Origin of the sequence: Microbacterium flavescens (genome assembly GCF_018588945.1) — a bacterium.
Taxonomy (GTDB): Bacteria; Actinomycetota; Actinomycetes; order Actinomycetales; family Microbacteriaceae; genus Microbacterium; species Microbacterium flavescens.
Genome location: NZ_JAFIWA010000009.1, coordinates 1 through 57,671, shown reverse-complemented (window position 1 = coordinate 57,671; position 57,671 = coordinate 1). Strand labels below are relative to the sequence as shown.

The window sequence follows — 57,671 nt, the reverse complement described above, 5'->3', positions numbered from 1 at the left end:
TGCGATCGTGAGGTAGCGCGTGTACTGGGTGAGCTTCGCCTGGCCCGACTGGCCCTCCTTGTAGAGGGTCTCGAAGTGCGGGATGACGACGCGCAGCAGCTGCACGATGATCGTCGCGGTGATGTACGGCATGACGCCGAGCGCGAAGATCGACAGCTGCAGCAGGGCGCCGCCGGAGAACAGGTTGACGAGCGAGAGCAGTCCCTGCGTTCCCGCGGAGGCAGACAGACATGACTGCACGTTGGGGAAGTCGACGAACGGCGCCGGAATGTGCGCGCCGAAGCGATACAGGGCGATGATCGCCAGGGTGAATGCGATCTTCCGCCGAAGGTCGGGAGTGCGGAAGACCCGCGCGATGGCGCTGAACAAGTGGATGCCTCCAGATGGGATGCCGGCCCGCACGGCGACGTGCCGACGTCCAGGGTAACCCAGTGGGGGCCGGAGCAAGCTCCGACCCCCACTGCGCGTACTACTTGACGGTGCCGCCCGCGGCGACGATCTTCTGCTCGGCGGAACCCGAGACCTTGTCGACCGACACGTTGAGCTTCACCGAGATGTCTCCGGTGCCGAGCACCTTGACCTTCTCGTTCTTGCGGACCGCACCCTTGGCGACCAGGTCGCCGACGGTGACGTCGCCACCGGACGGGTACAGTTCGGCGAGCTTCTCCAGGTTCACGACCTGGTACTCGACGCGGAACGGGTTCTTGAACCCGCGCAGCTTCGGGGTGCGCATGTGCAGCGGCATCTGGCCGCCCTCGAAGCCGACCTTGACCTGGTAGCGGGCCTTCTGGCCCTTGGTGCCACGACCGGCGGTCTTGCCCTTCGAGCCCTCACCACGACCCACGCGGGTCTTGGCGGTGTGGGCGCCCGGGACGGGACGCAGGTGGTGGACCTTGAGCACGCCGGGGCGCGACGCCGGAGCGTCGGCCTTCGGAGCAGCGGTCTTGCCCGAGCCCTTCTTGTCGGCGCCCGCAGCCTTCGACGGGGCCTTCTTGGCGGCGGGCGCCTTCTCGGCCTTGTCCGCGGCGTCGGCCTTGTCGGCCTTCGCGGCGGCGGTCTTGGCGGGCGCCTTCTTCTCGGCGGCCGGCTTGTCGGCGGCCTTGGCGGTCGCCTTCTTCGCCGGAGCCTTCTCGGCAGCAGCCTTCGAGGCGGCGGGCTTCTTCGAAGCCTTCTCCTCGGCGGCGGTGTTCTTCTCGGCCTTCTCAGCCATTAGTCGATCTCCTCAACCTTCACGAGGTGCGCGACGGTCTTGACGTAGCCACGCGTCTGCGCGTCGTCGGGACGGACGACGGAGTCGCCGATCCGCTTGAGACCGAGCGAACGCAGCGTGTCACGCTGGTTCTGCTTCTCACTCACCTTGGACTTGACCTGGGTCACCTTCAGGCGCGCGGCCATCAGACACCTGCCTTCGCAGCAGCCGCGGCCTCGGCCTCGGCACGGACGAGACGGGCGGGGGCGACCTGGTCGAACTCGAGGCCACGACGCGCGGCGACCGCACGGGGCTCCTCGAGCTGCTTCAGCGCCTCCACCGTCGCGTGGACGATGTTGATCGTGTTCGACGAGCCGAGCGACTTCGAGAGGACATCGTGGATGCCCGCGCACTCGAGGACGGCACGGACCGGACCGCCGGCGATGACACCGGTACCGGCACCAGCGGGGCGCAGCAGCACCACACCGGCAGCGGCCTCACCCTGAACGGGGTGCGGGATGGTCGAGCCGGCACGCGGCACGCGGAAGAAGTTGCGCTTGGCCTCTTCGACGCCCTTCGAGATGGCCAGGGGCACCTCGCGGGCCTTCCCGTAGCCGACACCCACGACGCCGTTGCCGTCACCGACGACGACGAGCGCGGTGAAGCTGAAGCGACGACCGCCCTTGACGACCTTCGACACACGGTTGATCGTGACGACGCGCTCCAGGAACTGGCTCTTGTCGGCATCGCGCGACCCCCGGTCACGCTGGTTGGCGTTGCGCTCGCGACCGCCGCGGCGCGGCTCGCGCTCACGCTCGGCGGGCGCCTCGGTGGTCGTGGCGGCGGCAGCAGCCGGCTCGGTCACTTCGTTCTCCACGTTGTTGTTGGTTGTTTCGCTCACAGGTTCAGACCTCCTTCGCGAGCGCCGTCGGCGATCGCCGCGACACGGCCCGCGTAGCGGTTGCCACCGCGGTCGAACACGACGTCGGAGACACCGGCCGCCTTGGCACGCTCGGCGACGAGTTCGCCGACCTTGCGCGCCTTGGCAGTCTTGTCACCGTCGAACGTGCGCAGATCGGTCTCGAGGCTCGAGGCCGAGGCCACGGTGTGGCCCTTGCTGTCGTCCACGACCTGCACGAAGACGTGGCGGGCCGAGCGGGTGACGACGAGGCGCGGACGCTGCTCGGTGCCGACGACCTTCTTGCGAAGGCGGGCGTGACGACGCGAACGCGCGTCGGTCTTCGACTTCACAGCCATGGTTACTTACCAGCCTTTCCGGCCTTGCGCCGCACGACCTCGCCGGCGTAGCGCACACCCTTGCCCTTGTACGGCTCGGGCTTGCGGATCTTGCGGATGTTGGCAGCCGCCTCACCGACGGCCTGCTTGTCGATGCCGCTCACGGTGAGCTTGTTGTTGCCCTCGACCGTGAAGGTGATGCCCGCGGGCGGGTCGACGAGCACGGGGTGCGAGAAGCCGAGGGCGAACTCGACCGAGCTGCCCTTCTGCGCCACGCGGTAACCCGTTCCGACGACCTCGAGGCCCTTGGTGTAGCCCTGGGTGACACCGATGATGTTGTTGTTGATGAGCGTGCGGGTCAGGCCGTGGAGCGAGCGCGACTCGCGCTCGTCGTCGGGACGGGTCACGATGACCTGGCCCTCTTCGACCTTGACCTCGATGGGGCGCGCCACGGTGAGCGCGAGCTCACCCTTGGGGCCCTTGACCGCGACAGCCTGGCCGTCGACCGTGATGGTCACGTCGGCAGGGATGTCGATCGGGAGACGTCCGATTCGCGACATGTCAGATCACCACACGTAGGCGAGGACTTCCCCACCCACGCCCTTCTGCTCGGCCTGGCGGTCGGTGAGAAGACCGGAGGAGGTGGACAGGATGGCGACGCCGAGGCCACCGAGGACGGTGGGGATCTCGGTCGACTTCGCGTAGACGCGGAGGCCGGGCTTCGAGACGCGCTTGATGCCGGCGATCGACCGCTCGCGGTTCGGGCCGTACTTGAGCGTCAGCGTGAGGGTCTGGCCGACGCGCGCATCGGAGACCTCCCAGCCGGCGATGTAGCCCTCCTGCTGGAGGATGTCGGCGATGTGGGTCTTGAGCTTCGAGTTCGGCAGCGACACGGTGTCGTGGTGCGCCGAGTTCGCGTTGCGCAGACGGGTCAGCATGTCTGCGACCGGGTCTGTCATTGTCATTTCTTGTTTCCTTTGATCATGAGGTTTCGACTGCCGTTACACGACAGGCGACCTTCTATGAGTGCCCCGGGAGCCGGCGGCTCCCGGGGACTTGGCAGCTCAGGCCTGAGCGTCCTCGCCACGGAAGGGGAAGCCCAGGTGACGCAGGAGTGCGCGGCCCTCGGCATCCGTCTTCGCCGACGTCACGACCGTGATGTCGAACCCGCGGACGCGATCGATCTTGTCCTGGTCGATCTCGTGGAACACGGACTGCTCCTGGAGACCGAAGGTGTAGTTGCCGTGACCGTCGAACTGCGCACCCGACAGACCGCGGAAGTCGCGGATGCGGGGCAGGGCGAGGTTGACCAGGCGGTCCACGAACTCCCACGCGCGGTCGCCCCGGAGGGTGACGTGCGCGCCGATGGCCTGACCCTCACGCAGCTTGAACTGAGCGATGGACTTGCGGGCCTTGGTGACGAGCGGCTTCTGACCGGTGATCTTGGTGAGGTCGTCGACCGCGCCATCGATCACCTTGCTGTCGCGAGCTGCCTCGCCGACGCCGGTGTTCACGACCACCTTGACGAGACCGGGGATCTGCATGACGTTCGCGTAGCCGAACTCGTCCTGCAGCTGCTTCTTGATCTCGGTGTTGTACTTCTGCTTGAGGCGGGGCTGGATCTTGCCAGCCTCCGCGGCAGTGGCGGTGCTCATATTCAGAGGTCCTTGCCTGACTTCTTCGCGTAGCGCACGCGGACGGTGCGCTTCACGCCATCCTTCGTCTGCTCCTCGACGCGGTGACCGACACGGGTCGGCTTCTTGCTCGAGGGGTCGACGAGAGCGACGTTGGAGATGTGGATGGGGGCCTCGAACGTCTCGATGCCGCCCGTCTTGGTGCCGCGCTGGGTCTGGCCGACGCGGGTGTGCTTCGTGACGTAGTTCACGCCCTCGACGATGACGCGGTTCTGCTCGACGAGGACCTCGAGGACCTTGCCCTGCTTGCCGCGGTCGCCGCCCTTGTCCTGCTTCTTGCCAGTGAGGACCTGAACCAGGTCGCCCTTCTTGATCTTGGCCATGGGGTCAGATCACCTCCGGTGCGAGCGAGACGATCTTCATGAACTTCTTGTCGCGAAGCTCACGGCCGACCGGTCCGAAGATGCGGGTGCCGCGGGGCTCCCCGTCGCTCTTCAGGATCACGGCGGCGTTCTCGTCGAACTTGATGTACGAGCCGTCGGGACGACGGGTCTCCTTCTTGGTGCGGACGATGACGGCCTTGACCACATCGCCCTTCTTGACGTTGCCGCCGGGGATCGCATCCTTGACCGTGGCCACGATGGTGTCGCCCAGACCGGCGTACCGGCGGTGCGAGCCACCGAGCACGCGGATCGTGAGCAGCTCCTTGGCGCCGGTGTTGTCGGCGACCTTCAGGCGGGATTCCTGCTGAATCACTTGTTACTCCTTGGGTTCCAAGTAAGCCGAGGGCCTACTTGGCCTTCTCGAGGATCTCGACCAGGCGCCAGCGCTTGGTGGCGCTCAGCGGACGGGTCTCGTTGATGAGGACGAGGTCGCCGATGCCGGCAGTGTTGCCCTCGTCGTGCGCCTTGACCTTCGAGGTCCGACGGATGACCTTGCCGTAGAGGGGGTGCTTCACGCGGTCCTCGACCTCGACGACGATCGTCTTGTCCATCTTGTCGCTCACGACGTAGCCACGACGCGACTTGCGGTAGCCACGGGCGTCGGCGTCGCGCACATCGTGCTCGGACGACTCGTGGCCTGCGGCCTGCTCGACGACCTCGGCCTTGGGAGCCGTGGCCTTCTTCGCGGGGGCCTTCTTCTCGGTGGTCTCAGCCATCACTCGGCCTCTTCCTTCTCGGCCTTGTCAGCGGCATCCGCCTTCTTGGCCTTCGTCTTCTTCGCCTTCGTCGCCGTCTCCAGCGGCGCGGGCGTGGCACGGATGCCGAGCTCGCGCTCACGGATCACGGTGTAGAGCCGCGCGATGTCGCGCTTGACCGCACGGATGCGGCCATGGCTCTCGAGCTGGCCGGTGGCCGACTGGAAGCGCAGGTTGAACAGCTCTTCCTTGGCCTTGCGCAGCTCCTCGACGAGGCGCTGGTCTTCGAACGTGTCGAGCTCGCTCGGAGCGAGCGTCTTGGTGCCGATCGCCATTACGCGTCGCCCTCCTCGCGCTTGATGATGCGTGCCTTGAGAGGCAGCTTGTGGATGGCACGGGTCAGGGCCTCACGAGCGAGTTCCTCGTTGACGCCGGCGACCTCGAAGAGGACGCGACCCGGCTTGACGTTTGCGACCCACCACTCGGGCGAACCCTTACCGGAACCCATGCGGGTCTCGGCCGGCTTCTTCGTGAGCGGACGGTCGGGGTAGATGTTGATCCACACCTTGCCGCCACGCTTGATGTGACGGGTCATCGCGATACGAGCGGACTCGATCTGACGGTTCGTCACGTAAGCGGGCGTGAGTGCCTGGATGCCGAACTCGCCGAAGGAGACCTTCGTGCCGCCGGTGGCCTGGCCATCGCGCTTGGGGTGGTGCTGCTTGCGGTACTTGACCTTGCGGGGGATAAGCATTACGCCGATGCTCCTTCTGCGACGGGGGCCTCGTTGCGCGGGCCACGACGCGGACGGTCGTCACGACGACGGTCCGACTTGGGCGCGTTGGCCTGCTCGCGCGCGAGCTCCTTGTTGGTCAGGTCGCCCTTGTAGATCCAGACCTTCACGCCGATGCGGCCGAAGGTGGTCTTCGCCTCGTAGAACCCGTAGTCGATGTTCGCGCGCAGCGTGTGCAGCGGCACACGACCCTCGCGGTAGAACTCCGACCGGCTCATCTCGGCGCCGCCGAGGCGGCCGGAGACCTGGATGCGGACGCCCTTGGCGCCGGCGCGCTGAGCACCCTGCAGACCCTTGCGCATCGCGCGGCGGAAAGCCACGCGGGCGCTGAGCTGCTCGGCGATGCCCTGTGCGACGAGCTGAGCATCGGCCTCGGGGTTCTTGACCTCGAGGATGTTCAGCTGGATCTGCTTGCCGGTGAGCTTCTCGAGGTCGGCGCGGATGCGCTCGGCCTCGGCGCCGCGGCGGCCGATCACGATGCCCGGGCGGGCGGTGTGGATGTCGACGCGGACGCGGTCACGCGTGCGCTCGATCTCGATGTTGCTGACGCCGGCGCGGTCGAGCGACGTCGTGAGCAGGCGACGGATCTTGATGTCCTCGGCCACGTAGTCGGCGTAGCGCTGTCCGGGCTTCGTCGAGTCCGAGAACCAGCGCGACACGTGGTCCGTGGTGATGCCGAGGCGGAAGCCGTACGGGTTGACCTTCTGGCCCATTACTTGCTCGCCTTCTTCGTCGGGGCAGCCGGGGCCGCCTCAGCGACCTCGGGCGTCGAGAGCACGACCGTGATGTGGCTCGTGCGCTTCTTGATCTGGAACGCGCGACCCTGGGCGCGGGGCTGGAAACGCTTGAGCGTCGTGCCCTCGTCGACGTACGCGTTGGCCACGTACAGGTCCTGCTCGTCCAGGTACTCGCCGTCCTTGTCGGCCTTCACGCGAGCGTTCGCGATCGCCGAGGCGACGAGCTTGTAGATCGGCTCGCTCGCGCTCTGCGGCGCGAACTTGAGGATGGCCAGGGCCTCCTCAGCCTGCTTGCCCTTGATGAGGGCGACGACACGACGAGCCTTCTGAGGGGTCACGCGGATGTGTCGCACACGTGCGATGGACTCCACCATTTCTCTCTCCTCTTCGTCGCCGCCTTAGCGGCGACGGCCCTTCTTGTCGTCCTTCACGTGGCCGCGGAAGGTGCGGGTGGGCGCGAATTCGCCCAGCTTGTGACCGACCATGGTCTCGGTCACGAACACGGGGATGTGCTTGCGACCGTCGTGCACGGCGATCGTGTGACCCAGCATGGCCGGGACGATCATCGAGCGGCGCGACCAGGTCTTGATGACGTTCTTGGAGCCGGCTTCGTTCTGTACGACGACCTTGCGGAGCAGGTGCTCGTCGACGAAGGGGCCCTTCTTGAGACTGCGTGGCATCTTCCTCTACTCCTACTTGCGCTTCTTGCCGGCGTTGCGACGGCGAACGATGTACTTGTCGCTTTCCTTGTTCGCGTGACGGGTGCGGCCTTCGGCCTGACCCCACGGCGAAACAGGGTGACGACCACCGGAGGTCTTGCCCTCGCCACCACCGTGGGGGTGGTCGACGGGGTTCATCGCGACACCGCGGACGGTCGGGCGGATGCCCTTCCAGCGGTTGCGGCCGGCCTTGCCCCAGTTGATGTTCGACTGCTCGGCGTTGCCGACCTCGCCGATCGTCGCGCGGCAGCGGGCATCCACGTTGCGGATCTCACCCGAGGGGAGGCGCAGCTGGGCGTACGGGCCGTCCTTCGCGACGAGACGCACCGACACACCCGCGGAGCGGGCCATCTTCGCGCCGCCGCCGGGACGGAGCTCGATCGCGTGGATCACAGTACCGGTGGGGATGTTCTTGAGCGGCAGGTTGTTGCCGGGCTTGATGTCGGCCGAGGGACCCGACTCGACGATGTCGCCCTGCGACAGCTTGTTCGGCGCGATGATGTAGCGCTTCTCGCCGTCCGCGTAGTGCAGGAGCGCGATGCGCGCCGTGCGGTTGGGGTCGTACTCGATGTGAGCGACCTTGGCGTCGATGCCGTCCTTGTCATTGCGACGGAAGTCGATGACGCGGTACTGACGCTTGTGGCCACCGCCGATGTGGCGGGTGGTGATGCGGCCCTGGTTGTTGCGGCCACCGGTCTTGGCGAGCGGGCGGAGGAGCGACTTCTCAGGCGTCGATCGGGTGATCTCGGCGAAGTCGGCCACCGACGAGCCGCGGCGACCCGGGGTCGTGGGCTTGTACTTGCGAATAGCCATATCTCTAGTCCTCTATCCCGACCGTCAGCCGACTGCCGTGAAGATGTCGATGGTGCCCGACTTCAGGCTCACGATGGCGCGCTTGGTGTCCTTGCGCTTGCCGGTGCCGAAGCGGGTGCGGCGGGCCTTGCCGACGCGGTTGATCGTGTTGACCGCAGCCACCTTGACGCCGAAGATCTTCTCGATCGCGAGCTTGATCTCGGTCTTCGTGGCGCGGGGGTCCACGAGGAACGTGTACTTGCCCTCGTCGATGAGCCCGTAGCTCTTCTCGGAGACGACCGGCTTCAGGATGATGTCGCGCGGGTCCTTGTTGACGGCGGTCATGCCGAGACCTCCTCGGTGGCGCCGCTCTTGGACGCGACGAACGCGTCGTAGGCGGCCTTGGTGAAGACGATGTCGTCGGAGACGAGCACGTCGTAGGCGTTCAGCTGGTCGGAGTACAGCACGTGGACGTACGCGAGGTTGCGCACGCTCAGGATGCTGAGCTCGTCGTCACGCGTGATGACGACCAGCACGTTCTTGGTCGGGGCGAGCGCCGTCAGGACCGCGGCAGCAGCCTTGGTCGACGGGGCACCCTCGATGCCGAAGGAGTCGACGATGTGCAGGCGGTCGCCACGAGCACGGTCGCTGAGCGCGCCCAGCAGGGCGGCCGCGATCATCTTCTTGGGCGTGCGCTGCGCGTAGTCGCGCGGCTTCGGGCCGTGGACGATGCCACCGCCGGTCATGTGCGGCGCGCGGATCGAGCCCTGACGGGCGTTACCCGTGCCCTTCTGCTTGAAGGGCTTGCGGCCGGCGCCCGAGACCTCACCGCGACGCTTGGTCGAGTGGGTGCCCTGGCGAGCCGCCGCGCGCTGCGCGACGACGACCTGGTGGATCAGCGGAATGTTCGTCTTGACGTCGAAGATCGCGGCGGGCAGCTCGACAGAGCCGGCCTTCTTGCCGTCGGCCTTGTGGACGTCGAGCGCGAGAGTCGAGTCAGCCATGCTCAGGCACCCTTCACTGCGTTGCGGACGTAGACGATGCGGCCACGAGCACCGGGGACGGCGCCCTTGACGAGCATCAGACCCTTCTCGGAGTCGATGGCGTGCACCTTGAGGTTGAGGACGGTCACGCGCTCGCCACCCATGCGGCCGGCCATGCGCATGCCCTTGAAGACGCGGCTCGGGGTCGACGAGGCGCCGATCGAACCGGGCTTGCGGTGGTTGCGGTGCGCACCGTGCGAGGCGGAGACACCCTTGAAGTTGTGGCGCTTCATGACGCCCGCGGTGCCCTTGCCCTTGCTGGTGCCGACGACGTCGATCAGCTGGCCGGCCTCGAAGACGCCGTCCACCGTGAGCTCCTGACCGAGCGAGTAGTCAGCAGCGTCCGCCGTGCGGATCTCGGTGAGGTGGCGGCGGGGGGTCACGCCGGCAGCGTCGAAGTGGGCCGTGAGGGGCTTGTTGACCTTGCGGGGGTCGATCTGGCCGTAGGCGATCTGGACGGCCTTGTAGCCGTCCTTCTCGGGCGTGCGAACCTGGGTGACCACGTTCGGAGCGACCTCGATGACGGTGACGGGAACGAGCTTGCCGTTCTCGTCCCAGACCTGGGTCATGCCGAGCTTGGTGCCCAGGAGGCCCTTGGAAATCTTGTTGTTGATGTCAGCCATGTCGAACCTCAGAGCTTGATCTCGATGTTGACGTCGGCCGGCAGGTCAAGGCGCATCAGCGAGTCGACGGCCTTGGGCGTCGGGTCGATGATGTCGATCAGACGCTTGTGGGTGCGCATCTCGAAGTGCTCGCGGCTGTCCTTGTACTTGTGGGGCGACCGGATGACGCACACGACGTTCTTCTCGGTCGGAAGGGGCACGGGGCCCACAACGGTCGCGCCCGCACGGGTCACGGTGTCGACGATCTTGCGCGCCGACGAGTCAAGCCCGGCGTGGTCGTACGACTTCAGGCGAATGCGGATCTTCTGTCCCGCCATTGTCTGCTCTCTCTCTTTACGCGTCATACCGGCTCGAATTCCCCGAGGGCATTGGACGCACGATGGCGCTCACGCGCCAGGGCACTTCTGCACTGCTGTTGCAGTGCGTTGCTGCACCGCTGTTCTGATGTCAATCCGGATGCCGCGCCGAAGCGCTGCTCCCGGCATCCGCCACCCGCTCGCACACAAGAGGAACACTCTCGTGCTGAAGGGGGTTTGAGATGTGGTGGTTCTGCTGCCCGCGGCCTAGGACCCTGCGCTTCCGCGCCGCCTATGCACTGCCCTGGCAGTGATCCTGCGCGCGCCGGAAGGCGCACCGGAATGTGGAACCTCGCTAGTCTACGTGCCGCCCGGGCGTGTCGCAAACTCGGGCGTGTCGCGCGGGGCTATGCTCGGCTGCTTCCCAGGGGACGCGGCCACGTCCCGGTGGAACCGCGGGAGGACAGGTGTTGGGGGAGCTGCCCTCCCGCGGCATATCACCCCGTGACGACGTCCTCGCGACGTCGACGCACGGTCGTGACCATCAGAAGAATCACCCCGATGGCCAGAGCCGCCGAGCCGGCGAGGACGGCTCCGGTCGGCGCATCGGCTCCTGTTGGGGGAAGAGCCGACATGGTCACGGTGACGGCGTCGTCGTCACACGCTTGGAACGGAAGATCGTTGGTGGGTGCGCCCCAGCACACCTCGCCGACGTTGGTGATCGACGACGCCCGCGATTCCGGGTGCACCGTCACTCCGAGAGTGATCATCGGGGCCGAGGTGCCCATCGCCAGCGGCCCCAGGAGCTCGCAGCGCAGGATGCCGCCGTAGCCGTCGTCGTCCTGACCGGTGACCTGGCAGTCACGCCAGCGCGGGAACGCCGAGTCGCTCGTCAGGATGCTGTCCACCTTCAGGTCGCCGGCGATCGGGTCGGTCACCACGACTGGCTCAGCGACCGAGTCGACGGCGAGGTTCGTGACTTTGAGGCCGTAGTCGAACGACGCACCCGGCGCGGTCTCCTCCACACTCGCCGTCTTGTCGATGATGAGGTCGGCCGAGCGCGGTACTGCGCAGTTGGGACTCGCGGGCGGGTACGAGGCGCTGATCGTGAGCGTCGGGTTCACCGAGATCGTGACCGTCGTCCCGAACCGCCAGGGGTACGTCGGGTAGCTGGTGTCGAGCACCATACCGTTGTAGACGAGCGCCGGGTCGACCAGCAGCTCCCCCGTCACCGGGTTGTAGTCGGCTTCCGTCAGCGGACGGTATCCCGGCCACTGGATGCTGACGTCGTTGGGCGCGAGCAGCGCTCCCGGCCACAGGATGCTTCCCGACTCGCCGGATGCCAGCTGGCGGACCACCGAAGCGGGGTCGGGTGCGGGCACCTGCAGGTCGGGCGTCCACGTGAGCGTGATCGGCTGGCCCTGCAGGCTTCCGCTGGTGGCGACCGCGTACTCGAGGAACGCGACGTCGTTGACGCAGCGCACGGCGATGTCGGCCAGGATCTCGTCCACCGGGATCTCCACCGTCGAGCAGTCGTTCGTCGGATCGATGTCGTTGAGGACGGCGACGCAGGCGGTGTTGACGAGAGTGTCGATGAAGTCGGGCTCGAACGGCGCGGCCTCTCCGTCCGGTCCCAGCTGCGGCGCCACCGGGTCGGGCGGCTGGGGCAGCATCACGCGCACCTCGATGCGGTCGGTGGCGCCGACCGCGAGGGCGACGTCCTCGACGAGCAGGTCGTTGCCGAGCGGATCGCCGGTCGGACTCACGACCGTCCAGCCGGCCGGAGCAGTCACCTCGAGCACCTCGAGGTCCGCGGGGATCTCGTCGGTGACGACACCGTCGGTGACGTCGACCGTGCCGTGGTTCGTGACGTCGAGGTAGTACGTGAACTCCGTCCCCGGCTCGACCGCACCGCCTTCGATGTCACTGTGGCTCTTGACGATCCCGAGGTCGACGATGTCGATCTGGGCGCACGCGTCGTCGTCGATGATCACTCCGTTGACGTTGACCGATCCGCGGTTCGGCACGACATAGGTCGCTCCCGGGATGTCGTCGCAGGTCGGCGGCAGAGGATCGGGCACCTCGATGAGGTCGACGTCCACCCTGACCGTGATCAGGTACGCGTGGGTCGCGCCCGCGGGCACCGTGCGACCGGTCGCGAACTGCACCGGGTCACCGGAGTTCCACTCGGTGATCTGAGGCGCCGGCGTGAGCGGGTACGCGGGATCCGCCATGGCGGTGATGCGTACGAGCGTGACCCCGGCCGGCAATGCTCCCAGCTCGTCCGTGAGCGAGTAGAGGGCGTCGATCGTGCCGGGGTTCGTGACCGAGAAGCGGTAGGAGAGGTCCCACGTGTCGGCGTCGATCTGCAGCGCGCTCAGCACCGTCTTCGAGAAGAGCGCGGTCGGCGGCACCGGCTCGCAGTCCTCGGCGTCGACCTGCTCTCCCTCCCACTCCAGCGTGGCGGAGTTGAAGAAGCCGCTGCCGGGCTGACCCGTGCAGTCCAGCTCGTCGGGCGGGATGACGCCCGTGAGCGCCACGGTGAAGGTCACGCGGTACACATGCGTCGCGCCGGCCGCCACAACCGCACCATCGACGATCGGCGTGGTCGGCTGCCCGTCCCAGGGGATCGCGACGCCGCCGCCGGTGACGTCGACCACGGATTGGCCCACGATGTCGATCCCGCTCGCGAACGAGGGCACGTCGAAGAGCGTGTACTCCGCCTCGCGGGGCTGGCCGGTGTTGTCCACCGTCAGCAGGTACGACACCGACCACACCGGCCCGGGGCCGACGTGGGCGAGGCCTTCAAAGGACTTCGCGATGGTCGGTGCGCTCGGCTGGTCGTCATTGGTGAACGTGCAGACGGTCGTGCCGCCCTTGGTCACCGTCGCGGTGCCGTCATCGCCCGAGCCGCCCTGGCCGCCACCGCCGCCGTGCGACGTGGAGAAGCGCTTGTCGTCATCGCCGTGATCGTCATCATCATCGTCGTCGTCGCCACCGCCGCCACCGCCGCCGCCGCTGCCGCTGCTGGTGCAGTCGACCGACGTCAGGTCATAGCCCGCCGGGCCACCGGTCTCGCGGATCTCATACGAGCCGACCGGGAGCGTGATCCACTGACCCTGCGTCACCGACTGCCACTGCCCGTCGACCAGCACCTCGAGCGTCCAGTCCCCGGGCAGGGCATTGCCGCCGTCGTTGTTGACGACCTTCTTGATCAGCTTCAGCTGACCCTTCTTCTCCTGCGGCTTGTCGTCGTTCGTGAAGGTGCAGGTGGTCTTGCCGCCCTTCGTCACCGTCGCGGTGCCGTCGTCGCCCGAGCCGCCTGAGCCGCCCTGGCTGCCGCCCTTGGTCGCGAGCGCCTTCTTGTCGTGGTCGCCGTCATCGTCGTCATCGTCGTCGTGGCCACCGCCACCGCCGCCGCCGCTGCTGGTGCAGCTCACCGACGTCAGGTCGTAGCCCGCCGGGCCACCGGTCTCGCGGATCTCGTACGACCCGACGGGGAGCGTCTTCCACTCCCCCTGCGTGACGGACTGCCACTGACCGTTCACCCGAACCTGGAGCGTCCAGTCGCCGGCATTCGCGTTGCCGCCGTTGTCATTGAGGACCTTCTTGATCAGCTTCAGCTGACCCTTCTTCTCCTGCGGCTTGTCGTCGTTCGTGAACGTGCAGGTCGTCTTGCCGTCCTTCTTCACCGTCGCGGTGCCGTCATCGCCCGAGCCGCCGTGGTCACCACCGCCCTGAGACATGGCGACGCGCTTGTCGTCATCACCGTGATGGCCATCGTCATCGTCGGCGTGGCCACCGCCGCCACCGCCGCCACTGCTCGTGCAGTCCACCGACGTCAGCTCATATCCCGCCGGGCCACCGACTTCCTGGATCTCATAGGTGCCGACCGGGAGCGTGACCCACTGACCCTGCGTCACGGACATCCACTGCCCGTTCACGCGAACCTGCAGCGTCCAGGCACCGGCCTTCGCGTCGCCGCCATTGTCATTGACGACCTTCTTGATCAGCTTCAGCTGGCCCTTCTTCTCCTGCGGCCGGTCGTTGTTCGTGAACGTGCAGGTCGTCTTGTCGCCCTTCTCGAGGTGCACCACCGGGGCGTCGACATCGGTCTTCTCGGAACCTGTGCACGACAGGTCGGTCCAGTCGTATCCGGCGGGGCCGCCCTTCTCGCCGAGCTTGTAGACGCCCACGGGAAGCTCCACCCAGGTGTTCTGCGGGAGCGAGGCCCACGAACCGCCGTCTGCCCGCGCCTGCAGCGTCCATGCTCCGGGCTTGGCGTTGCCGCCGTCGTCGTTCTTGACGACCTTGACGAGCTTGAGCTGAGCCTTCTTCTTGTCGTGATCCTTGGGATCGTCGTCGTGCTTCGGGTCGTCGTCGTGCTTCGGGTCGTCGTCATGCTTCGGGTCGTCATCGTGCTTCGGGTCATCGCCGTGCTTCGGGTCGTTCGACCCCTGCGAGCCGGACGACCGCGCCGCGGTCGTCTTCTGCTCGGGTGCCGGCTCGGCCACCACCGCAGCGCCGCCGGACGACTTCGTCTCGGGCGCCGGCGCAGGCGCGGGTTCCGGCGCTGGGGCCGGTGCGGGCGCGGGAGCCGGAGCGGGCGCCGGAGCCGGAGCTGGTGCCGGAGCCGGAGCTGGTGCAGGCGCGGGAGCCGGAGCCGGAGCGGGCGCCGGTTCGACGACCGCGGATTCCGCGGATGGTGCTTCTGCCGGCGGAGATTGCTCCGCCGAGGCTTCGACAATGGTCTCTGGTTCCGAGCCCCCTGCCGCCGCTGCACCACCGGCCGGACCTATGGCCAATGCTGCGGCGATCAGACCGCTCAAGAAAACCTGCCGACTACGAGCCATCTTCATCACCCGTCCCCAGGGTGAACGTCTGACGCGCAGGGCCAACAGGCCCAAACCCCAGTCGCCTTCCCCAATCCGCGGAATCCGCGATCTGAGCCCCAGTGAAACTCGACCCCAGATCGAGATATCTCGACCCCACATCGAGATTGTCTAGAGGTTACATCCAGTCCAGCGATCTGGCTACCCCTGGAATGGGCGACTTCAGGTCATCGAGAGCCGGGTGAGGACGAGCGAGCGGATGCCGCCACCGACGCCGAAGGGCGGTCGCGCTCACGCGCGACCGCCCTCCTCCGTGGAACACCCCTATTAAGAGGCATCCGGGAGCTGCGCTCTATTAAGAGGTGTGCACTCCCTGTCGACGCTGGTACGCGACGAACGCCAGCGCGGCGAGGCCCATGAGAAGCAGCGCGCCACCGGCGATCGGGACGATCGGGCTGACGACGCCGCCGGTCACGGCGAGGGGGCTCTCCGGGTCGACCGAAGCCGGCGTCTCCGGGCCGGGGGTTTCAGGCGAGACGGGGGTCTCCGGGCCGACGACGGGCGTCTCCGGGTCGTCGTCGTTCGCCGGGTTGGCGCACAGCGCCGACGCCGCCGGGTACTCGACAACCGTCTCGTACGTCGGGTTGACGTCGAAGCGCACGGTCACGCCCTCGCGGGTCCAGGCGAAGTTGCCGTCCGTCGGGAAGTACTCGCCGTTCACGAGCTCCCAGCCCGGCCACATCTTCGGCTCGCCGGCCGAGGCGCCGGGCCAGAGCACGCTGCCCGAGAGGGGCTGGTTGCCGAACACGAGGTCGGGACCGGCGGGGTTCACGAAGGTGATCGTGACGGGGGTCGCGCTGTCGGCCACATAGCCCTCGGGCAGCGTCACGCCGTAGGCGAGGTAGGGCACATCGCCCACGCACGACGAGGCGATGTCACCCGGGATGAGCGGGCACTCCCCGATCTCGGACTGCTCGAGGTCACGGGTCTGGGTCTCGATCGCGACGGAGGACTTGGCCGTCGGGTTGCCCTCGGCGTCGTACTCGAAAACGGTCGTGGTGACTTCACGCGTCTGCGTCACCTGGGTGTCGCCGCACACCCACTCGCCGTCCACCCACGAGCCGTACTCGACCAGCGTGTCGGGAAGGGGGCAGTCCTTCTTCTCGTCGACCGTCATCGGACGCTCGGACGTCGAGGTGGAGTCGGTCGGCTGACCGGGGACCCACGCGGTTCCGCTCCACACGTACGGAGTGGTGGTGGTCGTCGTCGTGACCTGGACGACCTTGCTGGCGCAGTCGTACTCCAGCGTCTCCTTGCTCGTCACGTCAGCCGGAGGCTGGGGCGGACGGCACTGCTCGAGCGTCTCCGACAGCTTGTCGAGGTTGGGCACGGTCCACGAGAAGTTCCCGGCGGGGAATGCCGTGCCGGCCAGCGGCTTGGCGGTCCACGTGGTGGTGCCGTCGCCGTTCAGAACCGACACCCACTCGGCGTTCGGGCTCTTCGTCAGCACGCCGGCAGCGGTGCACGACGGCGGCGTCCACTCGAGCGTGGGCGTGACGACGGTCGGCGGAGCCTCAGGGGTCGTGCCCTTGCAGACGATCCAGTGCGACACTTCGGCCTGCTTGCCGCCCTTGTTGACCGGCGACGCGTAGGCGACGCCGGCAACGGGGTGGTGGATGACGTTGTTGGTGTTGCCCGCCTTGACGACGAGCACCTCCCAGTGGTCGCCCGGCCATGCCTGGTTGAACGGGTACAGTGTCACGGTCTTCTTGCCGTTGGTGAGGCGGCCGTGGTCGGAGTTGCCCGTCGAGCTGTAGCACTCCGCCTGGTGATCCGCGTAGCGATCCTCCCAGTACTTCGGCGAGTTCGCCGCGGGCGTCGCATCCTCGAAGGTGCCGACGGTTCCGATCAGGTCTGCCGCGGAGGCTCCCGCGGTCACGAGCGGCGCCACGACCAGCGACGCGGCGAGTGCCACGGCGGCGAGCGCCTTGAATGTCTTCTTGTTCTTTCGTGCGTACCGCACAGAGAACTCCCCAACTTCCGGGCGCGATCAAGCGCCGTCCCAGCGACGCCCGGATACGAGCGCCGGTACTCCCAGCGGCACGCGAACGTGCCGTACTCCCCCGACGCGGAGCGTCGGACCCGTAGCCCTATGCGGGGCTGTTCGGTCTCCCTTGCGTGCGGGTATCACGCGACCGATCCATCTGCGTTCGGGTTTGCAGATGGGCAGCGCCGAAGCGCTGCTCGTGCACGTTATCAGCTTGCGGGCGTTCGCGCGAATCCCGCCACGCGGACACGCTGAAGCCCTTCGCTCCGCGAGGACGAAGGGCTTCAGTGCCGCCGAACCGCGGCGAGGTGGGAGAGGGCAGGCCTTGGGGGCAGCCCGCCCTCTTCCACGGTCATTGCATCGGCTTCACCTCGCCCCGGCGACGGCGGACGACCAGGGTCGTCGCACCGGCGAGGAGCGTGAGGAGTCCGAAGATCGCCAGCGGCCAGACGGCGCCGCCACCGGTCGCCGACAGCGCCGCGAGCTGCGAGACCGTCACCGTCGCATCGTCGGAGTCGCGCCCGGGATCCCCTTCATCACCGAACGTGTGGTAGTCCACGACCGCGACGTTCGTGATCGAGGTGGCCTGCGACTGCGGGTCCACCGTCGCTGCGAGAGTGATGGTCGGCGCCGCGCTGGCGCCCTCCTCGCTCCCCTGCGGCTGCAGCGGCCCGAACAGCACGCACTCGAGCGTGCCTCCATAGCCGCCGCTGTCCTGGCCGGTCACCTCGCACGATTCCCAGTTCGGGAAGACGCTGGTGTCCCCCTCGCCCGACCACGTGACATCCGTGATCTTGAGGTCGGCCGGGATCTCGTCCGTGACGATGACGCCATCGGCCGCGGAGTCGACGCTGAAGTTGGCGACCTCGAGGTCGTACGTGAGCGCTCCACCCGGCTTGGTGTTCTCCACGCTCGCCGTCTTGACGATCTCCACCTGGCTGTGACGCGCCTGGAAGCAGGCCCCGGTCGCGGTCGGGTACTCGACATCGAACGCGATCGTCGGATTGACCTCGAACGTGACGGTGCTCTCACCGCGCCATGCGAAGTCGAGCTCGCTCGGGTCGAGGATCAGGCCGTTGTACACGAAGAACCTCGCATCCTCCGGCGCGTACTCGATGCCGTCGGCCGGGTTGAGGTAGCCGCCGTCGGATCCGTAGTCGGACGCCTGGAGCGCTCGCCAGCCGGGGTAGTCCACCGCGACCGGCGGGTTGCCCACGAACTGGCTTCCCGGCCACTGGAGCTCTCCGGTCACGCCGTCGGGGCCCGCGAAGAACTCGCCGATCGTCAGCGAGTGACCCGCCGCGTTCGGCTCGTCCTTCGTCACCCAGCTGCCCGACACCGGAAGCGTCGACAGACTCGGCGACGTCCGGAGGATGTAGCGCAGCACCGCGGTGTCGCTGACGCAAGCCGTGTAGACCACGCCCGTCATCTCGCGGACCTCGATGGTGAGGTCGTCGCAGTTGGGTGCGAACGGCTCGCCGTCGAAGGGGCCGCCGACCGTGTCGATCATCGTGTCGACGCACGCGTTGTTGACCAGCGAGGCAAGCGGCGCGGGAGGCGTCGGCACCGGGTCGGCCGGATCCATCGACGACACGGCCGGCTGCGCAGCAAGCACGACCGAGATCGTCACCGTCATCGACGCTCCCGGCGCCAGCGGCGTGCCCAGGGTGAGGTCGACGATGTCGTTCGGCTGTGTGTCGCTGTTCTCCGTCCAGCCCGGCTCGATGGTCATCCCGAAGCCGTCCGACAGCGTCAGGCCGACGATGTCCAGGCGCGAGTGCAGGTCCGCATCGCGGACGTGGACGGCCGCAGCATCCCGTGTGCCGTGGTTCGTGACCGTGAGGACGTAGTCGAACGGAACACCCGGCTCGACCGACGTCGCGCTGGACGACTTCTCGAGGCCCACGTCGTCGAGGTGGATCGTCCCGCAAGCCTCGTCCTCGACCGGCGCGTCGCCGCCGACGGTGAGCACCGCCGTGTTGACGATGCCGATTCCGCCGTCTTCACCCGCACACGGGTCGACGCCATCGGGCACCGACGCGATCGCGGCGATCACGGTGACGGTGTAGACGTCATCGTTCGATCCGTCGAACGGGGCGAGTGGCCGGTCGTTCGCCAGCTGTGCCTCGAGCGACCCTTCGGCGAATTCGCCCTCGGTGGCCCCAGTCCACGACGCGGCCATCACGACTCCGTCCGTCGCATCGATCGCGTCGGTCAGGTCGTACTCGACCGTGACGAGCTCGCTGTTGTTGTGAACCGTGATGTCGTACGTCACCGTCCAGGTGCCGTCCTCGTTCTGGTTCGAGCTCACCAGCGACTTGTCGAAGACGTATCCCTGGTCCACGTGCGAGTTCACGATGCTGCAGACCACGTTCTCGCCCTTGTCGAGCGACCGCAGGGCAGCCGACCCCGCGACGCTGTCGGAGAGGTCGATCTCGCCTGAGATGTCGGAGACGCACGACCACTCGCCGGGCTCGAACTCGTCCGAGCCGGCGAAGTCGCCGATCAGGTCCTCGGAGAGCTCGAAGCCGACGCCGGTGGGAACCTCGGTCGGAGCGACGTCGCCGCCGTCCGCGTCGGTCACCGCGTCGCCCTCCTCAGGCGTCGCGGACAGCTGCCAGTCGGTCTCGGAGACCTCCGCCCGCTCGACCACGACCGTCTTGTCCAGCGCGATGGTCGGCAGCTCCGCCTCGTTGACGAATTCGCAGTCGACCGGCTGGTTCGGCATCGTGAACGAGCCCGAGACGTCGTCCACGTCGAGCAGGACGGTGTCGTCGGCGCCGATGCAGACCAGTGACGACGCGTAGTCGGACGGGTCGCCGGCCTCGACTCCGATGAGCTCGCTCACCGTCACCTGCCGGCCGATCAGGGCATCCGCCGTCACCATGTTTGTGACATCGGTGAACTCGCCCATCGTCCCGTCTGCCGTCGACGTTTCGGAACCCGTCGCCGCACCCGAGATGCTCAGTTCGGCGGTGTCGCCGGCTTGCCCGTTCACCCACGTCTTGACCACCGACACGCTCTGGGTGAGCGCGCGGTTCGCGAAGACGCAGATGCTGGGCTGGGTCACCGTGAGCTGGAAGAGCCGGCCGTCGCCGTTGCCCGACGTGAGACCCGTCGAGCACAGGTACTTCGACTCGTACTGCCCCAGACCCGTGACGGTCTCGGCCATCGAGAGGATCTCTCCGATCCGGGCCTGCGTGAGCACCGTCCTGACGTTGTCGAGCTGGTCGAGCAGGCCGCCCGCGGCGATCGAGGTGTTGACGATCTCGGCACCGCCCTCGCGGACGATCGACAGACGTGACTGGTCGAGCGCGACCCCGCCGAGCCACCGCTTCTGCAGCAGCACGCCCACGGTGATGGCGGTGTTGGTGAAGGTGCACTCGACGTCGGCATCCGGCGCCGTGAAGGTCGTGCTGGTCCCGGTGCCCTCACCCCCGGCCGGCGAGCACTCGTAGGTGCTCTCGTACTCACCGCGGTTCTCACCGCCCAGGACCTCGGACACCGTGACCTGGTCTCCCACGCGGACGGTCAGCGCGACGACGGACTCGTCGGTCTCGCTGGCCGCGCCGGTCGCCGTCGACGTTCCCGTCGTGCCGTTGACGGACAGATCGGCCTCGTCACCGGAGAAGGCGTCGACCCAGACCTTGTCCACGACGATGTCGGTCGTCTTGGCCGTGTTGGTGATCGTGCAGACCACCGACTCGGTCACCGTGAACTCCGGGATGCTTCGCCCCGAGCCCGATGCGCCGTCATCGCACGACCAGGTCGATGTGTACGTGCCGGTGTTGTCGCCCAGCTCCTCCGACAGCGCCACCTCGTCGCCGACCCGAACGCTCACCGAGGCGGTGTTCGTGTTGTCGACGCCCGTGCCCTCGGGGGCGGTGGAGGTGGCCGAATCGGACTCGGATCCCGTGATCTCGAGACCGGCGGTGTCGCCGAGGAACGCCTTCACCCACGACTTCTTCAGCGTGACGGTGGCCCGCTCCGCCTCGTTCTCGAACGTGCAGGTCACGTCCGCGTTCGGGACCGTGAGGTCGAACGCTCGGCCGTTGCCGTCACCGGTCGTGTCGCCCGCGTTGCAGGAGTACGTCGACCCGTAGGCGCCCTGCCCCTTCACCACCTCGGAGAGCGAGACGGTGTCGCCCACACGGACCGCGGTGACGGCCGTGTCGGCGGTGTCCAGCTGCTCGCTCGCGCCGCTTGCCGTCGACTTCGCGGTCTCTGTGCCGGCGGTGAGGCCGGCGGTGTCGCCCTGGATGGCGTCGATCCAGCGCTTCTGCAGCGTGACGTCGACCTTCTTCGCGATGTTCGTGAAGGTGCACTCGACATCCACACCGGGGGCAGTGAAGGTGGTCGTCCTGCCCCCACCCTGCCCGCCCGCGCCGAGGCAGGAGTACGTGCTGAGGTAGACGCCGGTGTTCTCGGCGTCGAGCGCCTCCGACACGGTCACCTTCTCGCCGATGCGGACCGTGCGCGTCACCACGTCGTTGTCGATCTGCATGGCGTCGCCGTTCGCGGTCGACGTCTCGGTCTTCCCGTTGATCGACAGATCCGCGGCGTCACCGTCGAACGCATCCAGCCACAGCTTGTTCACGACGATGTCGGTGGTCTTGGCCGTGTTGGTGATGGTGCAGGTCACCGACTTCTTGACGGTGAACTCCGGGATGCTTCCCCCTGCGCCCGCCGTGCCGTCATCGCAGGACCAGGTCGTCGTGTACGAGCCGGTGTTGCCGCCGCCGAGGTCCTCGGCCAGCGCCACCTTCTCGCCGACGCGCACATTCACCGAAGCGGTGTTGACGGCGTCCGTGCTGTCGCCCTCGGTCGCCGTCGACGTCGCCGAGTCGGTCTCGGCGCCGGTGACGTCGAGGTCGGCGGTGTCACCCGCGAACGCGGCGACCCACTTCTTCTTCAGCGTGACGGTCGCCCGCTGGGCCTCGTTCTCGAACGTGCAGGTGACGTCGTCGTCCGGGACCTTCAGCTGGAACGACAGGGCGTCGCCCGCCGCACCGGTGGTGCAGGAGTAGGACGATCCGTAGACGCCCTTGCCGGCCAGCGCCTCGGACAGCGTGATGGTGTCACCCACCCGCACGGTCGCGACCGCCGTGTGCGTGGTGTCGAGCTGCTCCGCCGCACCCGTGGCGGTCGACGTGGCCGTCTCCGTGCCGGCGGTGAGCTCGGCCTTGTCACCCTGGACCGCGTCGATCCAGTGCTTCTGCAGCGTGACCGTCTTGGTGACGGCCGTGTTGGTGAACGTGCACTGAACGCCGTTCGCCGATGCGGGCCACTCCGGAACGGTGATCGAGCCGCCGGTTCCGGTGTTCTTCGATACGGTCGCCCCCACGCACGACAGCGTCGACGTGTAGAGGCCGGTGTTCGCGTCGGCGAGCGTCTCGGCGAGATCCAGCTCGGCGCCCGGCTCGACGCTCACCTGCACGGCGGGGCCGTTGGTCGGTGCCGTCGAGGTGCCCTGCTTGGACGCGTCGCCGCTGAACGCGAGCTGCGCCTTGTCACCGGGGAACGAGTTCACCCACGCCTTTGTCAGCGTGACCGTGGCATACGGGATGTTCACGTATGCGGTCGCCAGCGTGACGTTCGGCGTCTGCTGCGAGACGGTGAAGCTCTGCGGCGACGGGTCGAGGACATAGCCGGCGGGGGCAGCGGTCTCGACGACCGAGTACGTTCCCGTCGGAAGCCCGGCGACCGTGATCTCGCCGGCCGTGGGGTCGGTGTCGCGTGCGCCGTTGTCGACGACGGTGATCGGTGCGGTGTGCAGGTTCCACGGCGCGGCCGCGGCGGCGCCGTTGGTTGCGGTGACCCTGAACGTCGCACCGCCGAGGAGCGCACCGGCGCCGTCGTGCTTGACCCACGAGGCGCTGCCGAGCGGGTCGGCGAACGTGACGGTCTTGGACTCGGCCGCGCCGACCGTCACCTGCTTCGGCGTCGTGTCGAGGAGGTACCCGACCGGTGCCTTCGTCTCGGTGATCGTGTACTGGCCGGGCTCCACGTTGCCGCTGAAGACGATCTGACCCTGGGCGTTCGTCGTCCCGGACGTGCTCCCGGTACCCGTGGCCGGGTTCGGAGAGATGGTGAATTCTGCTCCGGGGAGCACCTTCGACGGGTCGAGGGCGTCGGTCTTCACGATCGTCAGCGTCGAGCAGGTCGAGGGGACGTCGAGCGCCACGGGTGCGATCCAGTCCTTCATCGACGAGTTCTCATTGCCGGCGGACGAGTTCGAGCGGACATTGAGAACGCCGTAGGCGCCACTGCAGCCGCTGTCGCCGAACAGCGTGGTCAGGTTGATCGCGGCCTCGGCGAACGAGCCCAGCTTGAGGACGTCGCCGGACAGGTTGTCGATGTTGCCCTGCGCGGTCTGGCCGACGAACCCGGCGAGCGAGCCCAGCGACACCCACTTCGTTCCGTTCCACGTGTGAGCGCCCACCAGGAGGATCGTGATGTTGCCGTTCTGCTCGATCGTCAGGCGCAGGTCGCCGACGGTGCGGTCGGGAACGGGGCCGGACGAGTTCGGCTTCTGGTTGAGTTCGACGTAGTAGCCGATGGTGCCGGTGGTGGCGTCGCGTTCGAACCCGAGGTAGGCGTACACGTTGCCGTTCACGGTCTGGGTGTAGGCATAGACGTTGCCGATGTCCGACTGGCCTGTGGCCACCCCGGCACCGCTGACCTGGTTCGCCGTCCACGGCCAGTTGCTCTCGGACGCTCCGCCGGTGAACTGCGTCGCATCGTCGAAGCCGTCGTCCGTGACGGGCTGGCCGCCCACGGTGGCCCAGTCCTTGGTTCCCGCTCCATCCAGACACAGGTTGCCGTCGATCTCGAAGCCTGCGACCGGAGAACCGGCGACGGGCCACCCTGCACAGGCGAGCAGCGCCATCGGCGCGATCTCCGCCTGCGGCGCTGCGAGTGCCGAGATCGACCGGTCGGCAGCCGGCGGGGCATCCGCGACGGGACCGGTGGCCTCTTCAGGCGCGGGCTTCCCCTCCCCGGGGGCCGCAGGCTCCTCCGCGGGAGCCGCGGGCTCCTCCGCAGGAGCCTCAGCCGGCTCTTCCGCCGGAGCTGCAGGCTCTTCGGCCGGAGCCGCGGGCTCTGCCGGATTCTCCGGGGCCGTCGCGACCACCTGCTCGGCCGGCGCTTCAGGGGTCACCCCCTCGTCGGCGACCGCGGGCGCCATGCCCGAGAACACCAGAGCCCCGGCGACGACCGTCGCCAGGGCTCCTGCATGCCAGCGCTGCCGGAGCGCGATCCTGCGCTCCTGACTGCGTACTTCCCGAATGCTGCGGCGCAATTCCCCAGAATTTGAAGCGCGCGCGAAAACACGACCATCCATTGACTTCACCCTTGTCGTAACGACGTAGGGTGCCCCAAGTCGGAGCCCCTCCCAGCACGCGCCGACCGCAAAGTTTCCAACTCCCCCAGGAGTCAGTCGACACGTGTTCCCAGGGGGAACGTAAGCCTGCAATCTGCCGCTGTCAAGTAGGCCCCGGTTTTCCCCGGCATACGACGAAGCGGCCCGGGACATGTCCCGGGCCGCTGAGTCGTTCGAACGGATGCTCTACTGGTTGCCGACCGACTTGTCGATGTTGTCGCGCACGCCGTCGACGTGCTGGTCGATGCTGTCGGGGGCCACCTTCTTGACGAATTCGGCCGCAGCGTCGAGGGCCTTGTCGCTCACGTCCTCGGCTTGATCGGACTTGAGGACGTCATCGATCTTGTCCTTGTTCTGCTCCAGGAAGTCCTTGCCCTGATTCACCAGGTCGTCGATACCCATCTCACACTCCTTCGGCGCCCGGCGGGCGTACGCCGCCATTCTGGCGGTACCGGCGCGCGGAGGGAAGGGGCGGGGAGGGCCGGAGGCCGCGACCCGTGCCGCTTCCTCGTCTTCGTCGAACGGATCTTCGCCGTGCGGAGGGCGCCGAGGACGCTCAGTCGGCCGCTGGGAAAAGCGCCGAGCACGAGTCGTCGATCGCGACAGGGGTCTGCGTGACCGTCGGAGAGTAGCGAATCTCGAGCGGGCCGAGATCGCCCGCGGGAAGCGCCGCCGTGAACGAAACGGTCTTCGACTCGCCCATCCCGATCAGCATCGTGCGGCTCGCCAGAGGGTGCCCCTTCTCGACGCCGTCGCGGTTCCACCGGGCGATGTCGCCGTCGACTGGATCGACCTGCGTGATCGTCGAACCAGGCGGTGCTACCGACAGAGTGTCCAGGATCATGGTGGTGCGGTCCAAGCCCTCGGACGGGTTGCGCCACGCCAGGGTGTACTCGCTGAGGTCATACCCCGGCACGGCTGAGTTCATTGTGAGCGATGTGGTCACCGTGCGCGCCGCGGCATCACAGGCCACGGTGATCGACGTCGAGAGGTAGTACTCGAGCTTGCTGTAGGACGCGTTGTTGAGGTAGATCCCCACCTGGGTCGACGCGGTGTTGTCCGGCGAGAGCGCGCCGTCGATGCCGAACTCGGACGCAAGCGCATTCTCGTCCTCCCGAGGGAACCAGGCGTAGAGGCGGTCTTCATCCATGGAGCGGGTCAGCTCTTCGATCATGACCGTCGGGCTCCATGAGCCGCTCGAGATCTTCTCGAACACGCGCGAGGCGACATCGGAGAAGTAGGCGTCGGCGGCTTCTCCATCCGTGCCGAACCGCTCGTAGCTGTCACTCAGCAGGAGCTTGACGGCGTTCTCGCTGTTGATCTCGCTTCCGTCCTCCAGCGGAACAGGACCGGTGGCCGCGAGCATGTACGACAACGCGACCGGATCGATCGAGATCACTCCGTCGAGCGGGGTCCCGTTGGTCTGTTCCCAGAGCTGCGAGAACATGTGAGCCGTCGTCGGGAAATCGGGAGTGCGGGAGAAGTTCTGTGCGTATAGGTCGAAGTCGTGCTCGTAGAGGGCCAGCGTCGCTTCGGGTAGATCGGACTGCAACCAGCCGTTATAACCGGCGTTCTTGAACGCCTCCACCGACTCGTCTTCCACCTTCTCGATCTTGCCGTGGTCGGCGTGGATGACTGCCGAGGTCGCGGCGTTGCCACCCGTCGCGCGAATCTCCGCGTTGTTCTGGAAGAGCACCAGGTAATTGCGCGGACCTTCCGAGCCGGCCATGCGCAGCACAACCGGCAGCATCTCCTCGGCGAGGTCGAGCATCGGCGCTGCTTCATCGACGACGGTCACCAGCTGCCCCACCGCGTCATCCACGACGGGAAGGAGTTCATCGCGGTTGATTGCGGAGATCTTGGACTGAGCCTCCGAGAGCACCGTCTTGATGTCGGGAATCACAACCTGCGCGTCCTGGAAAGGTGCGAGGTTGATGCCACCGCCCTCGACTTTGAGCTTGTCGGGGGACATCACGCTGAGCAGCTCGATCCCTGCAGGCAGCGCGTCGCGCACGATGATATGTGTAGCTTCAGTCGCATTCTTGACTGCGGCCACGTTGACGCCGACGACAGGGAGAACGGACGCGGCATCCCACAGCGGCCCCTGCACGGTCTCATCGGCTTGTGTCGTGAGCGCCAGCACCTCGGCGCCGAGTGCTTGCATCTGCGCCGCGTCGCCGTTCTTGTATGCCTCGGTCAGCGTACCCAGCTTCGCCTTGGCTTGGAGGAGCCCGTCCCGCACGTCAAGCGCCTGCAGCGCGAAAACGCCGCCGACTGCCGCTACCGCTCCAAGAACCACGAACGTCCCGAGCAGGACCCACGGCCATCGGCGCCGGCGCCGAGGCGCCGACGCGTGGTTGCCGGCCCGGCCATGGCGGTAACGGCCGGCGTTCTGCGTGGGGGACACCAGAAGATGGTAGCGGGGAGACGCTGGGATCCCGCCGAGAGACGCGCTTCAGTGCGCTGACTCGCCCGGAGTGACGACTGCGCCGATCGTCCGGAAGAGGATCTGAAGGTCCTGTGTGAACGACCAGTTCTCGACGTAGTAAAGATCCAGACGGATCGCATCCTCCCACGAGAGCGTGGACCGCCCACTCACTTGCCAGAGGCCGCTCATGCCCGGCTTGACCAGCATCCGGCGGTGAGCGTCGTCGTCGTAAAGCGCGACTTCGGCAGCGCGTTGCGGGCGCGGACCTACCAGGCTCATCTGACCGAAGAGGACATTGAACAGCTGCGGCAGCTCATCAATCGAGTGTTTGCGGATGAATCGTCCGACCCTGGTGATGCGCGGATCGTCTGTGACTTTGAAGAGCGGCTCGTCCGTTGTCCCCTGCACATCGAGGAGGCTGGCGAGCTGGTCGTCCGCATTTGCGACCATCGATCGGAACTTCACCATTCCGAACTCGCGCCCCTGACGCCCCATCCTCATCTGCCGGTAGATGATGGGCCCTGGGCCGTCGATGCGGATCGTGACGGCCGTCGCGATCATGATCGGCAGGAAGAGCAGGATAAGCAGCGACGACCCGACGATGTCGAAGGCTCGCTTCGCGAAGCGCTTGTAGCCGTCCAGACTCGGGAAGTCCACGTGTACGAGCGGCAGACCCGCAACCGGCCGCGCGTGGATGCGTGGACCCGCGACGTCGGTGAGCGCCGGCGCGACGACCCAGTTCACGTCCCTGTCCGCCATCTCCCATCCGAGTCGACGCATCGTGACGGGGTCTAGCTCATCCGATCCCGCGACGATGAGAGTGTCCGCACCAACCTGATCCACCGCGCTGCCCGCAGCAGTGAAGTCCCCGAGCACGGGGATTTCGGCGACGGCCTCGCCGTCACCGGTGGTGAGCGCGCCGACGATGACATAGCCGGAATCCGGCGCTCGGCGGATCTGCTGGGCGATGTGGGCGACCTTGGAGCGTTCCCCCACGACGACCGCACGGTACACGTAGGCGCCGCGCCGCTGGCGTCGGCGCAGCCACTGGCGCCACAGCCAGCGCGACAGCAGAAGTGCGGTCAGTCCGATCGGGAGCGCCACGATGAACACAGAGCGCGCGATGTCAATGCGGATGAAGAAGGCGGCGGCCACGACGATTGCAAAAACCGTGAGGGTGGCGTTCACGATCCGCCGGTACTCGGTGATCCCGTGCCCGACCATGTGCCGATCGCGGGTGTCCATCGCATCCAGCGCGAGAAGCCAGACGACGCCGAGCAAAAGCAGCAGCAGCCAGTAAGGGATGCTGGGCCCGTCGGGCCACGACACTGGCTGACTTACCTGGTCGAGGGCGATCAGTCCGTAGGCCACCAGTGTTCCGGCGACCACAGCAGCGTCCGAGTAGAACAGCCGGCTCGCGTACCGACGGACCCACTGCGGTTCGCGACGCTGGGGAGGCATGGCCGATCCTGGATCGTTCTCGACCGGGGTGTCCCGGGACGGGTAGCGACTATCGAACTCGTTCGCCCGTTCGCCCGGCCCAGCCGTCACAGCATCCGCTCCGTAGCCTGCGTTCATACCTGTCCCGACGGCATTGGCCAGCAGCCGGGGTCGTCATCCAGGCTACTACGTGGGCCTTCGAGCCGAGATCGCGCCGCGCGTCAGTCCCGGCCGTAGAGATCGCGCGTGTAGATCTTGTGTGCCACGTCGGCGAGCAGATCCGTCGACCGGTTCGCGATGATGACATCGGCGCGCGCCTTGAAGTCTTCCAGGTCACGCACGACCTCCGAGTGGTAGAAGTCTGCGTCGTCGAGAAATGGCTCGTAGACGATGACGTTGACTCCCTTCGCCTTAACTCGCTTCATAATCCCCTGGATCGACGAATCCCGGAAGTTGTCGGATCCCGACTTCATGACCAGGCGGTAGACGCCGACCGTCTCGGGGTTGCGGGCGAGGATGTCGGCCGCAACGAAATCCTTGCGGGTGCTGTTCGCGTCCACGATGGCCGCGATGAGATTCTGCGGCACCTCGGAGTAGTTCGCGAGGAGCTGCTTGGTGTCCTTGGGCAGGCAGTACCCGCCGTAACCGAATGACGGGTTGTTGTAGTGCGTGCCGATGCGCGGGTCGAGTCCGACTCCCTCAATGATCTGTCGTGAGTCGAGACCGTGCACGGCGGCGTACGTGTCGAGCTCGTTGAAGTAGGCAACGCGCAGCGCGAGGTAGGTGTTGGCGAAGAGCTTGATCGCCTCAGCCTCTGTCGAGTCGGTCAGCAGCACCGGAACGTCCTCGTCGAGGGCGCCCTCGACAAGCAGAGCGGCGAACCGCTGTCCCGCTGGCCCCCGATCTCCCACGACGATTCGCGACGGGTGCAGGTTGTCGTGAAGCGCCTGCCCCTCGCGCAGGAACTCGGGCGAGAAAATGATGGATGTTGTCGGACGCTCCGCACTCATGCTGGCTGTGAAGCCGACCGGGACGGTCGACTTGATCACGATCACGGCGTTGGGGTTGGCAGCGATCACGTCATTGATCACCGACTCGACCGACGACGTGTCGAAGAAGTTGGTCTCCTCGTCGTAGTTTGTCGGCGTCGCGACGATCACGAGCTCCGCATCACCGTAAGCGGCCGTGTGATCGAGCGTGGCCGTCAGATCGAGATCACGCGTCGCGAGATACTCCTCGAGGTCGGGGTCGAGGATGGGCGAGAGTCGCTTCTCCAGCAAGGCGACTTTGTGCGGGTCGATGTCGACTGCGACCACCTCGTGGCGCTGCGCGAGGACGACGGCGTTCGACAGGCCCACATAACCTGTGCCGGCAATGGCGATCTTCATGGAGAAAGCGTATCCGGCGTGCGACGCCCTTCTCCGAGAGCGGCCCGCCCAGCCTGGACGCGCGGCTTGGCGGTCGAACTCCTCAGCGACGCGACCTGACAGGCAGCGACGCAGGCGTCGTCAGTCGGCAGCGACCATTGCCACGATGAGGTCGGCCTGCATGATCGAACGCGCCTTGACCTCCGGAAGGTGGGCGTCGAGCTTGGCTTTGACCTCAGCTCGTGCCGCATCCAGCGCTGCGAATCGCTCACTAAGGTGCTCGGGCGTCAGCTGGTCGTGGCCGAATGCCCACTCCTCCAGCTCGAACATCTCAAGGACTTCCCGGTACTTGTGGCTCCAGCCGATCACGAGAGTTGGCACGGCCATCGCGAGTGAAGACACCATTGCATGAAAGCGGCTCGCGACGAACAGCGAACAGCGGCCGATGACGTACCGCAGCTGCTGAGACGACAGCTCGCGGTCGATGAAGAGCAGGTCGTCGCCTAGCCGCAGGCGCGAATGGATCTCACGGCACAGCGGCAGGTCGTTGTTGTGTGTCTTGCCAGTCCCCGTGCGTACGCTGTGTGGAACCAGGAGCACTCGCTTACCCTGGGCCCGGAGCGATTCGATGAACCGAACGAGCTGGCCGATGTAGTCACCGCCGCGCGCGTCCACTTTCTTCTGCAGCACGACACTGGGACACACTCCCACGACATCACCGTCAAAGAACGACATGTCGACCTGCTCCGCCACCGCGTCGTGCTCGGTGCCGTCGAGCTCGAGGGAGAAGGCGTAGTCGGCACCCGCCACGACATTCGTCAATCCGAGGCCCTCCGCGAACTCGTGGGTGATCCTCCCCCTCGTAACGATCGTGCGGACCTTCGGGAGGAACGTCTTCGACGCCCATCTGTTGACCGGATTCTGAAAGGGGCCTACGGCCTGCGCACACTTGAACACAGGCGTGCGCGTGTTCAGCGCAGGGAGGATCGACGCCACGTTGTAGAGCAGGAACTTCTCGCGTCCGTCGGTGAACGTAATCCCGCCCTGGTCGAGCAGCACATCAGACTCCGCGAGTGCCCGGACCGCCCGCGAATTCGCGCGCAGGGTTCGCCGGAGGAACGGCAGAAGGCGATAAGCGAGAGCCAGCGCGTTGATCGTCACGCCGAGCTGACGCGGCGCTGCAGGGACGATCTCGAGGTTCGAGTAGACGTTCTGCGCGGCATCCTCCTCCGGGTACATGCTCAGCAGCGTGAACTTCGGATCGTCCAGTCGCTCGCCGAGTGTCTGAATCGCGGCCTCGAGCATCGCCGATGCCCCCTTGTTGCCCGACAGGGCGGAGCCGATGATCGTGATGCGGGGACCTGTCATGGACGGAACTCCTTCGGGATGGTGCGGCGGAGGCCGATGTAGAGGAGGGCGACCAGGCCGTCGCCGAGCGTGCTGAGAAGTCGCGCGAGCAGGCTGATGACGATCGCCTCCGGGACGGGAATGTACTGGCTCAGGATGAGCACGATGATCGCCTCCCGGACGCCGAGACCGCTCGGCACGAAGAAGGCGAGAATGCCGACGGCGCCAGCCAGGACATACGCGGCCGCGAACGGCAGCCAGTGCTCGGGGCCGATGTCGGCAACGGTTCCCGCGAGAACGACGAAGCCGATGCCGTTGAGAACGCGCGGGCCGAGGAACTCGAATGAAAAGCGGACGGCCTGCCAGGAGCTTAGGAACTGGTCCGGGGGCACCTCGCTTTTGAGCACGCGGCGCGCTGGGATGTTGACGAGCAGGTGGAAGAACGGCTTGTAGCCGATGGCGATCATCGGTACGAGCACGAGGAGCGGCAGGATGAGCAGAGTCGCGTTGTCGCCGAAGATCTGCGGCCCCAGACTCGCGAGCAGGATCACTACGCTCGGGACCAGGGATGCGATCTGAAGAAACACGTTCTCGTAAACGAACGTGATGACCACCAGCGAGCGGCTGACGCCTTTCTTGCCGGCCCACACGACTTTGTTGACGACAGACCCGACCTGGCCGGGGATGTACTTGAGCAGCCATGAGGCGCACTGCACGACGATCGCCTCGACGCGGGTGAGGCGGCCCTGGGATTCCGGACCCAACAGCCGGATCATCCTTCTCCATAGGAGTCCCGTGAGCGGTACAGCGACCGCGAACATGATTGTGGCGAGGATCCACAGGGAGTCGAACGCGAGGTGCTCGTCGGCGATGCGGTCCCAGTTCTCCCACAGCGCGACAGCGAAGAAGTACGCGACGACGCCGAGGACCAGCACGGTGATACCCCAGCGGATGGCGCGTTTCCCCCAGCGCGGGAAGGATGCTGCGTCGATCATTGCGACCGATCAGTTGTAGCGTCGGAAGGTGTCGAGTTCCTTCTTCTGCGAGTACGGCACCATGCCCTCTGGGTGCGCATAGCCGATCGCGATAAGCATGACGACGCGGTCCGTCAGGGACAGTCCGAGGTACTTCTGCATCTTCCGCTCGAGCGGCTCGAAATCGGGCCAATTGATGACGGACGAGCTGAGTCCCTGAGTCTCCAGACCCAACATGAATTGCATGGCCGCGAGGGAGCTGTCGACGTAGATCGCGTGGCGGTCGCGGGGACTGAAATAGGACTCCAGCTTCCCGATGACAACGGCGACCGCGGGAATATTGTGGGCGTAGCCAGCCGTTCCGAACGGGATCGCCGAGACCGCCCTGACCTGCTCAGGGTCGTCGAAGATGCGGAACTCGTATGGGAGCCGGTTGCAGGCCGTCGGCGCCTGACGGGCCAGGAGCAGAGCTTTGTCAACGAGGTCACGAGGGACCTCACGGTCCTCGAACCACCGCACGCTGCGCCGCTGCATGACGAGCGACTCGAGTGACTCGTAGTCGATGTCGGACAAGCGCTGCTTGACATAGGGAACCTTGCCCGTGAACTCACCTGGGTGTTCCGCTGCTGTGAACCGCGCGCGAGCGGCCTGGACGGTCGCGTCATCGCCAACCGCGACGCGGAAGTACTCGCTGAGCACGTCATGCGCCCAGTCCATCTCGCTCTGCTCCATCGTGCCCGGAGATACGCGACATTGGCCGACGGCCTCCTCGTAGAACTCGATCGTCTCGGTGATGTAGTCCCGGGCGAACACATCACGGCGAGGCCGCATGATGAGACCCTTCTCCAGCCTGTGGACGTTGCGGCGCAGCTCAACATGCGTCACGCGGTCACGATGCTTGTTTCGGTAATAGTCGCGCCTACCGCGCAGGACGGCCGACTGCTCGCGATTGAATGTGATGAAGCTCACGAAGTACCAGAAGTGGGTGAGGACGCGGCTCGAACCAAACGTCTCGAGCACGACGCGGTTCACGACCTCGTAGACGCGACGAATCCAGGTGATTGCGAGCAGATCCTTCGCGATGCGCTTCAGCGTGTTAAGCACACGGGTCTCCCATGGGTTCGACGAGCAGATGAGATGCGGTCAGCGCGACGCGGGTTCGGGAACGTCGGGTCGGGCGCCGTCCTGGTCCATCTCGTGCTCGCGCGCAACGACGGCAACGGTTGCCGGATCGTCGATCGGCGCACGATGGTCTCGCCGCGCAAGCAGCGCCTCGACGGCGTCGACGCTCACGGGGAGCGACGGGTGGTGTGAGGCATCTGCCGACGTCACCGCCGCTGGATCGATGAGACGATCGGGCGCGTACTGCAAGAGTTTGATGCGTTCGAGCGCGTCCTCGACGAGGGTCCGGTTTGTGCGCAGCATGTCCGAGATGACGAGCAGTGCGACGCTGAGCAGCGCCCCCACCAGCATCGCGGAGCCGAAGATGAGCGACTGGATGTGATCGCCTGCCATGCCGAGCCACGTCAGGGTCAGGAATCTGCCGAACGGGATGGCGGCGCCGACGAGGAACAGCGCAGCGAGCGTGAGGAAGACCGCGTGGGGTTTGAACATGACGTAACTGCGCATGATCGCCTGACCGGAGCGACCCATGTGCTGGAAGATGTTCTTGAAGAGCCGCGACTCCCGCGTCTTCGGGTTCGTTTTGATAGGGACGCTCGCGATACGCAGGCGCTTGTTGCCGGCCTGGATGATCGTCTCCATGCAGTAGCTGAACTGCGTCACGACGTTGAGCCGGATGAGAGCTTCGCGGGAGTATGCACGGAATCCGCTCGCGGCGTCCGGAAGGTCGGTCTCTGCCGCGAAGTTGACGATGGTGCTGCCCACGCCCTGCATGACCTTCTTGAACGGCGAGAAGTGGGCGATCGTCTTGGTCTGGCGATCGCCGATGACGATGTCGGCTTCGCCTCTGAGAATAGGCTGGACGAGGTCCGAGATCCGCTCTTGGGGGTACTGATTGTCGCCGTCGGTGTTGACCACGATGTCGGCGCCGTGCTGGAGCGCGTAGTCCACGCCGTCGCGGAAGGAGCGCGCGAGGCCCATGTTGCGCGTGTGGAAGACGAAGTGCTCGACGCCAAGCTCGCGCGCGACCTCTATCGTCCTGTCCGACGAGCCGTCGTCGACGACCAGAACGTGGATCTCGTCCACGCCATCAATGTGCTTCGGGATGCTGTTCAGAACGAGGGGAAGCGTCGCCTCCTCGTTGAGGCACGGCACCTGGACGAAGACTCGCATGTATGACCTTAAATCGCTGGGGGCGGCGACACTGCGGTTGTGCCGGCCACGTCCGACACCCAAGTCTACCCGGCCTTTACCGACGCGCCGTCACCCAGCTTCCTCACGTCAGGGAGCGCTGAGTGTAATGCTGCGCAGCCCCACGCCGAGCATGCGTTCGTCGGCGGACTCCCCTGAGTCTGCAGGGGAGACCGCGTCAGGCATCGAGAAGGTTAGATCGATGCCGCCCCTAGCGATCGCCGTCGTGGGAATTTGCAGGTTGAGCGTCGTGGCCGACCCGACCATCCATTCCCCTAGCAGGTTGTTCCCCGCGTGTACCTGGACGCGCTGGGCATTGCCACCAGTCGGGACGTAAGCCTCGAGATTGGCCGCCAGTCTCGCGGCGCCTGACCAAGATTCGGGAAGAGCTAGATGCACCGACGCCTCTCCGCCATCGGACCACGTGCCCCACGACTCTGGCTCCGACCATCCGTCGCCGAGCATTCCGACCGCAGCACTGCCAGCATGGAACGCCCAAGTCGGATCTGCCGGTACTGCAGCTGGGGGCGGAGCGGTCGTCGGGCATTCATCGGTCTCACTGGCGTCAACCGGCGCGGTGACTCGCCACACGGTCACGTCGAAACCGATCGGCAGCCAACCCTGCGACGCCGGCTGGTGGAGCACGGTGACGACGCCACGTTCAAACCCGAGCTTCTCCGTGCTCCAGCCTGGCTCGTCTAGTCGTTGCCCGATCGTCGGTCCAGTGCCCGACAACTCGTAAACGAGCACCTCGTTCACACCGGGTCTGCAGGCGAGGTAGTCGGAGACCAGTTCCTCGTCGAGCACTTCGTCGTTGGAGAAGTTGGGTCGACCCTGACCGCCGTTTATGACATCAATCCCGAATGTGCGGCGTAACGGTACCGCGAACGACATCCAAGTGTTGGGAAATCCCCAGCCCACCACCCCCGCTCCGTCCGTGCTCGACCACATCGCGGTGTCGCCTGGCTCAGCCCAGGCCGCCAGTCGTCCGGTGAAGTCGTAGGCGCCCGCCATCTCGGTGCCCGACGACTGAAGCGCTACAGGTCCCGCAGACATGCCAACGATCGCAGCTCCCGCAACCGCCGCGCTTGTGGCTTTCAGGGCGCGCGAGCGGAGTAGGGGCCAGAGTGCAGCGGCGCCCAGCGCGCTCACGATGATCAGCGCCGGCAGCACCTCGCTCACCAGGTAGCGGTCCCAATATATGTAGAACGAATGACCACGGTCGGGCCCAAGCCGCACGGTGTGCAGGGCGAGAAACATGACGATGCTCACGGCGAAGAGCATCAAGAGCAGATCAAAGGAGGCGCCGCGCCGAGCTCGGGGCAGCAACGCGAACGTCACGGCTGCTGCGATCACGAACCCCAGCCCGATTCGCACGAGAATGCCGCCGGTGAGCGCTCCCGCTGCGAGGCAAGCGACGGTCGCAAGCAGGATCACAATACCGGCCGAAATTCCGAGACTCGCCGGCGCGCGCGTGAGCCGCACGGCGCGGGTATCCGGGAGGCGCCACGCGACCGTACTGAGGAGTATCACCGGTAGCAGGATGGCGGCGACGGCGGCCGGTCCCATGTCAAGGAGTCCAAACGTCTGCAGCATGTTGACCAACGGTCCCGGAACGAGATTGGCCACCTGCATGTCCACGAAATAACCGGGAATCTTCGCAATGCCGTACCAATACCCGACGCCCGCCCCGAGCACGGTTACAGCCGCCGTCGCAGCCGTGCGCCGGCGAGCAGCACGCCAGTCGGGCACCGCCAGGGTCGCGACCAGGAGGGTCACTATCGGCACAATGAAAAACACCCCGGACCCGCGCAGCAATGAGAGCGCCGTGATGACGAGCAGTTGCGCTCCGAGGGTGGCGGGGAGTATGCGCCGCGGCACCGCCAACGTTGCATGCACCAGGCCCGCCCACACGACGAAGAGGGGAGCGTTGAGCGCCTCGCTGCTTGGGAACGTCGCGTACCAGATCACATGCGGGTGAATAGCCAGCACGGCCACCGCAGCCAGCACAAAGCCGCTAGGCACGCCGAGACGCGACAGCAATACGGCGACCGATGTCAGCAGCGCGAACCCGCAGACGGCGACGATTGCTGTTGTGTGAGCGGTGCCGAACACGGCGGCCGAGCCGGTCAACAGCAGCGGGAATAACGGAGGCCAATTGGCCGTGAAGAGTCCGGATCGCACGAACTCGTTTGCCCAGTTGACATACGCCCCCATGTCACCGACCCACGGCACGAACTCCACCTCGTGCAGTCGCAGCACAACCGCTCCAACGGCGGTGACAACGACCAGGATCGCGAACCAGATGCGGCGCGGACGAGTCGGACGGACCGGGGCGTCGCCATGGCGCAACCGCAACACGGCGAGGACGACGAGCGAGACCCAGCCGATCATGCAAACTACCACCGCCGGCCAGCCCAGCCAAACGCCAGCCGTGCCGGTCAGCGTGGCAAGCACAATGCCGAGGGGAAGGGCATCCGCCGCCACCCGTGCCCAGCCTTCCCCGTCGCGCCGCAGCCTCAGGGCCACCGGTAGCCCGACGATCGTGGCGGCGACCGAGAAGAACACGACGATCCCCAGTGTTGTCAGCACGGTACCGTCCTTGCCAGTGATCGTCGTTTCCACCAATCTAGCTGATGCGCTCGGCCATGAATTTCCTGGCCATCCTCGCCAAGGGGCGCGGACATAAGCAAGAAGGGAGAGCCGGAGCGCGCCGAAACAGGCTCGTGGGTCGGTGCCAATCGGTTACCTCCTCCGATCCTCAAATTGCTGGGGAATTCTTCTTCGCTCTCAGTCGGCGAGCGGACCGTCTTCATACCTTCTGCGATCTGCCGGGAGCGCCCTCCAGTAACGATCGCTCTAACCACCCGGTCGCTGCGAACTACGTTTCGAACCGTAGAACACGGCAGGTCACACCGTCCTCGGTTGGCGTAATCAGCATGATCTTTGCCACCTGGCCTCGTAAAGGAGCGGTCGACGAGATCTGTTTTCAGACGGAATCCCCGCTCGTCGACGATGCTTCGCGCGCGCAGCGAACTCTCGTTGATGTACCGGCGCTGTTCAACGAAGAAATGGCGCTGGTACAACCCCTCGTGCCGCTCTGGCTCCTTAGGATGCTGCGCTCCGATCGCGCCGACCCTCTTCCGACCAACGCCTGCATTCGGGCCGAAGCGGCACCACGAGCTCGTCCCAGAGATCGGTCGCGTAGTCGTCCCACGTGCGCGGCGAACGGGCGGCCGCCTCGGCACGCAGTCGCTGGATGAGTGCATCGTCGGTGAGGAGCAGTCGCATCTTCTCGCGGATGTCATCGTCGGAGTATGCGTTGACCAGGATGGCTCCTCCGCCCTCGGCGATCTCCTTCATGCTGCCGAATCCCGAGGTGATGCAGGGCGTGCCCGACGCGAGCGACTCGGCCACCGGAAGTCCGAAACCCTCATAGAAGGAGGGGAACATGGTGAACCGTGCCAGTCGGTAGGCGGCCCAGATGACGTCGTCCGATGCGCCGGCGACGATCCGCAAGGGTCGCCCGGCCGCGACGAGCCCCCCGGCGCGGCTTGCGAACTCCGCACCGCCCCAGGATCGCCCACCGATAAAGGCGAGCGAGAAGCACAGTCCCTCGGACCACAGCTTTTCGGCCGCCTCCAGCAGAGGAAGGTGATTCTTTCGCGGCTCATGCGATCCCACCACGAGCACCATCGGCCATGGCTCGACCACGAGCTGTTGACGCGCCTGGGCGAATCCGTCGTCGCTTGCGACACCCGCCACCACGGGCAAGGGCACCCCTACAACGTCCGGTCCCGCCATGCCGATTGCGCGCAGGCCCGACTTCCAGCCTTCGTACTCGTCAGCCACGGAGTGCGAGATGGTGGCGATGCGGCGGTTGTAACGCAAGGCGGTGAGGTGGCGGGCAAATACGTCGGACATTCCGGCCGCAGTGGTCTCAGCCGCGACGACGGGCACAAGATCGTAGGCAATCGAACCCGAGGGATTCCCACTGAACCGGCTCAGAGCGCGCATGCGTGTGCTGCGTTCAGGTTCGGCGGCGAGTTCGGCGGTGGTCATCACCGCGCGCCAGGGCACCACCAGGTCGGCGTCTTCTGGAGCGATCGGCAGCCCGGGATCATCGACGCCGAAGGACGCGGCCTCGCTACGGGTGAGCGTGCGCATCGCACCGAAGTCCGCCGTCCACGCGACAGGCAGGACGTCGTCTTGCGTAGCCATCCAGCGACTCACCGTCTCACGCACGACACGCTGGATGCCGGTGGTGAAGGAAGCTGCCGCCGTATTGCCGACATCGACCACCACGTTCGTCACGACACGCACGGAGCGCACGGCATTTCCCGGAGGGAGTTGCGCAACGATCGCCTTCGCAAGCCCGAGCGGCTCGAACTCGGCCTCCCGCGCTACTCGCGTCACCACCGCCTCATCGGGAAGGCGGCCCGACAGCACAGCAAGAGCGAGCCACACCTGCGACCAGTCTGCAGGATCAACGATCGCTGCCACGGCCTCGTCGTCGTGGCCGGCGGGCAGAGGCTTGCCGAGCGCGTCGGCGAGAGTCGCAAGCCGGACGGCAGGCAGCTTGACGCCCATGAGCTCCGTCATCGACGCGGCAGATCCTGGTCGACGGCCCTTGGACAGCCGAAACACGCTACGCATCACCGCGCGCTCACCTCGTTGGCGAAGAAGAACGACCACAATTCATCGGCGTAGTCGTCCCAACTGCGCTGCGGCCGCGCAGCAATCTCGGCTCGCAGTTGTGCACGCAGCCCCGGTTCGCTCACCAGTCGCCTCAGCCCCTCAGTAATCGACTGATCGTCGCGGGGGTCGACCGTTATACAACCGCCACCTCGGGCGATCTCGCCCTGGCTACCGTACGACGTCGTCATGACGGGGGTGCCTACCGACAGCGCCTCGACGACGGGCAGCCCGAAGCCTTCCTGCAAGGAAGCGAATACCACGGCGTCAGCGCTCGCGAGTTCCTCCCACAAGTGGTCGTCGCTCACTAACCCGAGCTCAACGATGCGCCGGCCGCGCATGATGAGGTGATTCTGCACACCCAGGAACGACGAGTGGTCGCGGCCCATGCGGCCCATGAAGCGCAGCTCGAACTCGAGCCCGTCGCGCCAAAGTCGTTCGGCCGCCCAAAGGATCGCCTCGTGGTTCTTGTGCTTCTCACGAGTGCCCGGGCAAGCAATGACCACACGTTCACCCGTGTCGCGGTCACGGCTGACGGGAGTCCTTCCGTGCTGCACAGTCACCTCCGGCAGCGGTACGGCACGCACCTCCGGCCCGGCGAGGCCCTGCGCCGGGAGCGCTTGGGCGTACCCGTCGAACTCGGCCGCCGTCGCCGCCGATATGCACGCCACGGAGCTCGAATGCTTGACCACCGAGATCAACGCCGTAGAGTCGGCTGACTCGCCTGGCTCTCGCAGGTCGGCACTCGTGAGCGGGATGAGATCGTAGCCGACATGGTGCACGCGATTGCCCGAGAACCGTGCCATCGCCGCCCATCCGTCGGCGCTGCCCCCACGCGGCGCATCCAGAAAGGCCACGTCAGTGCGGTACGGCACGATGAGCTCAGGATCGGACGACGCGATATCCCCACGCCCCGTCCCACCCGCGCGCGCCGACTCCTGCGCGGTGAGCGACTGCAGCGCCGAGTGCTCGTCGTTCCAGCGGACAAGCGCGATCGGGCCACGGGCCGCCCAGCGGGGTACGGTCTCGCGGACGACCCGCTGTATGCCGGTGACGTAGCCGGTCGTCGCCGCCGTATAGACCTCCACGACTGGCACGTCAGTGACCACGCGCATACCCGTGGCGATGTACGACCCAGGAGAGCGCAGGCAGCTGATCAGGAGCGCCTCGATGGAATCCTCGGTGGTGCGAGACTGCAAGCCGCGAGAGAATCTCAGGAATTCGGCGGTGCCGGGGTAGCGCGTGTGCACGGCCGTGAACAGCAGCCAGCGCTCAGCGATCGCTGCAGAGGGTGCTACAGCCTCGATGAGCGCGTGAAGCAGTGTGGCCGCGGCTCGAGCCGGGTCGGAGTCCTGTGCCGCAGGCATCGCCGCCAGCGAGTGACGAGCCGCCTCACGAAGGCGGTCGCCGAGCGCCTGCAGTATTTTGTGGGCTGCCTGGGCGTTCGCCGCAGACTCGTCCGGTGCAGTCGTCATCGGCTCCGCTGCCCCGTGATTGCGAACTGCGCCTTGCGCACGGCGCGCAGCGGCGCAGTGATGCGCCACGAGACCGTGCCCTCCATCACCTGGATGTGAGTGAGCAGCCGGTGAATCTCATCACGTGCGGCCGACAGTTCGGCGGACGAGGTGACCGGCGAAGACCCGTCGGCGACCATCGCCTCAGCCCACGAGACGAGCGAGCGAGCACGCCACGAGAGCAGTTGCTCGGTGGCCTGGGCCAGGTCGGATTCGGCCTGGGACTTCACTGCCTCGAGCTCGGCATCTCGTGCCGCGAGTTCGGCGGTGAAGTGCGACGTCATCACTGCCAACTCGTCCGCGAGGACCTGTTCGCGGTTCGCCCGGAAGCCGTCGAGCGCACACGCCGGATATGACAAGGCAGGTTTGAGGTCGATGTGCTCCTTTGCTACATAGAACCTCGAAACACCATCGAACAGGCAGAACTCATAGTCCGCCGCGAGCACGGCCGGCTCCCACTCTCCGGCCGTCGACTCGGTGCTGTTCGGCAGTGTGGCCTCGATCACGAGCACCCACGGCCTCCAGATAGTGAGGTCGATCGTCGCCAGCACACGCGCCTCGGCTCCTTCAACATCCACGACCAAGAATTGGATGTCGTCGTGGGCCCACCCCGTGGCCTCCAACAGGGCATCGAGACGCGCTGTCTGCACGGCAAGGTCTTCCGCATCTTTGCCGTCGTCGACGTGCAGCACCCCGATGTCATCGACAAGTGTCGACAGCCCGGTGCCCGGAAATACGTGCAGCGTGACCTGCTCGGCATCCGCGTCCGTCACCGCAGCTTCGATCTGCCGGTCGCGGGGGCGTTCCGCCCGGTGCAACGACGCGAAGGTCGGGACCGGCTCGACCGTGAGTCCACTCCAACCGCGATCGTAGAAGGCGCGTGTGATCGAATCGTCCGTCGGGTGGTTAGCTCCGACCTCCACGTAGCGACCCGCCACAACGCCGCCCATCGCACGCCACAACACGACATCCTCGTGGTTCTGGCCGTACGAGACAAAGGGATCGGGGGTCACCGAGGAATCCTACCAAGCGGGTCGCTGAGAAACGCCTCGGACGGACACCCTCTCGGTCGGTCGATCGGACGGTCCGCCTAGACTGTTGACGACGTCAGCGGCACCCTGCCCGGCGAGGGGCGCTCGTGCGGCCCGACGCACAACGAGAGGATCCAGGTGGAAGACGCTGCGGCCGAGCGTGCGAGCCGGCTCGCCGACGCCCCGTGGCGCGAGGTCACGCCCACCACGGGCGTCATGCGCGGCACGTGGGGATCAGTGCGCGAGCTCTTCGCGAACCGGGAACTGCTCGGCCTGCTGACCCGCCGGGAGATTCGGGCGAAGTACAAAGATTCCGTGCTGGGTATGCTGTGGAGTCTCGCCCGGCCGCTCGTGCAGCTCGGCATGTACTACCTGGTCCTCGGCCAGTTTCTGGGAGCCGCTCGAGGCATCCCCGATTTCGCCGTGTTCATCTTCGCGGGCCTTGCCGTCTGGGGCCTGTTCAGCGAGGTCGTCGGCCAGGGCACCGGGACGATGGTCGCAAACGCAGCACTGATCAAGAAAGTGCATCTGCCCCGCGAGATCTTCCCGCTGTCGATCGTCGGCTCGGCCCTGTTCAATTTCGGACTGCAGTTCGTCATCCTGTTGGCGGCAGCTCTCTTCACCGGTGGCGTGAACCTCGAGCACTTCGTCGCACTTCCACTGGCGATCCTCGTAACGCTCACCTGGGCGCTTGCGCTCGCGTTCGTGCTCAGCGCAGTGAATGTCTACCTGCGCGATATGACTTACATCGTCGAACTGGCACTCATGATCGGTTTCTGGTTGTCGCCCATCGTGTACAGCTTCGCCATGGTGAAAGACGTCATGCCGGAGCTCTTCACGCAGATCTACCTGTGCAACCCGGTCACGCTTGCCGTGTTCGGCATTCAGCGCGTCATGTGGAACGACGGCACTGACGAGATGTTCCCCGAAAGTCTCAATCTGCTGCTGGTCATCGCCCTCTGCGTAGGCCTGGTGGCGCTCTTCATCTGCCAGCGTGTCTTCGATCGGCTGCAGCGCGATTTCGCCCAGGAGCTCTGAGTGACAAAAGTCATCCGTGTTGAGGACGTCGTCAAGACCTTCACGATTCGAAAGCAGAAGTCGCTCAAAGAGGCGATAGTCAACTCGCGCCAGGGGCGACTGCATACCGAGACCTTCACGGCGCTAGACCACGTGTCGGCCTCGATTTCATCGGGAGAGTCAGTGGGGCTTGTCGGCCCTAACGGTTCGGGCAAGTCGACGCTGCTCAAACTCATCGGGGGCATACTCGCTCCCAACGCAGGGCGTATCGCCACGCGTGGACGCATCGCCGCACTGCTCGAACTCGGCGCTGGCTTTCACAACGACCTGTCCGGACGTGAGAACGTCTTCCTGAACGCGTCCGTGCTGGGACTTTCACAGGCCGAGACCAGGCGCTACTTCGATGACATCGTGGAGTTCTCCGAGATCGGCGACTTCATCGACACGCAGGTGAAGTTCTACTCGTCGGGGATGTATGTGCGACTGGCGTTCGCCATCGCGGTGCACGTGGACCCCGACATCCTGCTCGTCGACGAGGTCCTAGCGGTCGGCGACGAGCCTTTCCAGGCGAAATGCATGCAGCGCATACGTCGCTTCCAGCGTGAGGGCCGAACGATTGTCTTCGTGTCGCATGCCCCCGCCCAGGTCGCCGACCTCTGCGACCGGGCGATCCTGCTGCAGCACGGAAACGTCATCGCCGACGACGAGCCCCGGCTGGCGTTGGCTACCTTGCACGACTTCTACCAGCCAGCGCTCGACTCCGCACGCCAGGAATCAGCGGTTCGCTCGCCCCACGCGGCGGGACTCGGCGCAGTCCATGTCTCGGATGCGGGCGGCCAGGCGTTGACCGATGGCGCGACCCTCACTCCGGGAGACGGCGTTCGCCTCGACTGCGTGGTCGACTTCCCCGAGGTCGTGCCTGACTGGGCGTTCCGCGTGAGCATCGAAGACGGCATGGGAAATCTCTACACCGCCATCGACTCGCGCGAGCATCTCGGGCTCAGCCTTCCATCCGAGCCGGGGACGAAGCGATTCACCGTCGCGGTTCCGGCACTCTGGGTGGGCGACGGTGACTACCACGTGGCAATCAGCGTGCGCGATGCCGACGACCTGGCCATCGGCGAAATGGCACGCGCCGGCACCTTCACCGTGCGGGGTCTGAAGCTCAGCGACGGCCCGGTGTACTCGGCCGCGCGGATCGAGCTGCACTGATGCGCATCCTGATCGTCGCGCCGCAGTTCGAGGAGGAGAGCCGGGGCATCGCCGGCATTGTGCGCTCCGTGGTCGCGGGTGCTACCGCCGCAGGGCACGAAGTCGGCCTGCTCACGGGCTTCGTTCCCGACGGCCGCGACCCCTACACGCACGCTGTCGACTACCTGGCTTCGGGCGATACCACGATTCTCAGCCAGGCCGGGGGACTCAAGAACGGCATGATCCTCGCCGTCTCTCAGGGCCTGCGCGGCGCGCCCTTGCGGCGGCAGGTCATCCGGCCGCGGCCGGGTGAAGCGAGCCGCCTGCTCGGCGGAGCGGCCTTCGCCGTGAACATCCCCTTGCTCTACCTGTTCTTCCACCTGCGTCGCCTCCGGATCTTCCGATGGCTCGTGCGCCGCGCGGCACGAAAAGTGGGCGCTGACCTCGTCATAGCAGGAGCTCCCCTCCCGCTCACCGCGAAGCAGGTGCGACCCGCCCGGCTGGCACAGGTGATGTATGACTTCATGCCCCTGGAGCTGAGCGAGATCGGAGAAGGCACGCGGGAGCGCTTCCGCCAATCCATCTCGACGGCGATCCGCGGCAGCGACTTCTTCCTCTCCATCTCGCGAGATACATCCGCCAAGGTGCGCGAACGTCGACCGGACGCTCGCGTGTACGAGGTCTACGGGGTCGCACACCCCGTCGGCACGCCTGTATCAGAGTCCGAAGAGGCAGCGATACTGGATAACGAGCTGCTCGAGTCGGGGCGATATCTGCTCTTCATCTCGGCTCTGGAGACCCGCAAGAATCTCGTGCGGCTGATGGACGCTTTCCGCATCGCGCACCCCACTATCGGCATGCCCCTCGTCATCGTCGGATCGCCCGGGGAGAGCTACGCCGAGATCGACGAGCACTACCGCGCGTTGCGCCGAGACGTGCGACAGGACATCGTTTTCACTGGCCGGGTGAGCGAGGCCAAGAAGCATGTGCTGCTTGCGAACTGCAACGCCGTCGTCTTCCCGTCCGTCTATGAGGGCCTGGGGCTGCCGGTGCTCGAGGGGCTCGCCTACGGCAAGCCCGTGGTGACGAGCCGGGTGGGCGCTCTGCCGGAGGCTGGAGGAGACGCCGCGCTCTACATAGCCGACCCGCTCGACACCGCCGAGATCGCTGACGCACTCGTGCGCATCGTGACGGATGCCGGCCTCCGAATGTCGCTCGCCGAACATGCGGCGGACCAGGTCGCTTTCTTCACGCAGGAGCGCTTCACGGAGCGCATGGCGGCGGCCTTGGAAGTCGAATCGGGAGACCGGCGGCGCACGTCCTAGAATCGATGAGGCGAAGCGCTCTGTCTCGCCGAAATACAGCAGGAGACGAACGGTGACAGCACAGCGACGACGGGCCCTCGTGACGGGCATCACGGGCCAGGACGGCGGACACCTGGCTCAACTGCTGGGTGAGAAGGACTACGAGGTGTTCGGCCTCGTGCGCGGGCAGAACAACCCGCGTAAAGCGGCAGTAGAGGCCGAGTTCCCTGACGTGACGCTCATCGAGGGCGACCTCGCGGATCCCACCTCGCTCGTGCGCGCCATCGAGATCAGCAACCCCGACGAGGTGTACAATCTCGCCGCCGTCAGTCACGTGGGATTCTCGTTCACCAACCCCACGCTCACTCTCGACGTGACCGGCAAGGGGGTGCTCAACCTGCTCGAAGCCGTCCGGCTCTCTGGACGCGCCGAGCACACGCGCTTCTACCAGGCGTCGACAAGCGAGATGTTCGGCGGCCTCGACTACAACCGGCCCGGCGCCGGCTACGACGAAGACTCGCTCTTCCACCCTCGCAGCCCCTACGGCGTCGCCAAGCTGTACGGACATTGGATCGCCAAGAACTACCGCGAGAGCTACGGGATGTTCGTCTCCTGCGGCATCCTGTTCAATCACGAAGGCGAGCGGCGCGGCCGCGAGTTCGTGACCCGCAAGATCACTGACGCGGTTGCCCGCATCCACCTCGGCCTGCAGTCGCACATCGAGCTCGGCGACCTGTGGCCCAAGCGCGACTGGGGGTACGCAGGCGACTTCACACGCGGAATGTGGCAGATGCTGCAGCACGACACCCCCGAGGACTTCGTGCTCGCCACCGGACAGACCCAGTCGATCGAAGACTTCCTCACCCTGGCCTTCGCCGAGATCGGGATCGACGATTGGCGGCCGCTCGTGCGGCAGAACCCCGCGTTCTTGCGTCCGGCCGAAGTCGACATCCTCCTCGGCAACCCCGCCAAAGCAGAGAGCGTGCTCGGGTGGAAACGCGAGGTGAGCTTCGAACAGATGGTGAAGCTCATGGTCGAGCACGACATCGCGCTCAACTCCCCCGCGGCATAGTGCCGTGACACAGCGCACCCTCGCTGTCACCGGGGTCGACGGGTTCGTCGGGCGACACGTCGCCCGGCTCGCCGTGGAGGGCGGGTGGCGCGTCGTCGGCCTGTCGCGCGCGAAGGAGCCAGTCTCCGAGCTCTCGTCTGTTCTCTCCGACTATCATGCCGTCGACCTCGCGAGGCAGTGGCCCGAGGCCGTTCGCGCCGACGCGGTGATCCACCTCGCCGGACTTGCCGCCGTCGGGCCGTCGTTCGACCGACCGCAGGAGTACATCGAGACCAACAGCGCCATCGTCACGCTCATGTGCGAGGCGATGCTCGGGTGGGATCGCCTGCCCCGGGTGATCGGCGTGAGCTCCGGTGCAGTCTATGGCGCAGGCGCCCCGACTCAGGCCGTCGACGAGGGTAATCCAACGGCTCCGACGTCGCCCTACGTCGTGAGCAAACTGCTCGTCGAGCAGCAACTGGGCTACTACGCGCGCCGCGGCCTCGACACTGTGATCGCGAGGCCGTTCAATCACATCGGTCCGGGTCAGGGCCGAGGCTTCCTCGTCCCCGATCTCACTACCGCCCTGCGCGAGCTCGCGCCCGGGGACCCCTTGTCGGCGGGCAACCTTGCATCCGAGCGAGATTACACCGATGTTCGAGATGTCGCGGCCGCATACCTGATGCTCGCCGGGGCGCCATCCCATGAGCAGGCGGTATACAACGTGTGCTCCGGCAGGGCGGTCTCGGGCCACGAGATGCTGGCACTCGTGGCGAGCGCGCTGGGGATTCCCCTTCCGCGGACGATCGTCGACCCCGCACGGGTGCGCGCGATCGACAGTCCACGCATCACCGGGTCCGCCGCGCGACTGCGAAACGAGTTCGGCTGGGAGCCGCAGATCGACGTCGCGCAATCGGTCGAGGACTTCGTTGCAGGATAGACGCGTTCTGGGGAGTCACGCCGAGCGCAAAGAAGACGTTCCTCAGACTCGCTGACCTTGGTCAGCCGAGCGCCTCCTCCAGCACGCCCGACACGATCCCGGCGGTGCGGGCCCAGTCGTACCGGCCCTCGGACGGCGGTGCGACCCGCCGCGGGGACGCCGCTGCGGCTGTCAGGGCAGCAGCCCACTCGTCCGCGTCGTCTGCATCGTCGATCGCCTGGCCGCGCTGCCCCACGATCTCAGCCACCGCCTCGCAGCCCCGCCAGTGGATCACCGGGATGCCGCAGGCGATCGACTCCAGCGCCGGCAGGCCGAAGCCTTCGAGCGTCGACGGCATGGTGGTGGCGAACGCGCCCCGGTAGATCTCGGCGAGCCGTTCGTCGTCGACGTCGTGCAGCACGGAGACCCGGTCGCCGACATTCAGGACGGCTGCGCGGGAGCGCACCGCTGCGGCCTCGGCCTGCGGCACCACGGCGAGGAGTCGGATGCCGGATGCCGAGCCCAGCGCGCGCAGGACGACGTCGAGGTTCTTGTGCGGACGGGTGTTGCCGACGAACACCGCGTAGGGCTCGGCGGACTCGTAGGCCTCGCCGTCCGGCCGGAAGGCGGCGGAGCACCCATTGCCCGCGTTGACGACGCGCACCGCGTCGTCGCGCAGCCACTCGCGGATGTCGCGTGCCGACGTCTCCGAGACGGTGAGGACGACCCCCGCTCGGCGGACGACCCTGCGCACGGGCCCGCGGTAGTACGCCTCGAACTTGGCGCGCCCCGGCCACGGCATCCGCAGCTGGATCAGATCGTGAACGGTCAGAACCTGGCGCGGCGCTCGGAGGAGGGCCCCGTAGCCGGGCGAGTAGACCACCGCTCCCGGCTCGATGCCCGGCAGCGAGCGCAGCGAGTCGAGCGGCGTGTACGGACTGCCGTCCAGGCCCATGGGGCGCCAGCCGGGCCGCAGCCGAGCGAGCACCTCCTGCGCGTACCGGCCGATGCCGTGGGCGCCGCGATAGCGGTCGTCGACGTAGAGCGCCGTCGCAGTCATGGCGTCCCGCGTTCTGCACGTCCCCGGCCGGCGGCGGTCTCCGACTCGACCCAGTCTCTGATGCGGTCGACGAAGACGGGCCGGTCGAACTCGCGGGCGCGTGCGACGCACGCTGCGGGGTCGGCCCCGGCCGCCCGTTCTACCGCGCGCTTGAGCTCGGCATCCGTCCACTCGTGGACGAGCGCGCCGGTCAGGCCGTCGATCACGCTCTCGGCCGTGCCGCCGATCGCGTTGGCCACCACAGGTGTCCCCGTCGCCATCGCTTCCACGGGCATGATTCCGAAGTCCTCGATCGAGGGGAACACCAGCGCGAGCGCGCGCCGGTAGAGCTCACGGAGCACTGCGAACGACGGGTCGTTCAGGAAGAGGACCGGCCCCCCGCTCTGGGCCGCCCGCGCCCGCAGCCGCTCCTCATCGGGTCCTGACCCGGCCAGCACGACCGGCACGCCGGTCGCGCGTCCGGCGTCGATGACGCGCTCGAGCCGCTTGTAGGGAACGAACCGCGAGACGCCGAGCAGGAACTCCGGCGGGAGGGACGCGAGGACCGCGAGTTCGGCGGCGCTGAGCGCGTCCGCATCGGCGGCGAACGCGGCCACGTCGATGGGGGGATGGATGACACCGGCCTCGCGCTCCCACGTGTCGGCGATGCGCTGCGCGACGAAGGCGCTGTTCGCCATGATCGAGACCGGCTCGGCGGCACGCTTGCGGTCGAGCGGCTTCAACGGCGCCGCGACGGCGCGCGCCAGCATGCCGTCGCCGCGGCCGTCGAGCTCGGGAGTCCAGACGTAGCGCGCCGGTGTGTGGGCGTAGACGAGCTTCGGCGCATCACGGGCGGGACCGCCGAATCGCGCGTGATGGGCGAAGAGGTGGCTGCTGCACAGGATCCAGTCCGCCTCGCGCGCCGGCAGGTGACGCCAGACGGCGGGCATGAAGGGGAGCGCCGCCGCCTTGCTGCGTCGCAGCGGGGTGCGCGCGAGGATCGTCTCCTCCACGCCCGTGAAGCGGCCGTCACTGTCGTTCCACAGGCAGAAGCGCTCGGCGTCCGGGAAGGTCTCCGAGAGCACCTCGAAGACGTTCTCCGACCCGCCGAAGCGAGCCAGCCACTCATGGACCAGGATGCCGGTCACGTGCGCACCTTCCTGCGGCATCGGACCCTCAATCCTCGCACGACGAAGGGGCCGGGCCCGAAGGCCCGACCCCTTGTCGGTGACGGATGCCGCAGCATCCGCTCAGTGAGTCCGAGGACTTACTTGATGATCTTCGTGACCGTGCCGGCGCCGACGGTGCGGCCACCCTCACGGATCGCGTAGCCGAGGCCCTCCTCCATGGCGATCGGCTGGATCAGCTCGACCGTCATGTCGGTGGTGTCGCCGGGCATGACCATCTCGGTGCCCTCGGGCAGCGAGATGACGCCGGTGACGTCGGTGGTGCGGAAGTAGAACTGCGGACGGTAGTTCGTGAAGAACGGGTTGTGACGGCCGCCCTCCTCCTTGGACAGGATGTACGCCGTGCCCTCGAAGTTGGTGTGCGGGGTGACCGAACCGGGCTTCACGACGACCTGGCCGCGCTCGACGTCGTCACGCTTGGTGCCGCGGAGGAGCAGACCGCAGTTCTCGCCGGCCCAGGCCTCGTCGAGCTGCTTGTGGAACATCTCGATACCGGTGACGATCGTCTTCTGCGTCGGGCGCAGACCCACGATCTCGACCTCGGAGTTGATGGCCAGGGTGCCACGCTCGGCGCGGCCCGTGACGACCGTGCCACGGCCGGTGATGGTGAAGACGTCCTCGATGGGCATGAGGAACGGCTTGTCCTTGTCACGCACCGGGTCGGGGATCGACTCGTCGACGGCGTTCATGAGCTCGACGATCTTCTCGACCCACTTCTCGTCGCCCTCGAGCGCCTTCAGGCCCGAGACCTGCACGACGGGAGCGTTGTCGCCGTCGAAGTCCTGCGACGAGAGCAGCTCGCGGACCTCGAGCTCGACGAGCTCCAGGATCTCCTCGTCGTCGACCATGTCGCTCTTGTTCAGCGCGACGAGCAGGTACGGCACGCCGACCTGCTTGGCGAGCAGAACGTGCTCACGGGTCTGAGCCATCGGGCCGTCGGTGGCGGCGACCACGAGGATCGCGCCGTCCATCTGAGCGGCACCGGTGATCATGTTCTTGATGTAGTCGGCGTGACCGGGGGCGTCGACGTGCGCGTAGTGGCGCTTCGGCGTCTCGTACTCGACGTGCGAGATGTTGATCGTGATGCCGCGCTGGCGCTCCTCGGGAGCGGAGTCGATCGACGCGAAGTCGCGCTGAACGTTGGTGGCCGACGGGTACTTGTCGGCGAGCACCTTCGAGATCGCTGCGGTGAGCGTGGTCTTGCCGTGGTCGACGTGACCGATCGTTCCGATGTTCACGTGCGGCTTGGTGCGCTCGAACTTGGCCTTAGCCACTGGGTCCTCCTCAGGACGTTCGTGTAGAGATTGCCGGGCGCTGGTGTGCGCCGGATCTCTACGGGGATTTCTCTAGCTTAGTAGAGAGGTTTCTGTTGGATCTGTGTGAAGTTGTGCCCTGGGGATGCCTCGTCGCCGAGGCATCCCCAGGGAAGAGGGCTACTCGCCCTTGGTCTTCTGGACGATCTCGTCCATGACGTTGCGCGGGACCTCGGCGTAGCTGTCGAACTCCATGGAGTAGACGGCGCGGCCGGAGGTCTTCGAACGCAGGTCGCCGATGTAGCCGAACATCTCGGACAGCGGCACGTTGGCACGGACCACCTTGACGCCGGCGGCGTCCTCCATCGACTGGATCTGACCACGACGCGAGTTCAGGTCGCCGATGACGTCGCCCATGTACTCCTCGGGCGTACGCACCTCGACGGCCATGATCGGCTCGAGGATGACCGGGTTCGCGCGGCGGAGGGCCTCCTTGAAGCCCATCGAGCCGGCGATCTTGAACGCCATCTCGGACGAGTCGACGTCGTGCGAGGCGCCGTCGAGCAGGATCGCCTTGACGCCCACCATGGGGTAGCCGGCGAGCACGCCGACGTTCATGGCGTCCTGGAAGCCCTGGTCGGTGGGGCCGATGTACTCGCGCGGGATGCGGCCACCGGTGACCTTGTTCTCGAACTCGTACGTCTTGTCGGCCGTGACCTCGAGAGGCTCGATCGTGAACTGGATCTTGGCGAACTGGCCCGACCCACCCGTCTGCTTCTTGTGGGTGTAGTCGTGCTTCTCGACGCTCTTGCGGATCGTCTCGCGGTACGCGACCTGCGGCTTTCCGACGTTGGCCTCGACCTTGAACTCGCGCTTCATGCGGTCCACGAGGATGTCGAGGTGCAGCTCGCCCATGCCCTTGATGACGGTCTGGCCGGTCTCGGAGTTCTGCTCGACGCGGAACGTCGGGTCCTCCTCCGCGAGCTTCTGGATCGCGAGACCCAGCTTCTCCTGGTCGGCCTTGGTCTTGGGCTCGATCGCGACCTCGATGACCGGCTCGGGGAACGTCATCGACTCGAGGACGACCTGGTTGGCGCTGTCGGACAGCGTGTCACCGGTGGTGGTGTCCTTGAGGCCGATGACCGCGTAGATGTGGCCTGCGGTGACCGAGTCGACCGGCATCTCCTTGTTGGCGTGCATCTGGAAGATCTTCCCGATGCGCTCCTTCTTGCCCTTGGTCGCGTTGACGACCTGCGCGCCGGAGTCGAGGTGACCCGAGTAGACGCGGATGTAGGTGAGGCGACCGAAGAAGGGGTGCGTCACGATCTTGAACGCGAGGGCCGCGAACGGCTCGTCACGGTCGGCGTGACGCTCGATGATGACCTCTTCGTTCTTCGGGTCCTTCGCCTCGATGGCGGGGACGTCGAGCGGCGAGGGCAGGTAGTCCACGACAGCGTCGAGCATCGGCTGCACGCCGCGGTTCTTGAACGCCGAGCCGCAGAGGACCGGGTAGAGCTCCGACGAGATCGTCAGCTTGCGAATGGCGCCCTTGATCTCGGCGACCGTGAGCTCCTCACCGCCGAAGTACTTCTCGAGCAGGTGCTCGTCCGACTCCGCGACGGTCTCCATGAGCTTCTCGCGGTACTCGGCGGCCTTGTCGGCGAGGTCGGCCGGGATCTCCTGGATCTCGTACTTCGCGCCCATGGTCACGTCGCCCTTGGAGTCGCCGGGCCAGACCAGCGCGCGCATCTCGACGAGGTCGACGACGCCCACGAAGTCGCTCTCGGAGCCGATGGGCAGCTGGAGCACGAGGGGCTTCGCCTTCAGGCGGTTGATGATGGTGTCGACCGTGAAGTAGAAGTCGGCGCCCAGCTTGTCCATCTTGTTGACGAAGCAGATGCGGGGGACGTCGTACTTGTCGGCCTGACGCCACACGGTCTCGGACTGGGGCTCGACGCCCTCCTTGCCGTCGAAGACGGCGACAGCGCCGTCGAGGACGCGGAGCGAGCGCTCCACCTCGACGGTGAAGTCCACGTGACCGGGGGTGTCGATGATGTTGATCTGGTTCTTGTCCCAGAAGCACGTCACGGCGGCGGACGTGATCGTGATGCCGCGCTCCTGCTCCTGCTCCATCCAGTCGGTGGTCGCAGCGCCGTCGTGCGTCTCGCCGATCTTGTGGTTGACGCCCGTGTAGAACAGGATGCGCTCGGTCGTCGTCGTCTTGCCGGCATCGATGTGGGCCATGATGCCGATGTTGCGGACCTTGTTGAGGTCGGTGAGCACTTCTTGTGCCACGGGATGTCTTCCTTACGTATTCGGGATGCGCCGGCCGGGAACCAGGGGTCCCCGGCCGGCGACACAGAGCTGATTTACCAGCGGTAGTGCGCGAAGGCGCGGTTCGACTCGGCCATCTTGTGGGTGTCCTCACGGCGCTTGACCGCGGCACCCAGGCCGTTCGAGGCATCCAGGATCTCGTTCTGGAGGCGCTCGGTCATCGTCTTCTCACGACGACCCTTCGCGTAGCTCACGAGCCAGCGCAGCGCGAGCGTGTTGGCGCGGTGAGGCTTGACCTCGACCGGCACCTGGTAGGTCGAGCCGCCGACGCGGCGGCTCTTGACCTCGAGGGTCGGGCGCACGTTGTCGAGCGCCTTCTTGAGGGTCGCGACGGCGTCCTGGCCGTTCTTCGCCTCGACGCCCTTGAGAGCGGTGTAGACGATCGACTCGGCGAGCGACTTCTTGCCGTCGACGAGGATCTTGTTGACGAGCTGGCTGACGATCGGTGCGCCGTAGACCGGGTCGTTGACGACCGGGCGCTTCGGGGCGGGTCCCTTACGAGGCATCTAACTCAACCCTTCTTCGCGCCGTAGCGACTACGGGCCTGCTTGCGGTTCTTGACGGCCTGGGTGTCCAGGGCGCCGCGAACGATCTTGTAGCGGACACCCGGAAGGTCCTTCACACGGCCGCCGCGCACGAGCACCAGCGAGTGCTCCTGCAGGTTGTGGCCCTCGCCGGGGATGTACGCGGTGACCTCGGTGCCGTTGCGGAGCTTGACACGGGCGACCTTGCGCATCGCCGAGTTCGGCTTCTTGGGCGTGGTCGTGTACACGCGGGTGCAGACACCCGCCTGCTGCGGGTTCGCCTTGAGCGCCGGCGCCTTGGTCTTGGTGACCTTGGGCGAGCGACCCTTGCGAACCAACTGCTGAATGGTTGGCACGTTCTCTCCTTGTAGTTGCTGCACGGTGACAGCGTTCGTGTCTCCCCCGCAGCATCCGGATCTTGCGATTCGTGACGCGGCGGGCTCACATTCATCCACCGGCGAGGCATGATGGTGCCGCGCGGTTTGTGTGGTGGATATGCCGTGGGGGTGGCCTGTTCGCAGGCCGTTCCCTGAGATGCGGCGTTCGCAGACCGCCTCCGCGCCGAGGCACGGCGGACGGCGCGCGCGAACGCACACCCGATCAATGATACGCGGGATGCCGGGGGCCGGTCAAACGCGGTCGTCCGGGGTGCTGACGCCCTGGGCGAACAGAGCGGCGGGAGCCCTCAGCGACGACCCTTGGCCAGCGCGAAGCCGGCCACCGCCGCGGCCGCACCTGCAAGCAGCGCGAACAGCGTGAAGACGATCGCACCGACCAGCGCAGGACCCTCGCCGCGGTCGTTTCCCGGCCCCGAGACGTCGATCGACGTTCCGGCGCCCTCGGTGAACACCGTGATCCAGGTCGAGATCGCGCCCCAGGCGAGGAAGACGAACAGCAGCGCTCCGACGATGAGAAGGCCGACGCGGAGGATCATGATCAGGCTCCCTGGGTTTCGGCGCGCGGGCGCTCGTCGCCCTCGACGCGCACGCGGATCGAACGGAACAGCGCCTCGACGACGGGCTCGAGCTCTTCGAGGACCGCCGTCTGCTCCTCGATGAGCTCGACGACGAACACGTGTCCGCCGCGGATCCCGAGGGTGCGCAGCACCGCGATCCGGCGGTCGGGCAGCTCGGTGATGACCACGGCGCGGAGGGCGACGTCGAAGGCGGTCCCTTCGAGCACGGTGACGGTCTGCACGTAGCCGCCGACGCCGGCACGGGCCAGCTCGGCGAGCTCCTCGGCGGTGCGGGCCTCCGTCTCGGTGACGTACAGGTGGACGAGCCGCTCCGGACCGCCTTCGACGGGCAGGTGCCAGAAGCGCTCCAGCGCCCCGGGCAGGGGCGAGTCGACGTCGGCCATCGCGACGGCGGCCTGCTCGAGCGCTTCGCGCACCTCGTCGGATGCGTCGATGCCCGACATGAGGCTCGTCGACAGATCGTGGGCCCAGGTCGCGGCATCCGCATACCCGTTCCACGGGAAGACGAGCGGCACCGGGATCCACACGCGGTGGTCGAGCTCGATCGTGTACTCGACGGTCATCGCCACCGGAAGGTCTCCATGATCGTGTCGGAAAGCTCGGTCATGGCCTCGACCAGTGCCGGGTCGGCCCCGTCGGGGAACGGGATCGCCGAGACGAACACGAGTCCGCGGCGGTCGCTGCCGGGCAGGGCGAACCCGTAGCCGAGCTGTCGGGTGCGGATGGCGGAGAGGTCGCCCGTGCCCTGCGCTTCGGACCGCCAGCGCAGGATGCGGCCGATCGGGGTGTCGAAGGCCTCGAGCGTCGCGCCGGCGAGCGCACGGAGGGATTGCTCGAAGGTGCGCCCGGGCTCGGCGACGTGCTGCCGCACCGCGATGCTGGCCGGCGGCAGGATCTCGCTCGTCTCGACCGGCAGGTAGACCGCCGTCACGCCGCTCTTGATCAGCCGGCGCCACTGGGCCTCGACGAGCGTGCGCGCCTGCGCATCGAGATCGGGCCGCGAGAGGTCTCTCATGCGCGCGGAGGTCTGCGTGATGAGCGCGCGCTTGCCCTCGTCGTCGACGAGGTAGCGCGCCCATCCGGGCGGCATCATGATGTGGAAGCCCGAGGGCGCCCGGGTCGCGGTCTGCTCGGTCATCGCGTCTCGCCGATCGAGGCGTCGGCGCTCTTCGTCCGATCCGCGCGCGCCCCGTGGACGACGGCCGCGACGAAGAGCACGATCACCGTCGCCGCGCCGATCGCGAGCGCGATGCCGTAGTCGCCCAGCGGCACGCCGTCGTCGGCGAAGGCGAACATGAAGAAGCCCGGGGCGAAGGCGCCCGCCACGGCGGGCCCGACGACGCCCGTGAGCGCGGATGCGTCGGCGGGGCGCGCCTTCACCGCCCAGACGAGGGCGGCGGCGAGGCCGATCAGCGCGAGGGCGGTCAGCAGCCACGACGGCACGGGGAAGACCGGGAACGGCACCGCGGCGTCCCACGCCGGGTCACCGCCGGCCGTGACCTGCGCGCCGGAGAGGAGGAGGGACCCCACCAGGAAGGCGACCAGAATGCCGGCCTGCACCAGGACGGCGCCGAGGCAGACGATTCCGGCGCCCCCGAGGCGTCCTTCTCTGTGCGTGCTCATCTTCCCCAGGGTAGTTGCACATCCGCGAGGACCGGGATGTCGGGCTGGGCGTCCGCGACGCCGAGTCCGTCGACGCCCGAGAACGAGGTCCACAGTCCGACGTTGAGCAGACGCTCCCCCCGGCCGGGCAGCGCAGCCCCGGTGCGGGTGATGAAGTCGACGACGCCCGGGTTGTTCGCCCACGGAGTCGAGCGCATGGTGTTGAGGAAGTTCTGCACCTGGACGGCCTCAGGGCCGCCCATCGTGATCGACCGGAACGGGTTGACGAACATGCCCGGCTTCGGCAGCGCCAGCCACGAGCGCACGGGCGCCACGAGGGATCGGAAGGGCGACGTCCAGGTCGTCGGGCGCAGCAGGCTCAGACGCGGCAGCCCCGACCGGATCGCCGCCGTCGTCACGCCACGGCCGCCGCGGACCACCGTCGACAGCACGGGGGCGCCGCGCGAGAGGACCTTGCCGATGCCGAACGGAAGCAGGCCCACGAGGCTCCAGGCGACGTCGCTGAGCGTCGCCTTGCCGAACGCGAACTGCAGCAGCGTGAGGCCGACGACGAGCAGCGTCAGGCCGAGGATCACGAGGCCGAGCAGACCGGTCAGCGGGGCGCCGATGATGAGCGCGATCACGCTCAGAACGATCAGGACGACGCCGATCACGTCGAGCGCGCTGTCGATGAACTCCCAGAACCCGTCGTTGTTGCCCGCGGTGTCCATGGCCTGCTGGATGTCGTCGACGGCGTCGTCGTAGGCATCGGACCAGGTGGTGAACACCTGGTCGAACTCGGTCCACAGGGTGTTGCGGTTCGTCGTCGCCGTCGTCAGTGCCGTCGTCGCCGTCGACACTTCGCGGGCGGCGGCGTTCTTCTCGGCCTCCGTCGGGTCGTCCTCCCACGGCAGCGTGCTCTCGAGCGAGCTCTTCGCGTCGAGGGCATCGGCCTTGGCGTCGAGGGCCGACTGGTAGGTGAGCTCGGCCTGCTCGACCGCGTCGAGGTTGCGCCGCAGCCAGGTCTGGGCGACCTCGAGCGCGTTCGCATACGTGCGCAGGGCCTTGCCGGTCTCGCGGTAGCGGACGCCGGCGGACTCGAGGTCGTCGGCGCTCTCGCTGGCCATCTCGGCCAGCTTCTCGGTGCCCTTGCTCTTGTGGATCGACGAGTCGCCGATCGCCGTCAGCTCGGCAGCGGTCTGCTCCATGACGTTGCCGAGCTTGACCCAGGCGTCGCCGCGGGTCCAGATGTCTTCGGCCTCGCCCTCGAGCTGACGGAGCTCGTGACCGCCTTCAGGTGACCGCATCAGACCGCTCTCACATTCGTCGTGCTCGTCTCGCGTGCCGCTTCGATGTCGGCGGCGGTCTCGGAGTCCCACTCCTGCCAGCCGTCGACGATCGACGACAGCTGCTCGTGGATGTTCTGCAGGTTCTCGCTGAGCTTGCCCCGCTTGCCGTTCCACGCCGACTCGAAGTCGGACGCCTTGTCGCGCAGCGCACTGCGGTCGTCCGGGCGTGCGATGGCCTTCTCGAGGCCGTCGTTGATCTTCGAGGCCTCTTCGAACTCCGCGATCGCGGAGGCGAGCCCTTCCCGAGCCGTCTGCAGGCGCTCGAGATCCAGCATGATGTCGACCACTGCGTGATCCTCCAGCTCAGACGGCGCGCGGCGGGAGACCCGCCGCGCGCCGGAAGACGGTCAGTTGCC

53 protein-coding genes (1 of these 53 running past the window's edge) are annotated in these 57,671 nt (G+C 66.8%); 5 read left to right on the top strand and 48 right to left on the bottom strand.

Features of this window, described 5'->3' with window-relative positions; all coding sequences use genetic code 11:
- The 36 genes from secY to JX005_RS14945 form a co-directional block, all read right to left on the bottom strand.
- On the bottom strand, positions 1-369 hold the 5' portion of the coding sequence (gene secY, locus JX005_RS15120; RefSeq protein ID WP_214468419.1) for a preprotein translocase subunit SecY. Its footprint begins 957 nt before the window's first position; only the first 369 of its 1,326 coding nucleotides appear in the window; it begins with the start codon at positions 367-369; its stop codon lies off the left edge, out of view.
- 100 nt (positions 370-469) lie between these two features.
- Positions 470-1,210 carry a 50S ribosomal protein L15 gene (rplO, locus tag JX005_RS15115; protein WP_214468418.1) on the bottom strand — a complete coding sequence of 247 codons (741 nt, stop codon included), beginning with the start codon at positions 1,208-1,210 and terminating at the stop codon, positions 470-472.
- On the bottom strand, positions 1,210-1,395 hold the full coding sequence (rpmD, locus tag JX005_RS15110; RefSeq protein ID WP_023954062.1) for a 50S ribosomal protein L30: 186 nt from the start codon (positions 1,393-1,395) through the stop codon (positions 1,210-1,212). Before rpmD ends, rplO begins: the two co-directional genes overlap by 1 nt.
- Entirely contained in the window at positions 1,395-2,054 is a 660-nt protein-coding gene (rpsE, locus tag JX005_RS15105) for a 30S ribosomal protein S5 (protein WP_307858612.1), read from the bottom strand. Before rpsE ends, rpmD begins: the two co-directional genes overlap by 1 nt.
- Positions 2,055-2,086: 32 nt before the next feature.
- On the bottom strand, positions 2,087-2,446 hold the full coding sequence (gene rplR, locus JX005_RS15100; protein WP_214468416.1) for a 50S ribosomal protein L18: 360 nt from the start codon (positions 2,444-2,446) through the stop codon (positions 2,087-2,089).
- Between the two features lie 2 nt (positions 2,447-2,448).
- Positions 2,449-2,985 carry a 50S ribosomal protein L6 gene (gene rplF, locus JX005_RS15095; protein ID WP_214468415.1) on the bottom strand — a complete coding sequence of 179 codons (537 nt, stop codon included), beginning with the start codon at positions 2,983-2,985 and terminating at the stop codon, positions 2,449-2,451.
- 6 nt (positions 2,986-2,991) lie between these two features.
- Positions 2,992-3,390, bottom strand: coding sequence for a 30S ribosomal protein S8 (gene rpsH, locus JX005_RS15090; RefSeq protein ID WP_214468414.1), 399 nt, complete (start codon positions 3,388-3,390; stop codon positions 2,992-2,994).
- A gap of 99 nt (positions 3,391-3,489) precedes the next feature.
- Positions 3,490-4,080, bottom strand: a complete 591-nt coding sequence (rplE, locus tag JX005_RS15085) for a 50S ribosomal protein L5 (protein WP_214468413.1) — start codon at positions 4,078-4,080, stop codon at positions 3,490-3,492.
- A 2-nt stretch (positions 4,081-4,082) separates the two neighbouring features.
- Positions 4,083-4,442, bottom strand: a complete 360-nt coding sequence (gene rplX / locus JX005_RS15080; RefSeq protein WP_214468412.1) for a 50S ribosomal protein L24 — start codon at positions 4,440-4,442, stop codon at positions 4,083-4,085.
- A gap of 4 nt (positions 4,443-4,446) precedes the next feature.
- On the bottom strand, positions 4,447-4,815 hold the full coding sequence (gene rplN / locus JX005_RS15075; RefSeq protein ID WP_214468411.1) for a 50S ribosomal protein L14: 369 nt from the start codon (positions 4,813-4,815) through the stop codon (positions 4,447-4,449).
- 34 nt (positions 4,816-4,849) lie between these two features.
- The gene (gene rpsQ / locus JX005_RS16315; protein ID WP_281422077.1) at positions 4,850-5,218 is read right to left on the bottom strand and encodes a 30S ribosomal protein S17; all 369 of its coding nucleotides are present in this window, start codon (positions 5,216-5,218) and stop codon (positions 4,850-4,852) included.
- Complete coding sequence (rpmC, locus tag JX005_RS15065) at positions 5,218-5,532, bottom strand: 50S ribosomal protein L29 (RefSeq protein ID WP_214468410.1); 315 nt, start codon at positions 5,530-5,532, stop codon at positions 5,218-5,220. The genes rpsQ and rpmC overlap by 1 nt, the downstream gene beginning before the upstream one ends.
- Positions 5,532-5,951, bottom strand: coding sequence for a 50S ribosomal protein L16 (gene rplP / locus JX005_RS15060; protein WP_045275476.1), 420 nt, complete (start codon positions 5,949-5,951; stop codon positions 5,532-5,534). The genes rpmC and rplP overlap by 1 nt, the downstream gene beginning before the upstream one ends.
- Positions 5,951-6,703 (bottom strand): 30S ribosomal protein S3, encoded by a 753-nt coding sequence (gene rpsC, locus JX005_RS15055; protein WP_169580747.1) that lies wholly within the window; start codon positions 6,701-6,703, stop codon positions 5,951-5,953. Before rpsC ends, rplP begins: the two co-directional genes overlap by 1 nt.
- Positions 6,703-7,101, bottom strand: coding sequence for a 50S ribosomal protein L22 (rplV, locus tag JX005_RS15050; RefSeq protein WP_214468409.1), 399 nt, complete (start codon positions 7,099-7,101; stop codon positions 6,703-6,705). Before rplV ends, rpsC begins: the two co-directional genes overlap by 1 nt.
- A 24-nt stretch (positions 7,102-7,125) precedes the next feature.
- On the bottom strand, positions 7,126-7,407 hold the full coding sequence (gene rpsS, locus JX005_RS15045; protein ID WP_019181724.1) for a 30S ribosomal protein S19: 282 nt from the start codon (positions 7,405-7,407) through the stop codon (positions 7,126-7,128).
- A 12-nt stretch (positions 7,408-7,419) separates the two neighbouring features.
- Positions 7,420-8,259: a 50S ribosomal protein L2 gene (gene rplB / locus JX005_RS15040; RefSeq protein ID WP_191766098.1), complete on the bottom strand. Its 840-nt coding sequence runs from the start codon at positions 8,257-8,259 to the stop codon at positions 7,420-7,422.
- A 24-nt stretch (positions 8,260-8,283) separates the two neighbouring features.
- Complete coding sequence (rplW, locus tag JX005_RS15035; protein WP_214468408.1) at positions 8,284-8,583, bottom strand: 50S ribosomal protein L23; 300 nt, start codon at positions 8,581-8,583, stop codon at positions 8,284-8,286.
- Entirely contained in the window at positions 8,580-9,242 is a 663-nt protein-coding gene (gene rplD / locus JX005_RS15030) for a 50S ribosomal protein L4 (protein ID WP_214468407.1), read from the bottom strand. The genes rplW and rplD overlap by 4 nt, the downstream gene beginning before the upstream one ends.
- Before the next feature lie 2 nt (positions 9,243-9,244).
- Positions 9,245-9,904: a 50S ribosomal protein L3 gene (gene rplC, locus JX005_RS15025; protein WP_214468406.1), complete on the bottom strand. Its 660-nt coding sequence runs from the start codon at positions 9,902-9,904 to the stop codon at positions 9,245-9,247.
- 8 nt (positions 9,905-9,912) lie between these two features.
- Positions 9,913-10,221, bottom strand: a complete 309-nt coding sequence (gene rpsJ, locus JX005_RS15020) for a 30S ribosomal protein S10 (protein WP_013584016.1) — start codon at positions 10,219-10,221, stop codon at positions 9,913-9,915.
- Between the two features lie 476 nt (positions 10,222-10,697).
- Positions 10,698-14,714 carry a DUF11 domain-containing protein gene (locus JX005_RS15015; RefSeq protein WP_214468405.1) on the bottom strand — a complete coding sequence of 1,339 codons (4,017 nt, stop codon included), beginning with the start codon at positions 14,712-14,714 and terminating at the stop codon, positions 10,698-10,700.
- 673 nt (positions 14,715-15,387) lie between these two features.
- Positions 15,388-17,055 (bottom strand): hypothetical protein, encoded by a 1,668-nt coding sequence (locus JX005_RS15010; RefSeq protein ID WP_214468404.1) that lies wholly within the window; start codon positions 17,053-17,055, stop codon positions 15,388-15,390.
- A 376-nt stretch (positions 17,056-17,431) separates the two neighbouring features.
- Positions 17,432-24,379, bottom strand: a complete 6,948-nt coding sequence (locus JX005_RS15005) for a SpaA isopeptide-forming pilin-related protein (protein WP_214468403.1) — start codon at positions 24,377-24,379, stop codon at positions 17,432-17,434.
- Between the two features lie 267 nt (positions 24,380-24,646).
- Positions 24,647-24,862, bottom strand: coding sequence for an Rv0909 family putative TA system antitoxin (locus tag JX005_RS15000; protein WP_214468402.1), 216 nt, complete (start codon positions 24,860-24,862; stop codon positions 24,647-24,649).
- A 154-nt stretch (positions 24,863-25,016) separates the two neighbouring features.
- Positions 25,017-26,867, bottom strand: coding sequence for a DUF4012 domain-containing protein (locus tag JX005_RS16430; RefSeq protein WP_214468401.1), 1,851 nt, complete (start codon positions 26,865-26,867; stop codon positions 25,017-25,019).
- 48 nt (positions 26,868-26,915) lie between these two features.
- Positions 26,916-28,277, bottom strand: a complete 1,362-nt coding sequence (locus JX005_RS14990) for a sugar transferase (RefSeq protein ID WP_307858611.1) — start codon at positions 28,275-28,277, stop codon at positions 26,916-26,918.
- A gap of 272 nt (positions 28,278-28,549) precedes the next feature.
- Positions 28,550-29,716, bottom strand: coding sequence for a nucleotide sugar dehydrogenase (locus JX005_RS14985; protein ID WP_214468399.1), 1,167 nt, complete (start codon positions 29,714-29,716; stop codon positions 28,550-28,552).
- 120 nt (positions 29,717-29,836) lie between these two features.
- Positions 29,837-31,063 carry a polysaccharide pyruvyl transferase family protein gene (locus JX005_RS14980; RefSeq protein ID WP_214468398.1) on the bottom strand — a complete coding sequence of 409 codons (1,227 nt, stop codon included), beginning with the start codon at positions 31,061-31,063 and terminating at the stop codon, positions 29,837-29,839.
- Positions 31,060-32,037: a lysylphosphatidylglycerol synthase domain-containing protein gene (locus JX005_RS14975; protein ID WP_214468397.1), complete on the bottom strand. Its 978-nt coding sequence runs from the start codon at positions 32,035-32,037 to the stop codon at positions 31,060-31,062. Before JX005_RS14975 ends, JX005_RS14980 begins: the two co-directional genes overlap by 4 nt.
- Before the next feature lie 9 nt (positions 32,038-32,046).
- Entirely contained in the window at positions 32,047-33,120 is a 1,074-nt protein-coding gene (locus tag JX005_RS14970) for a nitroreductase family protein (protein ID WP_214468396.1), read from the bottom strand.
- 39 nt (positions 33,121-33,159) lie between these two features.
- Entirely contained in the window at positions 33,160-34,311 is a 1,152-nt protein-coding gene (locus tag JX005_RS14965) for a glycosyltransferase family 2 protein (RefSeq protein WP_214468395.1), read from the bottom strand.
- Positions 34,312-34,419: 108 nt separating this feature from the next.
- A complete protein-coding gene (locus tag JX005_RS14960) occupies positions 34,420-36,954 on the bottom strand; it encodes a hypothetical protein (protein WP_214468394.1) in 2,535 nt (844 codons plus the stop codon).
- 483 nt (positions 36,955-37,437) lie between these two features.
- Positions 37,438-38,931, bottom strand: a complete 1,494-nt coding sequence (locus tag JX005_RS14955) for a glycosyltransferase family 4 protein (RefSeq protein WP_214468393.1) — start codon at positions 38,929-38,931, stop codon at positions 37,438-37,440.
- A gap of 53 nt (positions 38,932-38,984) precedes the next feature.
- Complete coding sequence (locus tag JX005_RS16425; RefSeq protein WP_214468392.1) at positions 38,985-40,568, bottom strand: glycosyltransferase family 4 protein; 1,584 nt, start codon at positions 40,566-40,568, stop codon at positions 38,985-38,987.
- Positions 40,496-41,551, bottom strand: coding sequence for an FkbM family methyltransferase (locus tag JX005_RS14945; RefSeq protein WP_214468391.1), 1,056 nt, complete (start codon positions 41,549-41,551; stop codon positions 40,496-40,498). The genes JX005_RS16425 and JX005_RS14945 overlap by 73 nt, the downstream gene beginning before the upstream one ends.
- A 156-nt stretch (positions 41,552-41,707) precedes the next feature.
- On the opposite strand from JX005_RS14945, the gene JX005_RS14940 reads away from it, so the two are divergent.
- The 5 genes from JX005_RS14940 to JX005_RS14920 are packed head-to-tail and all read left to right on the top strand — an operon-like array spanning position 41,708 to position 47,072.
- On the top strand, positions 41,708-42,607 hold the full coding sequence (locus JX005_RS14940) for an ABC transporter permease (RefSeq protein WP_307858610.1): 900 nt from the start codon (positions 41,708-41,710) through the stop codon (positions 42,605-42,607).
- The gene (locus JX005_RS14935) at positions 42,608-43,798 is read left to right on the top strand and encodes an ABC transporter ATP-binding protein (protein WP_307858609.1); all 1,191 of its coding nucleotides are present in this window, start codon (positions 42,608-42,610) and stop codon (positions 43,796-43,798) included.
- Positions 43,798-45,102: a glycosyltransferase family 4 protein gene (locus JX005_RS14930; protein WP_214468390.1), complete on the top strand. Its 1,305-nt coding sequence runs from the start codon at positions 43,798-43,800 to the stop codon at positions 45,100-45,102. The genes JX005_RS14935 and JX005_RS14930 overlap by 1 nt, the downstream gene beginning before the upstream one ends.
- A 52-nt stretch (positions 45,103-45,154) precedes the next feature.
- On the top strand, positions 45,155-46,153 hold the full coding sequence (locus JX005_RS14925; RefSeq protein WP_307858608.1) for a GDP-mannose 4,6-dehydratase: 999 nt from the start codon (positions 45,155-45,157) through the stop codon (positions 46,151-46,153).
- 4 nt (positions 46,154-46,157) lie between these two features.
- The gene (locus tag JX005_RS14920) at positions 46,158-47,072 is read left to right on the top strand and encodes an NAD-dependent epimerase/dehydratase family protein (RefSeq protein WP_214468388.1); all 915 of its coding nucleotides are present in this window, start codon (positions 46,158-46,160) and stop codon (positions 47,070-47,072) included.
- Positions 47,073-47,133: 61 nt separating this feature from the next.
- On the opposite strand, the gene JX005_RS14915 is transcribed toward JX005_RS14920, so the two are convergent.
- From JX005_RS14915 to JX005_RS14860, 12 genes are all read right to left on the bottom strand, one after another.
- Positions 47,134-48,111, bottom strand: a complete 978-nt coding sequence (locus JX005_RS14915) for a glycosyltransferase (protein ID WP_214468387.1) — start codon at positions 48,109-48,111, stop codon at positions 47,134-47,136.
- The gene (locus JX005_RS14910) at positions 48,108-49,259 is read right to left on the bottom strand and encodes a glycosyltransferase (RefSeq protein WP_246534044.1); all 1,152 of its coding nucleotides are present in this window, start codon (positions 49,257-49,259) and stop codon (positions 48,108-48,110) included. The genes JX005_RS14915 and JX005_RS14910 overlap by 4 nt, the downstream gene beginning before the upstream one ends.
- Positions 49,260-49,357: 98 nt before the next feature.
- Complete coding sequence (tuf, locus tag JX005_RS14905; protein ID WP_214468386.1) at positions 49,358-50,551, bottom strand: elongation factor Tu; 1,194 nt, start codon at positions 50,549-50,551, stop codon at positions 49,358-49,360.
- Between the two features lie 159 nt (positions 50,552-50,710).
- Positions 50,711-52,825 (bottom strand): elongation factor G, encoded by a 2,115-nt coding sequence (fusA, locus tag JX005_RS14900; RefSeq protein WP_307858607.1) that lies wholly within the window; start codon positions 52,823-52,825, stop codon positions 50,711-50,713.
- Between the two features lie 74 nt (positions 52,826-52,899).
- Positions 52,900-53,370: a 30S ribosomal protein S7 gene (gene rpsG / locus JX005_RS14895; protein ID WP_056117669.1), complete on the bottom strand. Its 471-nt coding sequence runs from the start codon at positions 53,368-53,370 to the stop codon at positions 52,900-52,902.
- A 5-nt stretch (positions 53,371-53,375) separates the two neighbouring features.
- A complete protein-coding gene (gene rpsL, locus JX005_RS14890) occupies positions 53,376-53,744 on the bottom strand; it encodes a 30S ribosomal protein S12 (RefSeq protein ID WP_018187369.1) in 369 nt (122 codons plus the stop codon).
- 329 nt (positions 53,745-54,073) lie between these two features.
- Entirely contained in the window at positions 54,074-54,322 is a 249-nt protein-coding gene (locus JX005_RS14885) for a hypothetical protein (RefSeq protein WP_214468385.1), read from the bottom strand.
- 2 nt (positions 54,323-54,324) lie between these two features.
- Positions 54,325-54,933, bottom strand: coding sequence for a hypothetical protein (locus tag JX005_RS14880; protein WP_214468384.1), 609 nt, complete (start codon positions 54,931-54,933; stop codon positions 54,325-54,327).
- Positions 54,924-55,502, bottom strand: a complete 579-nt coding sequence (locus tag JX005_RS14875; RefSeq protein ID WP_214468383.1) for a hypothetical protein — start codon at positions 55,500-55,502, stop codon at positions 54,924-54,926. The genes JX005_RS14880 and JX005_RS14875 overlap by 10 nt, the downstream gene beginning before the upstream one ends.
- Positions 55,499-55,987 carry a hypothetical protein gene (locus JX005_RS14870; protein ID WP_214468382.1) on the bottom strand — a complete coding sequence of 163 codons (489 nt, stop codon included), beginning with the start codon at positions 55,985-55,987 and terminating at the stop codon, positions 55,499-55,501. The genes JX005_RS14875 and JX005_RS14870 overlap by 4 nt, the downstream gene beginning before the upstream one ends.
- Complete coding sequence (locus JX005_RS14865) at positions 55,984-57,273, bottom strand: hypothetical protein (protein WP_214468381.1); 1,290 nt, start codon at positions 57,271-57,273, stop codon at positions 55,984-55,986. The genes JX005_RS14870 and JX005_RS14865 overlap by 4 nt, the downstream gene beginning before the upstream one ends.
- Positions 57,273-57,602, bottom strand: a complete 330-nt coding sequence (locus JX005_RS14860) for a hypothetical protein (protein ID WP_214468380.1) — start codon at positions 57,600-57,602, stop codon at positions 57,273-57,275. The genes JX005_RS14865 and JX005_RS14860 overlap by 1 nt, the downstream gene beginning before the upstream one ends.
- Between the last annotated feature and the right edge of the window lie 69 nt (positions 57,603-57,671).

Bases quoted from the DNA above. Each gene is read 5' to 3' on its own strand.
- rplE (WP_214468413.1), bottom strand. From the start codon at position 4,080: ATGAGCACCGCCACTGCCGCGGAGGCTGGCAAGATCCAGCCCCGCCTC.
- JX005_RS14975 (WP_214468397.1), bottom strand. From the start codon at position 32,037: ATGATCGACGCAGCATCCTTCCCGCGCTGGGGGAAACGCGCCATCCGC.
- rplV (WP_214468409.1), bottom strand. From the start codon at position 7,101: ATGGTGGAGTCCATCGCACGTGTGCGACACATCCGCGTGACCCCTCAG.
- JX005_RS14955 (WP_214468393.1), bottom strand. From the start codon at position 38,931: ATGACGGAGCTCATGGGCGTCAAGCTGCCTGCCGTCCGGCTTGCGACT.
- JX005_RS14980 (WP_214468398.1), bottom strand. From the start codon at position 31,063: ATGACAGGTCCCCGCATCACGATCATCGGCTCCGCCCTGTCGGGCAAC.
- rplC (WP_214468406.1), bottom strand. From the start codon at position 9,904: ATGGCTGACATCAACAACAAGATTTCCAAGGGCCTCCTGGGCACCAAG.
- rplP (WP_045275476.1), bottom strand. From the start codon at position 5,951: ATGCTTATCCCCCGCAAGGTCAAGTACCGCAAGCAGCACCACCCCAAG.
- JX005_RS14930 (WP_214468390.1), top strand. From the start codon at position 43,798: ATGCGCATCCTGATCGTCGCGCCGCAGTTCGAGGAGGAGAGCCGGGGC.
- rpmC (WP_214468410.1), bottom strand. From the start codon at position 5,532: ATGGCGATCGGCACCAAGACGCTCGCTCCGAGCGAGCTCGACACGTTC.
- rplD (WP_214468407.1), bottom strand. From the start codon at position 9,242: ATGGCTGACTCGACTCTCGCGCTCGACGTCCACAAGGCCGACGGCAAG.
- rplW (WP_214468408.1), bottom strand. From the start codon at position 8,583: ATGACCGCCGTCAACAAGGACCCGCGCGACATCATCCTGAAGCCGGTC.
- JX005_RS14875 (WP_214468383.1), bottom strand. From the start codon at position 55,502: ATGACCGAGCAGACCGCGACCCGGGCGCCCTCGGGCTTCCACATCATG.
- rpsC (WP_169580747.1), bottom strand. From the start codon at position 6,703: ATGGGCCAGAAGGTCAACCCGTACGGCTTCCGCCTCGGCATCACCACG.
- rpsS (WP_019181724.1), bottom strand. From the start codon at position 7,407: ATGCCACGCAGTCTCAAGAAGGGCCCCTTCGTCGACGAGCACCTGCTC.
- JX005_RS14910 (WP_246534044.1), bottom strand. From the start codon at position 49,259: ATGCCGCAGGAAGGTGCGCACGTGACCGGCATCCTGGTCCATGAGTGG.
- JX005_RS14865 (WP_214468381.1), bottom strand. From the start codon at position 57,273: ATGCGGTCACCTGAAGGCGGTCACGAGCTCCGTCAGCTCGAGGGCGAG.
- JX005_RS14965 (WP_214468395.1), bottom strand. From the start codon at position 34,311: ATGCGAGTCTTCGTCCAGGTGCCGTGCCTCAACGAGGAGGCGACGCTT.
- rpsH (WP_214468414.1), bottom strand. From the start codon at position 3,390: ATGACAATGACAGACCCGGTCGCAGACATGCTGACCCGTCTGCGCAAC.
- rplX (WP_214468412.1), bottom strand. From the start codon at position 4,442: ATGGCCAAGATCAAGAAGGGCGACCTGGTTCAGGTCCTCACTGGCAAG.
- rpmD (WP_023954062.1), bottom strand. From the start codon at position 1,395: ATGGCCGCGCGCCTGAAGGTGACCCAGGTCAAGTCCAAGGTGAGTGAG.
- rplB (WP_191766098.1), bottom strand. From the start codon at position 8,259: ATGGCTATTCGCAAGTACAAGCCCACGACCCCGGGTCGCCGCGGCTCG.
- JX005_RS14870 (WP_214468382.1), bottom strand. From the start codon at position 55,987: ATGAGCACGCACAGAGAAGGACGCCTCGGGGGCGCCGGAATCGTCTGC.
- rplF (WP_214468415.1), bottom strand. From the start codon at position 2,985: ATGTCGCGAATCGGACGTCTCCCGATCGACATCCCTGCCGACGTGACC.
- rpsQ (WP_281422077.1), bottom strand. From the start codon at position 5,218: ATGGCTGAGACCACCGAGAAGAAGGCCCCCGCGAAGAAGGCCACGGCT.
- rplR (WP_214468416.1), bottom strand. From the start codon at position 2,446: ATGGCTGTGAAGTCGAAGACCGACGCGCGTTCGCGTCGTCACGCCCGC.
- rpsJ (WP_013584016.1), bottom strand. From the start codon at position 10,221: ATGGCGGGACAGAAGATCCGCATTCGCCTGAAGTCGTACGACCACGCC.
- rplO (WP_214468418.1), bottom strand. From the start codon at position 1,210: ATGGCTGAGAAGGCCGAGAAGAACACCGCCGCCGAGGAGAAGGCTTCG.
- JX005_RS14885 (WP_214468385.1), bottom strand. From the start codon at position 54,322: ATGATCCTCCGCGTCGGCCTTCTCATCGTCGGAGCGCTGCTGTTCGTC.
- JX005_RS14915 (WP_214468387.1), bottom strand. From the start codon at position 48,111: ATGACTGCGACGGCGCTCTACGTCGACGACCGCTATCGCGGCGCCCAC.
- JX005_RS15000 (WP_214468402.1), bottom strand. From the start codon at position 24,862: ATGGGTATCGACGACCTGGTGAATCAGGGCAAGGACTTCCTGGAGCAG.
- JX005_RS14985 (WP_214468399.1), bottom strand. From the start codon at position 29,716: ATGAAGATCGCCATTGCCGGCACAGGTTATGTGGGCCTGTCGAACGCC.
- rpsG (WP_056117669.1), bottom strand. From the start codon at position 53,370: ATGCCTCGTAAGGGACCCGCCCCGAAGCGCCCGGTCGTCAACGACCCG.